The organism is Brevibacillus formosus (genome assembly GCF_003013405.1).
Classification (GTDB): domain Bacteria; phylum Bacillota; class Bacilli; order Brevibacillales; family Brevibacillaceae; genus Brevibacillus; species Brevibacillus formosus.
Map to the genome: position 1 here is coordinate 1 of NZ_PXZL01000005.1, position 54,818 is coordinate 54,818.

The 54,818-nt window shown below is 47.6% G+C and carries 73 protein-coding genes, 1 rRNA gene and 2 other annotated features (1 of these 76 running past the window's edge); of the genes, 4 read left to right on the plus strand and 70 right to left on the minus strand.

Translation table 11 applies throughout. From position 1 onward, the window contains the following. The 3 genes from C7R91_RS06350 to C7R91_RS06360 form a co-directional block, all read right to left on the minus strand. A 16S ribosomal RNA gene (locus C7R91_RS06350) occupies positions 1-208 on the minus strand; the annotation flags it as partial. A 186-nt stretch (positions 209-394) separates the two neighbouring features. Beyond that, positions 395-628: a hypothetical protein gene (locus tag C7R91_RS06355; protein ID WP_012684012.1), complete on the minus strand. Its 234-nt coding sequence runs from the start codon at positions 626-628 to the stop codon at positions 395-397. Between the two features lie 115 nt (positions 629-743). Next, complete coding sequence (locus C7R91_RS06360) at positions 744-1,397, minus strand: stage II sporulation protein M (RefSeq protein ID WP_047074656.1); 654 nt, start codon at positions 1,395-1,397, stop codon at positions 744-746. Positions 1,398-1,523: 126 nt separating this feature from the next. Between C7R91_RS06360 and pdaB the strand changes: the two genes are divergently transcribed. After that, entirely contained in the window at positions 1,524-2,294 is a 771-nt protein-coding gene (gene pdaB / locus C7R91_RS06365; protein WP_047074658.1) for a polysaccharide deacetylase family sporulation protein PdaB, read from the plus strand. A gap of 25 nt (positions 2,295-2,319) precedes the next feature. Here the strand turns inward: pdaB and C7R91_RS06370 are convergent, their stop codons facing one another. After that, positions 2,320-2,907, minus strand: coding sequence for a KinB-signaling pathway activation protein (locus C7R91_RS06370; RefSeq protein WP_047074660.1), 588 nt, complete (start codon positions 2,905-2,907; stop codon positions 2,320-2,322). 123 nt (positions 2,908-3,030) lie between these two features. On the opposite strand from C7R91_RS06370, the gene gerD reads away from it, so the two are divergent. Then, positions 3,031-3,690 (plus strand): spore germination lipoprotein GerD, encoded by a 660-nt coding sequence (gene gerD / locus C7R91_RS06375; RefSeq protein ID WP_047074662.1) that lies wholly within the window; start codon positions 3,031-3,033, stop codon positions 3,688-3,690. A gap of 48 nt (positions 3,691-3,738) precedes the next feature. On the opposite strand, the gene salA is transcribed toward gerD, so the two are convergent. The 38 genes from salA to rpsJ form a co-directional block, all read right to left on the minus strand. Further along, positions 3,739-4,851 carry an iron-sulfur carrier protein/transcriptional regulator SalA gene (gene salA, locus C7R91_RS06380; RefSeq protein WP_047074665.1) on the minus strand — a complete coding sequence of 371 codons (1,113 nt, stop codon included), beginning with the start codon at positions 4,849-4,851 and terminating at the stop codon, positions 3,739-3,741. A 111-nt stretch (positions 4,852-4,962) separates the two neighbouring features. Beyond that, the gene (gene cwlD, locus C7R91_RS06385) at positions 4,963-5,679 is read right to left on the minus strand and encodes an N-acetylmuramoyl-L-alanine amidase CwlD (RefSeq protein ID WP_269083135.1); all 717 of its coding nucleotides are present in this window, start codon (positions 5,677-5,679) and stop codon (positions 4,963-4,965) included. A 125-nt stretch (positions 5,680-5,804) separates the two neighbouring features. Further along, the gene (gene rpsI, locus C7R91_RS06390) at positions 5,805-6,197 is read right to left on the minus strand and encodes a 30S ribosomal protein S9 (protein WP_005828788.1); all 393 of its coding nucleotides are present in this window, start codon (positions 6,195-6,197) and stop codon (positions 5,805-5,807) included. Between the two features lie 20 nt (positions 6,198-6,217). Next, on the minus strand, positions 6,218-6,655 hold the full coding sequence (gene rplM / locus C7R91_RS06395; RefSeq protein WP_012684005.1) for a 50S ribosomal protein L13: 438 nt from the start codon (positions 6,653-6,655) through the stop codon (positions 6,218-6,220). Between the two features lie 254 nt (positions 6,656-6,909). After that, positions 6,910-7,656, minus strand: coding sequence for a tRNA pseudouridine(38-40) synthase TruA (gene truA / locus C7R91_RS06400; RefSeq protein ID WP_206767751.1), 747 nt, complete (start codon positions 7,654-7,656; stop codon positions 6,910-6,912). After that, positions 7,641-8,438: an energy-coupling factor transporter transmembrane component T family protein gene (locus tag C7R91_RS06405; protein WP_012684003.1), complete on the minus strand. Its 798-nt coding sequence runs from the start codon at positions 8,436-8,438 to the stop codon at positions 7,641-7,643. The genes truA and C7R91_RS06405 overlap by 16 nt, the downstream gene beginning before the upstream one ends. A gap of 2 nt (positions 8,439-8,440) precedes the next feature. Continuing rightward, entirely contained in the window at positions 8,441-9,313 is an 873-nt protein-coding gene (locus C7R91_RS06410; protein ID WP_047074674.1) for an energy-coupling factor transporter ATPase, read from the minus strand. Beyond that, entirely contained in the window at positions 9,289-10,140 is an 852-nt protein-coding gene (locus tag C7R91_RS06415; RefSeq protein WP_047074676.1) for an energy-coupling factor transporter ATPase, read from the minus strand. Before C7R91_RS06415 ends, C7R91_RS06410 begins: the two co-directional genes overlap by 25 nt. A 168-nt stretch (positions 10,141-10,308) precedes the next feature. Then, positions 10,309-10,668 (minus strand): 50S ribosomal protein L17, encoded by a 360-nt coding sequence (gene rplQ / locus C7R91_RS06420; protein ID WP_012684000.1) that lies wholly within the window; start codon positions 10,666-10,668, stop codon positions 10,309-10,311. Positions 10,669-10,724: 56 nt separating this feature from the next. Next, positions 10,725-11,669 (minus strand): DNA-directed RNA polymerase subunit alpha, encoded by a 945-nt coding sequence (locus tag C7R91_RS06425; protein WP_005828801.1) that lies wholly within the window; start codon positions 11,667-11,669, stop codon positions 10,725-10,727. Between the two features lie 156 nt (positions 11,670-11,825). After that, positions 11,826-12,227 carry a 30S ribosomal protein S11 gene (gene rpsK, locus C7R91_RS06430; protein WP_005828803.1) on the minus strand — a complete coding sequence of 134 codons (402 nt, stop codon included), beginning with the start codon at positions 12,225-12,227 and terminating at the stop codon, positions 11,826-11,828. Positions 12,228-12,243: 16 nt separating this feature from the next. Next, positions 12,244-12,612 carry a 30S ribosomal protein S13 gene (gene rpsM, locus C7R91_RS06435; protein WP_012683999.1) on the minus strand — a complete coding sequence of 123 codons (369 nt, stop codon included), beginning with the start codon at positions 12,610-12,612 and terminating at the stop codon, positions 12,244-12,246. Between the two features lie 21 nt (positions 12,613-12,633). Next, positions 12,634-12,747, minus strand: a complete 114-nt coding sequence (gene rpmJ / locus C7R91_RS06440; protein WP_003333770.1) for a 50S ribosomal protein L36 — start codon at positions 12,745-12,747, stop codon at positions 12,634-12,636. A gap of 34 nt (positions 12,748-12,781) precedes the next feature. Then, complete coding sequence (gene infA, locus C7R91_RS06445; RefSeq protein ID WP_003333772.1) at positions 12,782-13,000, minus strand: translation initiation factor IF-1; 219 nt, start codon at positions 12,998-13,000, stop codon at positions 12,782-12,784. A 118-nt stretch (positions 13,001-13,118) separates the two neighbouring features. Further along, positions 13,119-13,865, minus strand: coding sequence for a type I methionyl aminopeptidase (gene map, locus C7R91_RS06450; protein WP_047074690.1), 747 nt, complete (start codon positions 13,863-13,865; stop codon positions 13,119-13,121). A gap of 6 nt (positions 13,866-13,871) precedes the next feature. Beyond that, complete coding sequence (locus C7R91_RS06455; RefSeq protein ID WP_012683997.1) at positions 13,872-14,516, minus strand: adenylate kinase; 645 nt, start codon at positions 14,514-14,516, stop codon at positions 13,872-13,874. A gap of 60 nt (positions 14,517-14,576) precedes the next feature. Continuing rightward, positions 14,577-15,872, minus strand: a complete 1,296-nt coding sequence (gene secY, locus C7R91_RS06460) for a preprotein translocase subunit SecY (RefSeq protein ID WP_047074692.1) — start codon at positions 15,870-15,872, stop codon at positions 14,577-14,579. Further along, positions 15,872-16,312, minus strand: coding sequence for a 50S ribosomal protein L15 (rplO, locus tag C7R91_RS06465; RefSeq protein WP_007716272.1), 441 nt, complete (start codon positions 16,310-16,312; stop codon positions 15,872-15,874). Before rplO ends, secY begins: the two co-directional genes overlap by 1 nt. 33 nt (positions 16,313-16,345) lie before the next feature. Further along, positions 16,346-16,531, minus strand: coding sequence for a 50S ribosomal protein L30 (gene rpmD / locus C7R91_RS06470; protein ID WP_012683995.1), 186 nt, complete (start codon positions 16,529-16,531; stop codon positions 16,346-16,348). A 16-nt stretch (positions 16,532-16,547) separates the two neighbouring features. Then, positions 16,548-17,045: a 30S ribosomal protein S5 gene (gene rpsE, locus C7R91_RS06475; RefSeq protein ID WP_047074695.1), complete on the minus strand. Its 498-nt coding sequence runs from the start codon at positions 17,043-17,045 to the stop codon at positions 16,548-16,550. Between the two features lie 18 nt (positions 17,046-17,063). Further along, the gene (gene rplR / locus C7R91_RS06480) at positions 17,064-17,426 is read right to left on the minus strand and encodes a 50S ribosomal protein L18 (protein ID WP_047074697.1); all 363 of its coding nucleotides are present in this window, start codon (positions 17,424-17,426) and stop codon (positions 17,064-17,066) included. 32 nt (positions 17,427-17,458) lie between these two features. Continuing rightward, positions 17,459-17,995 carry a 50S ribosomal protein L6 gene (gene rplF, locus C7R91_RS06485; RefSeq protein WP_047074699.1) on the minus strand — a complete coding sequence of 179 codons (537 nt, stop codon included), beginning with the start codon at positions 17,993-17,995 and terminating at the stop codon, positions 17,459-17,461. A 35-nt stretch (positions 17,996-18,030) separates the two neighbouring features. Continuing rightward, positions 18,031-18,429 carry a 30S ribosomal protein S8 gene (gene rpsH, locus C7R91_RS06490; protein WP_047074701.1) on the minus strand — a complete coding sequence of 133 codons (399 nt, stop codon included), beginning with the start codon at positions 18,427-18,429 and terminating at the stop codon, positions 18,031-18,033. Positions 18,430-18,456: 27 nt separating this feature from the next. After that, complete coding sequence (locus C7R91_RS06495; protein WP_005828830.1) at positions 18,457-18,642, minus strand: type Z 30S ribosomal protein S14; 186 nt, start codon at positions 18,640-18,642, stop codon at positions 18,457-18,459. A 24-nt stretch (positions 18,643-18,666) separates the two neighbouring features. Continuing rightward, the gene (rplE, locus tag C7R91_RS06500; protein WP_047074703.1) at positions 18,667-19,209 is read right to left on the minus strand and encodes a 50S ribosomal protein L5; all 543 of its coding nucleotides are present in this window, start codon (positions 19,207-19,209) and stop codon (positions 18,667-18,669) included. 26 nt (positions 19,210-19,235) lie between these two features. After that, positions 19,236-19,550, minus strand: a complete 315-nt coding sequence (gene rplX / locus C7R91_RS06505; RefSeq protein ID WP_007716253.1) for a 50S ribosomal protein L24 — start codon at positions 19,548-19,550, stop codon at positions 19,236-19,238. A 49-nt stretch (positions 19,551-19,599) separates the two neighbouring features. Then, positions 19,600-19,968 carry a 50S ribosomal protein L14 gene (gene rplN / locus C7R91_RS06510; protein WP_012683990.1) on the minus strand — a complete coding sequence of 123 codons (369 nt, stop codon included), beginning with the start codon at positions 19,966-19,968 and terminating at the stop codon, positions 19,600-19,602. 41 nt (positions 19,969-20,009) lie between these two features. Continuing rightward, complete coding sequence (gene rpsQ / locus C7R91_RS06515) at positions 20,010-20,276, minus strand: 30S ribosomal protein S17 (protein ID WP_012683989.1); 267 nt, start codon at positions 20,274-20,276, stop codon at positions 20,010-20,012. Positions 20,277-20,298: 22 nt separating this feature from the next. Next, entirely contained in the window at positions 20,299-20,496 is a 198-nt protein-coding gene (rpmC, locus tag C7R91_RS06520) for a 50S ribosomal protein L29 (RefSeq protein WP_012683988.1), read from the minus strand. After that, positions 20,486-20,920: a 50S ribosomal protein L16 gene (gene rplP, locus C7R91_RS06525; protein ID WP_007716249.1), complete on the minus strand. Its 435-nt coding sequence runs from the start codon at positions 20,918-20,920 to the stop codon at positions 20,486-20,488. The genes rpmC and rplP overlap by 11 nt, the downstream gene beginning before the upstream one ends. Positions 20,921-20,922: 2 nt before the next feature. After that, positions 20,923-21,585 carry a 30S ribosomal protein S3 gene (gene rpsC, locus C7R91_RS06530; protein WP_047074705.1) on the minus strand — a complete coding sequence of 221 codons (663 nt, stop codon included), beginning with the start codon at positions 21,583-21,585 and terminating at the stop codon, positions 20,923-20,925. 13 nt (positions 21,586-21,598) lie between these two features. After that, complete coding sequence (rplV, locus tag C7R91_RS06535; RefSeq protein ID WP_047074707.1) at positions 21,599-21,931, minus strand: 50S ribosomal protein L22; 333 nt, start codon at positions 21,929-21,931, stop codon at positions 21,599-21,601. 29 nt (positions 21,932-21,960) lie between these two features. After that, entirely contained in the window at positions 21,961-22,242 is a 282-nt protein-coding gene (gene rpsS / locus C7R91_RS06540) for a 30S ribosomal protein S19 (RefSeq protein ID WP_005828846.1), read from the minus strand. 49 nt (positions 22,243-22,291) lie between these two features. Then, positions 22,292-23,122, minus strand: coding sequence for a 50S ribosomal protein L2 (rplB, locus tag C7R91_RS06545; RefSeq protein WP_012683985.1), 831 nt, complete (start codon positions 23,120-23,122; stop codon positions 22,292-22,294). 32 nt (positions 23,123-23,154) lie between these two features. After that, entirely contained in the window at positions 23,155-23,445 is a 291-nt protein-coding gene (rplW, locus tag C7R91_RS06550) for a 50S ribosomal protein L23 (RefSeq protein WP_007716243.1), read from the minus strand. Next, positions 23,445-24,068 (minus strand): 50S ribosomal protein L4, encoded by a 624-nt coding sequence (gene rplD / locus C7R91_RS06555; RefSeq protein WP_016742844.1) that lies wholly within the window; start codon positions 24,066-24,068, stop codon positions 23,445-23,447. Before rplD ends, rplW begins: the two co-directional genes overlap by 1 nt. Before the next feature lie 20 nt (positions 24,069-24,088). After that, positions 24,089-24,718 carry a 50S ribosomal protein L3 gene (gene rplC, locus C7R91_RS06560; RefSeq protein WP_012683983.1) on the minus strand — a complete coding sequence of 210 codons (630 nt, stop codon included), beginning with the start codon at positions 24,716-24,718 and terminating at the stop codon, positions 24,089-24,091. A 148-nt stretch (positions 24,719-24,866) separates the two neighbouring features. Continuing rightward, the gene (rpsJ, locus tag C7R91_RS06565) at positions 24,867-25,175 is read right to left on the minus strand and encodes a 30S ribosomal protein S10 (RefSeq protein ID WP_005828858.1); all 309 of its coding nucleotides are present in this window, start codon (positions 25,173-25,175) and stop codon (positions 24,867-24,869) included. A gap of 356 nt (positions 25,176-25,531) precedes the next feature. Here rpsJ and C7R91_RS06575 point away from each other — a divergent pair, with 356 nt between their 5' ends. Beyond that, positions 25,532-25,918, plus strand: a complete 387-nt coding sequence (locus tag C7R91_RS06575; protein WP_047074711.1) for a globin domain-containing protein — start codon at positions 25,532-25,534, stop codon at positions 25,916-25,918. A gap of 25 nt (positions 25,919-25,943) precedes the next feature. Here the strand turns inward: C7R91_RS06575 and C7R91_RS06580 are convergent, their stop codons facing one another. From C7R91_RS06580 to C7R91_RS06705, 26 genes are all read right to left on the minus strand, one after another. Beyond that, positions 25,944-26,879: a DMT family transporter gene (locus C7R91_RS06580; RefSeq protein ID WP_047074713.1), complete on the minus strand. Its 936-nt coding sequence runs from the start codon at positions 26,877-26,879 to the stop codon at positions 25,944-25,946. A 153-nt stretch (positions 26,880-27,032) separates the two neighbouring features. Continuing rightward, the gene (tuf, locus tag C7R91_RS06585) at positions 27,033-28,223 is read right to left on the minus strand and encodes an elongation factor Tu (RefSeq protein WP_047074714.1); all 1,191 of its coding nucleotides are present in this window, start codon (positions 28,221-28,223) and stop codon (positions 27,033-27,035) included. Positions 28,224-28,343: 120 nt separating this feature from the next. Beyond that, the gene (fusA, locus tag C7R91_RS06590; RefSeq protein ID WP_047074716.1) at positions 28,344-30,422 is read right to left on the minus strand and encodes an elongation factor G; all 2,079 of its coding nucleotides are present in this window, start codon (positions 30,420-30,422) and stop codon (positions 28,344-28,346) included. 69 nt (positions 30,423-30,491) lie between these two features. Further along, entirely contained in the window at positions 30,492-30,962 is a 471-nt protein-coding gene (gene rpsG, locus C7R91_RS06595) for a 30S ribosomal protein S7 (RefSeq protein ID WP_047074718.1), read from the minus strand. Positions 30,963-31,018: 56 nt separating this feature from the next. Beyond that, positions 31,019-31,453, minus strand: coding sequence for a 30S ribosomal protein S12 (gene rpsL / locus C7R91_RS06600; protein WP_012683978.1), 435 nt, complete (start codon positions 31,451-31,453; stop codon positions 31,019-31,021). Between the two features lie 122 nt (positions 31,454-31,575). After that, positions 31,576-31,830 (minus strand): 50S ribosomal protein L7ae-like protein, encoded by a 255-nt coding sequence (locus C7R91_RS06605; protein ID WP_047074721.1) that lies wholly within the window; start codon positions 31,828-31,830, stop codon positions 31,576-31,578. Positions 31,831-31,969: 139 nt separating this feature from the next. Then, a complete protein-coding gene (gene rpoC / locus C7R91_RS06610; RefSeq protein ID WP_047074723.1) occupies positions 31,970-35,596 on the minus strand; it encodes a DNA-directed RNA polymerase subunit beta' in 3,627 nt (1,208 codons plus the stop codon). Positions 35,597-35,625: 29 nt separating this feature from the next. Then, positions 35,626-39,165 (minus strand): DNA-directed RNA polymerase subunit beta, encoded by a 3,540-nt coding sequence (rpoB, locus tag C7R91_RS06615; protein ID WP_047074724.1) that lies wholly within the window; start codon positions 39,163-39,165, stop codon positions 35,626-35,628. 312 nt (positions 39,166-39,477) lie between these two features. Continuing rightward, positions 39,478-40,074 carry a class I SAM-dependent methyltransferase gene (locus C7R91_RS06620; RefSeq protein ID WP_047074726.1) on the minus strand — a complete coding sequence of 199 codons (597 nt, stop codon included), beginning with the start codon at positions 40,072-40,074 and terminating at the stop codon, positions 39,478-39,480. 102 nt (positions 40,075-40,176) lie between these two features. Continuing rightward, positions 40,177-40,539 carry a 50S ribosomal protein L7/L12 gene (gene rplL, locus C7R91_RS06625; RefSeq protein ID WP_047074728.1) on the minus strand — a complete coding sequence of 121 codons (363 nt, stop codon included), beginning with the start codon at positions 40,537-40,539 and terminating at the stop codon, positions 40,177-40,179. A 55-nt stretch (positions 40,540-40,594) separates the two neighbouring features. Then, on the minus strand, positions 40,595-41,110 hold the full coding sequence (rplJ, locus tag C7R91_RS06630) for a 50S ribosomal protein L10 (protein ID WP_016742852.1): 516 nt from the start codon (positions 41,108-41,110) through the stop codon (positions 40,595-40,597). A 24-nt stretch (positions 41,111-41,134) separates the two neighbouring features. Continuing rightward, positions 41,135-41,298: a sequence feature (ribosomal protein L10 leader region), on the minus strand. A gap of 42 nt (positions 41,299-41,340) precedes the next feature. Next, positions 41,341-42,024 (minus strand): 50S ribosomal protein L1, encoded by a 684-nt coding sequence (gene rplA / locus C7R91_RS06635; RefSeq protein ID WP_047074730.1) that lies wholly within the window; start codon positions 42,022-42,024, stop codon positions 41,341-41,343. Between the two features lie 89 nt (positions 42,025-42,113). Continuing rightward, the gene (gene rplK, locus C7R91_RS06640; protein ID WP_005828886.1) at positions 42,114-42,539 is read right to left on the minus strand and encodes a 50S ribosomal protein L11; all 426 of its coding nucleotides are present in this window, start codon (positions 42,537-42,539) and stop codon (positions 42,114-42,116) included. 186 nt (positions 42,540-42,725) lie between these two features. Beyond that, entirely contained in the window at positions 42,726-43,262 is a 537-nt protein-coding gene (gene nusG / locus C7R91_RS06645) for a transcription termination/antitermination protein NusG (RefSeq protein ID WP_017247036.1), read from the minus strand. A gap of 45 nt (positions 43,263-43,307) precedes the next feature. After that, a complete protein-coding gene (gene secE, locus C7R91_RS06650) occupies positions 43,308-43,556 on the minus strand; it encodes a preprotein translocase subunit SecE (protein ID WP_012683970.1) in 249 nt (82 codons plus the stop codon). Further along, positions 43,556-43,705: a 50S ribosomal protein L33 gene (gene rpmG / locus C7R91_RS06655; RefSeq protein WP_003392018.1), complete on the minus strand. Its 150-nt coding sequence runs from the start codon at positions 43,703-43,705 to the stop codon at positions 43,556-43,558. The genes secE and rpmG overlap by 1 nt, the downstream gene beginning before the upstream one ends. 237 nt (positions 43,706-43,942) lie before the next feature. Continuing rightward, positions 43,943-44,593, minus strand: coding sequence for an RNA polymerase sporulation sigma factor SigH (sigH, locus tag C7R91_RS06660; RefSeq protein ID WP_005828894.1), 651 nt, complete (start codon positions 44,591-44,593; stop codon positions 43,943-43,945). Between the two features lie 83 nt (positions 44,594-44,676). After that, the gene (locus tag C7R91_RS06665) at positions 44,677-45,201 is read right to left on the minus strand and encodes an NYN domain-containing protein (protein ID WP_047074734.1); all 525 of its coding nucleotides are present in this window, start codon (positions 45,199-45,201) and stop codon (positions 44,677-44,679) included. Position 45,202: 1 nt separating this feature from the next. Further along, positions 45,203-45,958: a 23S rRNA (guanosine(2251)-2'-O)-methyltransferase RlmB gene (rlmB, locus tag C7R91_RS06670; RefSeq protein WP_012683967.1), complete on the minus strand. Its 756-nt coding sequence runs from the start codon at positions 45,956-45,958 to the stop codon at positions 45,203-45,205. A 1-nt stretch (position 45,959) separates the two neighbouring features. Then, entirely contained in the window at positions 45,960-46,364 is a 405-nt protein-coding gene (locus C7R91_RS06675) for a Mini-ribonuclease 3 (protein ID WP_007716204.1), read from the minus strand. Positions 46,365-46,381: 17 nt separating this feature from the next. Beyond that, positions 46,382-47,788 (minus strand): cysteine--tRNA ligase, encoded by a 1,407-nt coding sequence (cysS, locus tag C7R91_RS06680; protein ID WP_047074735.1) that lies wholly within the window; start codon positions 47,786-47,788, stop codon positions 46,382-46,384. Then, positions 47,769-48,434, minus strand: coding sequence for a serine O-acetyltransferase (gene cysE, locus C7R91_RS06685; protein ID WP_047074737.1), 666 nt, complete (start codon positions 48,432-48,434; stop codon positions 47,769-47,771). Before cysE ends, cysS begins: the two co-directional genes overlap by 20 nt. Positions 48,435-48,523: 89 nt before the next feature. After that, positions 48,524-48,783: a binding site (T-box leader), on the minus strand. Positions 48,784-48,810: 27 nt separating this feature from the next. Next, positions 48,811-50,277, minus strand: a complete 1,467-nt coding sequence (gene gltX / locus C7R91_RS06690; RefSeq protein WP_047074739.1) for a glutamate--tRNA ligase — start codon at positions 50,275-50,277, stop codon at positions 48,811-48,813. 87 nt (positions 50,278-50,364) lie between these two features. Beyond that, positions 50,365-50,838 (minus strand): 2-C-methyl-D-erythritol 2,4-cyclodiphosphate synthase, encoded by a 474-nt coding sequence (gene ispF / locus C7R91_RS06695; protein ID WP_047074741.1) that lies wholly within the window; start codon positions 50,836-50,838, stop codon positions 50,365-50,367. 3 nt (positions 50,839-50,841) lie between these two features. Continuing rightward, on the minus strand, positions 50,842-51,528 hold the full coding sequence (ispD, locus tag C7R91_RS06700; protein WP_047074745.1) for a 2-C-methyl-D-erythritol 4-phosphate cytidylyltransferase: 687 nt from the start codon (positions 51,526-51,528) through the stop codon (positions 50,842-50,844). Between the two features lie 27 nt (positions 51,529-51,555). Further along, positions 51,556-52,644, minus strand: a complete 1,089-nt coding sequence (locus tag C7R91_RS06705; protein WP_047074746.1) for a PIN/TRAM domain-containing protein — start codon at positions 52,642-52,644, stop codon at positions 51,556-51,558. 286 nt (positions 52,645-52,930) lie between these two features. On the opposite strand from C7R91_RS06705, the gene C7R91_RS06710 reads away from it, so the two are divergent. Further along, complete coding sequence (locus C7R91_RS06710; RefSeq protein ID WP_047074748.1) at positions 52,931-53,326, plus strand: nucleoside triphosphate pyrophosphohydrolase family protein; 396 nt, start codon at positions 52,931-52,933, stop codon at positions 53,324-53,326. Positions 53,327-53,421: 95 nt separating this feature from the next. Here C7R91_RS06710 and pssA read toward each other — a convergent pair whose 3' ends face one another. Both pssA and disA read right to left on the minus strand, forming a co-directional pair. Further along, positions 53,422-54,150 carry a CDP-diacylglycerol--serine O-phosphatidyltransferase gene (pssA, locus tag C7R91_RS06715; RefSeq protein WP_047074750.1) on the minus strand — a complete coding sequence of 243 codons (729 nt, stop codon included), beginning with the start codon at positions 54,148-54,150 and terminating at the stop codon, positions 53,422-53,424. A gap of 113 nt (positions 54,151-54,263) precedes the next feature. Further along, positions 54,264-54,818, minus strand: partial view of a DNA integrity scanning diadenylate cyclase DisA gene (gene disA / locus C7R91_RS06720; protein ID WP_047074765.1) — the 3' portion only. It continues 522 nt past the right edge of the window; 555 of the gene's 1,077 nt are visible here — the last part of the coding sequence; its start codon lies beyond the right edge, outside the window; the stop codon is at positions 54,264-54,266.

The window sequence follows — 54,818 nt, forward strand, 5'->3', positions numbered from 1 at the left end:
CCGAAGCCGCCTTTTCTTTTCGGATCATGCGATCCAAAAACCTATCCGGTATTAGCATAAGTTTCCCTATGTTATCCCAGTCTGAGAGGCAGGTTGCCTACGTGTTACTCACCCGTCCGCCGCTAGCCTCCGAAGAGACTCGCTCGACTTGCATGTATTAGGCACGCCGCCAGCGTTCGTCCTGAGCCAGGATCAAACTCTCCAATAAAGTTTGTTACTGGTTCAAAGCTGGCAAATCATTTAATGATAGACTCATTAACGCTTTCGCTGTTCAGTTTTCAAAGAGCAATTTCCTGTCCTCAATGTTCATCGTTATTTGTGATGGCGTCTTAAGGACAAGAACTAATCTATCACGTTACCTATCTTTGAGTCAATATGTTTTTTAAAAAAGTTTTTAAGTATAATGCTCTTCCCCGAGTTTTCTGCGTCTGACATACTTGGATAACTCATTGGGAGAGGCGATTCTTGCGTACATGCGAAACATGATGGAGTACCTCTCCTCCATGGCTCGCTTCACTAGATGATCAATTCGTTTATCGCTAAAATCAAGGAGCATCTCTTCCAGCTCACGTTTTAACAAGTATTCTAGTTCCTGTACTTCTTTCGTATTAAATAAAAACCCTAGCAACGATATCGCCCTCCGCCTTACGAGTCTCTCCTCTATCCTTTCCATCAAAATTCAGCCCTATTCAAAATAAAAAGCCCTCCGTTTAGGAAGGCTTCAATTTGTTCGCAAATCTGAATTATTTCAGTAAGTTCAATTGCTGCAGTTGTTGGCCCACTGCTTCCTTAAGAATGGTTGGAGTAATCGTACTCTCCACAATGGCAGCGACAAATAACAGAACGACCACAGTAAGAACCGCTATTGGAAATTGCTTGAGTGTATCGTACCAGTCATTTTTCAACCGTGCCAGCTTTTGCGGTTGGATTAGAACTCCCACTGAGCGTAAACTCAGCACCCCTAAACGAATACCAACTCCCGCTGCAAACAGGATAGCTGGGAGCTCAAAAATTCCATGAGGTAAAATCCCTGCACTAAAAATAAGCCATGGACTTACTCCAATCCCGCTGTATTTGAAAAGGATAAATCCAAGCAGCACTCCATTTGTGAGCATTCCAATTATGGGAAAGAATGCAAACAATATTCCCAGCGCCATCATCATTAATGCACTGAAAACATTATTGGAAAAAATCATCCAGAACACCGCTAAAGGTCCGCCGCCGTTATCTTTTATCCGTTCAGCAATTTCCTTTAATTGGCCCATCATTTTACCGACCATCTCTTCAACAAGCGGTGCTTGAAAATAACCAATCAAAGCACCACCAAAAAATAGTAAGCATGCGGCGAAGAAATATTTTCGGTTATCAAGCCATAAATGCCGCAATCGATTGCCCATGCACCACACCCCTTTTACTGCCTCATAATTCACTATATGCATTGTACCTCAACAATAGCCAACAGGCCAAAGAATATCCTTGTCTTCCCTGCATAAACTGTTATCGGACAAAGGAGGTGCTTATCCATGAAAATTATTTACGTGATCAGCGCGAAACGATTAAAGCAAATCTTAATTATCTTCGCGGCCATCGTACTCACCGCTGGAATTGGTTATGCGGAACGCGATTCCATTGCTGCATTTGCTGAAGGTGCCAGCACGCAAGCCCCCCAAGCTATTTATAAGGTCGACACCAAAGAAAAGAAAATCGCCCTTACCTTTGACATCAGCTGGGGAGAGACACGAGCATTACCTATACTGGATGTGTTGAAAGAAAAAAAGGTAAACAAAGCGACCTTTTTTCTCTCCTCCCCATGGAGTCAACGGCATCCGGACATCTTGAAACGAATCAAAGAGGATGGCTTAGAAATTGGTTCGCACGGTCACAAGCATGATAACTACACCAAATACTCCGATGAAGAAATTCGCTCCCAAATGGCTAAAGCGGACTCCATTTTAACCGAAATGACTGGAAAAAAACCAACGCTCATTCGGATGCCAAATGGTGATTTTGACAAACGAGTGCTAGAAATCGCGAATCGCATGGGTTATTCCGTCATTCAATGGGATACAGACTCAAAGGATTGGACCAATCCGGGAACAGATGTGATTATCAATAATGTATTATCAAAAGCTCATCCAGGAGACATCATCCTGATGCATGCAAGCGATTCTGCGAAAGATACACATCTGGCCCTCCCCGTGATCATTGATCGACTTCGCAAGGATGGGTATGAATTCGTTACAGTATCTGAGCTCATTTCGGGTACAAGTGTAGACAGCAAAGAAATTCACTAAAACAAAAAAGCTGACCTTCATCGGGTCAGCTTTCTCTTTTTACCAGTCGGTGTAATTGCATGACTTGCCAGACGTTACAAAACAGTAGTGGGACGAGCATGGACAACGTTGTACGAACATTATCTTCTTTCAATGCCGGAATCCATTCCAATGCCGTAACGACAAACATAAAGAAGGTCGTCGGTATCCATGCAGATTTATTGGTCAGACTTGCTTTTCCATATGCGGTAACAATAGCAACAATTAATAATAGCGTTGGCTCAATAAAGTACGGGCCAAATCCTTTTCCTTCACCGAAGGATGTATATCGAAGATAAATCATGTCGAAAAAAACAAACAAAATAAGAAATACTTGGACGCTTTTCCACAGTGAAGCTGTTTTAAATATTGTTTTGGCGAAATAATTAATCGTCATATACGCAAAAAAACCCATCTGAGCCACAATGCTAATGGTCATTCCATACAGTAGATACATGAACAAGCCAACAAAAAAGTTACCGGTGCTTCCCCCGAGCAGCTTGTCCAAATCAAAAATAAGGGCAACCAGGATCCCACCTAATCCCCCAAGCAAGAGTGTGGTAATAAAAAGCCAGCCATACTTACGCAAACTCACCAAGTATTCCCTCCCATCCATCGAATATGATTGTACCAATGGATACAAGAAAATACTAGCGTAAGAACAAAACAAAATGCACACGTTACTTGTAGGCAGAGTAAAGAAGGAGGTGTCCACCCCATGAGAAAAAAGACGTTGTCTTTTTGGTTAACCGCTCTTGTCTGTCTTGTGCTCACCAGTTGCGGGGGTGGCGGACAAGCGCAAGGTTCGTCTCAGCCTGATTATAAAAGCGTCAAAGACATGGTGCTGGACATATTGCAGACGGACGAAGCGAAGCAATCTGTAAGTAAAATGATGAAGGATGAAAAGTTCAAGCAGAGCCTGATGTTGGACGAGTCCACTGTGCGAACCACCTTGATTCAAAGCATGACCAATCCAAATAGTACGCACATTAAAGAGGCGTTTAAAGATCCCAAGTTCGCTAGCGCCATGGCGAAATCCATGAAAAACGAGCAAAAAACGCTTATGAAGGACCTGATGAAGGACCCTGAATACCAAAAAGAGCTTATTAGTGTAATGAAAGACCCTGAGTTTGAGAAAAATTTGATGGACCTCATGAAAAGCTCAGCCTATCGTCAACAAACTATGCAGGTGATGAAGGATTCCTTGCAAAGCCCTTTGTTCCAAGCTGAACTCATGAAGATCATGACCAAAGTATCTGAGGACATGACAAAACCAAAGGAGCTCAAGCCAAAGAAAAAAGGGAAAGGAAAAGAAGGTGGCGATGGTGGTGGCGGCGGCGATTCCGGCGGAGGAGGCGGCGGCGGCAGTTCTTCCTAAACGTAAAGGTGAGCTCTTTTATAGAGCCCACCTTTTTTACGTACATTTTTATCGTTTCACAGCTTCTCCGCATTTTTCTACAACACGTTTGGCCATATCGATGTAAAGCTGACCAATTTCCGTCTTTTCTCCATAGATGGATGGGGAATAATCAGGTTCAGATGGATGATTATCCGGTTGTCCCAGCGGAATTTGAGCGAGCAGCTCACATGCCAATGTCTCGGCAAGCTTAGCTCCTCCACCACGTCCGAATACGTATTCTTTCGAACCATCCTTTGCTTCGTACCATGCCATATTTTCCACAATACCGAGGATTTCATGACCAGTCCGCTTTGCCATAGCGCCAGCGCGAGCTGCTACAAACGCTGCAGTAGCATGAGGAGTCGTTACCACAATCTCCATGCTTTGTGGGATCATGGTGTGCACGTCGAGGGCCATATCTCCCGTTCCTGGAGGCAAGTCCAACAAAAGGTAGTCCAATTCTTCGCCCCAGTGCACTTCTGTGAAAAAGTTACGCAGCATTTTCCCCAACATAGGGCCACGCCAAATGATCGGAGAGTTGTCCTCCACAAAAAAGCCCATAGACATAACCTTTACGTTTTGCTTTTCAACAGGCAGAATGGTTTCGCCAATCACGGTTGGACGTTGCTCAATATTCATCATATCGGGCACACTAAATCCGTAAATGTCTGCATCGATAATGCCCACTTTTTTTCCTAAACGCCCGAGCGCAACAGCCAGATTCACTGTCACCGTCGATTTTCCGACGCCACCTTTTCCGGAAGTGACCGCGATAAAGGTCGTATTCGAATCTTTTGCCAAGATCGGGTTCAAAAGGGGAGCTTGTCCCGGTGTCATGTTATGTGTTTGCCCACCTTGGTTCTTGCGAAGCTGAGCAGACAGAGCCGCACGTTCCTCGTCTGTCATCGAACCGAATTGCAGGCGTACTTCTTCGGCTCCTAGCGCTTTCACAGCTGCAATGACATCGTCCTCGATCTTGGCTTTGAGCGGACAGCCCGAAATCGTCAGAACGACCGTAAGGCTTACTGTCTTGTCTTCAATATGGATATCCCGAATCATGTTGAGCTCGACCAAGCTACGATTAATTTCAGGGTCTTTTACATCGCGTAGTGCTTCGAGAACCTGTTCTTTGGTCAACATTCTGGTTCACCTCATCTATAATCTTTTCAAACATTTTCATGCTGGTATAACTACAGCGTATGCGCGTTCATTATAGCATATTCGGGCGGTCGGAACACGACCACCGCCCTCTCAAGGTGTAATTGGCGCTTTTTCTCCCGAGTACTGACGCAGTATCCCTTGATAAATGGCATTTGCCATAGCCTTTTGGTATTCAACGCTCTGAAGTCGCTTTGCCTCCTCCGTATTGCTGACAAATCCTACTTCTACCAAAACGGCCGGGCAGTTAACCTCCCGAATCAAGAACACATTGTTCGTCTTACTCGGAACCCGATCTGTATGACCGATCACCCGTTTGATTTCATCTTGTATCAGAAAAGAAACTTCTTCACTCTTTTTGAAGGTGGGGGAGTAAAATGTCTGTGCTCCTGACCATTTCGGAGAAGGAATAGAATTGACATGGATGCTGACCAAGAAATCCGGTGAACTGTCATTGACCAGCTTCACCCGGTTTCGAATGTCCTCTGCTTTTCGTTTTCGTAGCTGGTCAGCATCCGGACTCGCCAAATCCTTGTCCTCTTCCCTCGTCATGACCACAAACGCTCCTGACTGCTGAAGAAAATCCCGCAAATACATGCTGATGGCCAACGTTACTTCCTTTTCAACCACATCCCCAGCTTTGGAAACTGCACCGCCGTCCTTCCCCCCATGCCCTGGGTCAATTGCTATTACCGTTCCTGTCAGCGGCAGCGACCATGCCTGCCAGGAAGAGCGATCCGGTGATTCGTAGGTGAACAACAGCATGAGTACTGCAAAAGCCAATATCCAGCCTACTCCTTTTCGTGTCACAGTGTATCGTCCCCTTTGTCCCATTCTCGTTCCATCTTATGGACAAACATGGACAAATATACCCGTTTGTGAAAAGGAAAAACCCCCTGCCTGCGAACAGACAAGGGGTTTGTATCGAACAGCAATTAGCGCTTGGAGAATTGAGGTGCGCGACGAGCTGCTTTCAAGCCGTATTTCTTACGCTCTTTCATACGAGGATCGCGAGTCAGGAAGCCAGCGCGTTTCAGAGCGCCGCGCAGTTCCGGATCTGCTTTCAGCAGAGCGCGAGCAACGCCGTGACGGATTGCACCAGCTTGACCAGTGGTTCCGCCGCCGTTTACGTTAACCAATACATCGTAACGACCAAGAGTCTCAGTCAGAACGAGTGGTTGTTTTACGATCAATTTCAGTGTTTCCAAACCAAAGTAAGTATCCATTTCACGCTTGTTGATCACGATGCGACCTTCACCTGGAACCAGGCGAACGCGTGCTACGGAGTGCTTACGACGACCTGTACCGTAGTATTGTACTTGTGCCACGTATATTTCCTCCCTTTACCTTAACCGCGAATTTGCCAAACTTCTGGTTTTTGTGCTGCGTGCGGATGCTCAGTTCCAGCGTATACTTTCAGCTTGGTGAACATTTGACGTCCCAGGCTGTTTTTAGGCAGCATGCCTTTTACCGCCAGTTCGAACATACGATCTGGGCGCTTGTTCAGCATTGCGCCAGCAGTGGTCTTTTTCAAACCACCTGGATACAGGGAGTGAGTGTAGTAAATTTTGTCGTTCAGTTTGTTACCAGTCAATTTCACTTTGTCAGCGTTGATTACGATTACGAAATCGCCAGCGTCAACGTGAGGAGTGAATTCTGGTTTCAATTTTCCGCGCAGGATAGAAGCTACTTCGCTCGCCAGACGACCCAGCGTTTGGCCTTCAGCGTCAACGATGTACCATTTGCGCTCAACTTCGAGCGGTTTCGCCATATATGTGGTACGCATTTTTGTCCCTCCTAAATATCTTACCTAACACATATCCATCTACTTATAACCAAAACAACCGAAACTTGCAATGGAAGATAATTGCTGTTACGGGTGAGCAACTCTTCCAGGTGTTCCATGTAATCACGATCTTGTCTTTCAATCCCGGGGCTAGAGTGGGGCTAGGCGGGGTTAAAATACCAAGGAATATCGTACTACATAGACGCCCCATAGTCAAGTGCTGCTCGTTCGTCTAATAGTTGGAAATCAGAGAACTAGTAGACAACTTCCCACATGGTCAGACCCTTGGCTGGTGCTGTCTTACCTGCCTTTTCCCGATCACACGCGGCGAGGATTTCCTTCAGTTCAGCAGGGTTTCTTTTTCCTTGCCCTACTTCAACTAAAGTCCCCACAATAATTCGAACCATGTTGTACAAAAAACCGTTGCCTCGGCATGTCACCCATACCTCGTCTCCGATTTTTTCCACGGTGAGCCCATACACAGTCCGAACCTTGTCCTCAACGAATGTTTTTGCCGAGCAAAAGGAAGTAAAATCATGTTCACCCACCAAATAATGAGCAGCCTGCTGCATTGCGTCCACATCTAACGGAAACCGGACATGGTCGGCGTAGCGATGCCGAAATACATCTGCCACTGGATTGTTGTCGATACAATATCGATATTCTTTTACTTGCACGTCAAAACGCGCATGAAAAGAGGCATCGACCTCTTCGACTGTCCGAATGACAATAGAATCAGGCAACTGATTGTTCAACACAAACCGCCATTTATCCATCGGAATGTTGCTCGACGTGTCAAAGTGAATCACTTGACCGCGCGCATGAACACCCGCGTCTGTCCGGCCTGATCCGAAGACTTGGATATCTTCTCCGGTAACCCGATTCAATGCAGCTTCAATTTCACCCTGGATCGTTACTTGATCTGGCTGTACCTGAAAACCGCTGAAGTCAGTTCCGTCATATGCCAATACACATCGCAGTCGCTTCACGTACGCCACCATCCAATCACGATTACCAAGATCACACTCACAACAGCTACGATTCCATCACGCCAAGTGAACGTCAGCTTATTCAGCCGCGTTCTCCCCACTCCCCCGCGATAGCCACGTGCTTCCATTGCCAAAGCCAGCTCTTCAGCACGTCGAAACGCACTAACGAACAACGGGATAGCAATCGGAATCAGGTTCTTGGCTCTGCGTACGAGACTTCCACTGGTGAAATTGGCTCCTCTGGCGGTCTGCGCCTTGATGATTTTATCCGTTTCTTCCATCAGGGTCGGAATGAACCGGAGTGCAATTGACATCATCAGGGCTATATCATGAACCGGTATGCCGATCTTCCCTAGTGGTCCTAGTAAACGCTCCAAACCCTCCGTCAAATCGATAGGAGAGGTGGTCAGTGTTAGCAAGGAGCTAATGAGAATCAAAAGTCCCAATCGCAAAGAAATGAAGATCGCCTGGCGAACTCCCTGTTCTTCTACTGTAAACCATCCCCACTGAAAGTAGACCGTTCCGCCTTTTGTGATAAAAATATGCAAGACGACGGTAAACAAAATCAGGATCCAGACAGGCTTTAAGCTTTTTAATATATAGGACAATGAAAGCCTAGAAAGAAGTGCAGCATACAAGGTAAAACCAATGAGTATGGCGTACGTAACCGTATTGTTAGCCAGAAAAATCAAGGTAGCAAAAAGGATGATGAAGAGAAGCTTGCTTCGCGGATCTGCACGATGTAAAAAAGATTGCCCTGGTACGTATTGACCAATTGCGATATTCTGCAGCATGCCTAGCCCTCCTTTGGTACGGACAGTCGTTCCAGCAGATGGGCAATCAGCTCTTCCTCCCGATAAAGGGAGCTCGGCAGACTAGCCTTGTCCGGCAGCAGGTGATTCATTTGCGATACGAGAGCCACCGTTTCCGGTACATCCAAAGACAGCTCTCGGAGACGATCCACTTGCATGAATACTTCCTCCGGCTTCCCCTGCATAGCTACTTGACCTTGTGCCATCACAAGCAAATAGTCTGCATAGCGGGCTGCCTCTTCCATGCTGTGCGTGACCAATAGTGTCGTAAGGTTTTGTTCCCGATGAATCCGGTAGATCCCTTCCAGAATCGTGACTCGTCCCGCAGGATCAAGACCCGCAGTTGGTTCATCCAATACCAGAACCTTCGGCTGCATGGCAAGAACACCAGCCAAAGCAACACGTCGCATTTGCCCGCCACTCAAATGAAACGGCGAACGATCCTTGATCGTGGCATAATCCAGGCCGACAATTTCAAGGGACTCCTTAACGCGGGCTTCCACCATTTCCGTTGGCAAGTCAAAATTGAGCGGTCCAAAAGCAACATCCTTCGCAACCGTTTCTTCAAACAACTGATGTTCAGGATACTGAAAGACAAGCCCAATATCGCGCCTCTGAGCATGGGGTAATCGTCGCTTTGGAGTAATGACCGCATCACCCAGGGTAATCTGCCCTGAACTAGGCATCAGCAACCCGTTCAAGTGCTGAATCAGCGTTGACTTACCTGAGCCCGTGTGGCCAATAATTCCGACAAACGAACCAGATGGAATCGTCAGTGAAATATTGTGTAAGGCAACTCGTTCGAACGGTGTTCCTTTTGCGTAGATATGGCTTACTTGGTCAAAAGTAATTTGCATACGTGCTCCACCAGCTCCTCTTGATGCAGGACAAACGGTAAATCAATCCCTTTGGAATGAAGTGCGTGACGCAGTCGAACGGCAAATGGCACATCCAGTTCCACCTGTTTCAAACGATCCACTTCATTAAACACTTCACTTGGCTTACCTTCCATCAGGACTTCACCCGCATTCATGACGATGACCTTATCCGAATAGATGGCTTCTTCCGGAAAATGGGTAATGTTAATGATCGTGAGTCCCTCGTCACGGTTCAGTTGACGAGCCAGATTCAGCACTTCCATTCTGCCTTGTGGATCAAGCATCGCTGTCGCTTCATCCAAGATGATGACAGAAGGACGCATCGCCATAATCCCAGCGATCGCCACGCGTTGCTTTTGACCACCAGACAGACGATGTGGTTGTGCCTGTAAATAAGACTCCATCCCTACAGAAACGAGCGCCCCATCAATACGATCTCGCATCTCTTTGGGGTCCACACCCATGTTTTCTAGGCCAAAGGCGACATCATCTTCCACAGTTGCCCCAACAATCTGATTGTCCGGGTTCTGAAAGACCATGCCAACATGTCGTCGGATTTCCCAGAGCATCTCCCCATCTTTCGTATCCATTCCACTGATAAGCACTGTGCCGCCTTCTGGAAGCAACAGAGCATTCATCAGCTTTGCCATCGTTGATTTTCCGGAACCGTTGTGACCCAGTACGGATACAAAGGAACCTTTTTGGATGGTAAGGTCAACACCTTGTAACACCGGAACCCGTTGGCCATCCTCACCCTCGTAGGTATAAGAAACATCTCGCAATGCCAGCAGGTTATCTTCATTCATGAGGCATTCACAACCTCCCCAGCCTTCACAGGGAACTGACTAGCAGGATTTCGATGAGAAAGGAAAAAAGGGTTGAATCAGAGTCCAGCCTATGACCAGATCTGCCCCCACCCTTTTCGCGGTAATCTACCAGGCTTAAAACCTGAGTAAATGACCAGTTTACATGTATTAAACGAATTCGATGTACGCCATTGGAGCAGCGTCGCCACGGCGAGGGCCGGCTTTCAGGATACGAGTGTATCCACCGTTGCGCTCTTTGAAGCGAGGAGCGATTTCATCGAACAGTTTTTGAACAGCATCGCGGCCTTCAGCATTCGCAACTTCTTTGCGAACGAAAGCAGCAACTTGACGGCGAGCATGCAGATCGCCACGTTTCGCGAGCGTAATCATTTTTTCAGCGATTGGGCGCAGTTCTTTCGCCTTCATCTCTGTAGTTTCGATGCGCTCGTTGATGATCAGGTCTGTTACCAAGTCGCGGAACAGCGCTTTACGAGCTGAGCTACGACGACCCAATTTACGTTGTGCCATGTGGTTTACCTCCCTCTTAATCGAGAGAACAAAAGTTTGCCTCTTGGGTTGCTACTCTAGTCGTCGCTGCGCAGGGACAGGCCCAGTTCAGCTAACTTTTCTTGAACTTCTTCAAGAGATTTGCGCCCCAGATTGCGTACTTTCATCATGTCCTCTTCGGTCTTCTGCGTCAGCTCTTGCACGGTATTAATACCGGCACGCTTCAAGCAGTTGTAGGAACGAACGGAAAGATCGAGCTCTTCGATAGTCATCTCCAAGACTTTCTCTTTCTTGTCCTCTTCCTTCTCTACCATGATTTCTGCATCCTTCGCCTCGTCAGTCAGACCGACGAACAGGTTCAGGTGCTCTGTCATGATTTTTGCGCCGAGACTCACGGCTTCTTCCGGACTGATGCTACCGTTAGTCCAAACCTCAAGTGTTAACTTGTCATAGTTGGTCATTTGCCCTACACGGGTATTTTCCACTTGATAGTTAACGCGCTTGATCGGCGTGTAGATCGAATCAATCGGAATCACACCAATAGGCAGATCCTCAGATTTGTTTCCGTCAGATTGAACATAACCACGACCACGTCCAGCTGTCATGCGGATATGCAGACGACCGCCATTGGCCAACGTTGCAATATGAAGATCAGGGTTTAAGACCTCCACATCACTGTCAGCACGGATATCTCCCGCTTTGACAACGCCTTCGCCTTCTGCATCGATCTCGATTACTTTTTCTTCATCGGAATGGATCTTCAGCGCCAAGCCTTTGATGTTCAGGATGATCTCGGTTACATCTTCAACGACGCCTTCAACCGTAGAGAATTCGTGAAGAACCCCATCGATTTGAACAGTACGAACTGCCGCGCCTGGCAAGGACGAAAGAAGAATTCGTCTCAGCGAGTTGCCAAGGGTAGTTCCGTATCCGCGCTCTAGAGGTTCTACAACAAACTTTCCATACGAGTTGTCGTCGCTAACTTCCACAACCTCGATTTTTGGTTTTTCTATTTCTATCATTAAACAAACCCTCCTTCAAAACGTCGAAATCCTTGGGTGGGCCGCATACGTGCCCACTCAGGAATTTCCCCGGCGGTTTACCGTTTGCGTGCATGACAAGCTATAAATCAGAATTTACCATTCTAGTATGGACATGTTCTGAACGATATAAACCAGTTACACGCGGCGACGTTTTGGTGGACGGCAACCGTTGTGCGGAATTGGCGTCACGTCTTTAATCATGTTCACTTCAAGACCAGTTGCTTGCAGGGAACGGATCGCAGCTTCACGACCTGCACCTGGGCCTTTTACCGATACTTCAAGGGAACGCATGCCGTGTTCCATTGCAACGCGTGCAGCCGCTTCAGCAGCCATTTGCGCAGCAAATGGAGTGCTTTTACGGGAGCCTTTGAAGCCGAGGGAACCAGCACTGGACCAAGAGATCGCGTTACCGTGTGGATCCGTGATTGTGACGATCGTGTTGTTGAAAGTAGAACGGATGTGTGCTACGCCGACTTCAACATTCTTACGGTCACGACGACGGGTACGAGTTGCTGTAGCTTGTTTTCTTTTCGCCATGTCAGATTACCCTCCTTTACTTCTTCTTGTTTGCTACTGTACGGCGTGGACCTTTACGCGTACGAGCATTTGTTTTAGAACGTTGACCGCGAACTGGAAGTCCACGACGATGACGGATGCCACGGAAGCAACCGATTTCCATCAGACGCTTGATGTTGAGGGAGATCTCACGACGGAGGTCACCTTCCACCTTCACAGTTTTGTCGATGTACTCACGAAGTTTGTTCACTTCATCTTCTGTCAGATCGCGAACACGAGTGTTCATGTCTACGCCAGTAGCGGACAGAATTTTTTGAGACGTGGGGCGGCCAATACCAAAAATGTAGGTAAGAGCAACTTCAACGCGTTTTTCGCGCGGCAAGTCTACGCCTGCAATACGTGCCATGTGTCAAAAGCACCTCCTTGTTTACCCTTGTTTTTGCTTATGCTTCGGATTTTCACAAATAACCATTACGTTACCTTTGCGACGGATAACCTTGCATTTCTCGCAGATCGGTTTAACCGAAGGTCTCACTTTCATGGTTCTTGCCTCCCTTTTCTAGGGGTTTTGCTTACTATTTATAGCGGTACGTAATACGTCCGCGGGTTAAGTCGTACGGCGACAGTTCAACAGTTACTTTATCCCCCGGCAGGATACGGATAAAGTGCATGCGGATTTTTCCAGAGACGTGAGCGAGGACTTTATGTCCATTCTCTAATTCTACTCGAAACATAGCATTTGGCAAAGGTTCGATTACCGTACCTTCCACCTCAATTACATCATCTTTTGCCATGGTAAACTCTCCTTTCTTCTGCTCTTCAGTCGGACCATGAGTTTTGCGAAATGATCACACAACGAACTTATCGTCGACACGTTGGACGACAATCCCGAACCGTTCGGAACTACCGTTTTTATGTCCGTGTAAAAATCTCATAGCCATCTTCCGTAATCGCGATGGTGTGTTCAAAATGAGCACAAGTTTTCCGATCCACTGTTACTACCGTCCAATTGTCCTCCAATGTGCGGACATAACGTTCGCCGGCATTTACCATTGGCTCTATTGCCAACACCATGCCTGGTTTTAACCGCGGTCCTCGATCAGGAGGGCCGTAGTTAGGAACCTGCGGATCTTCGTGCAAGTTTTGCCCGATCCCATGCCCCACATACTCGCGAACGAGTGTGAAGCCGGCAGCTTCTGCATGAACCTGAATCGCATGAGAGATGTCGGATAAGCGTCCACCCGGAACAGCTTTTTCAAGCCCCTTGTACAACGACTCTTCCGTTACTCTGAGCAGCTTCTGGTTTTCTGTTGAAATCTTACCGACCGGATACGTCCAAGCAGAGTCGCCATGGTAACCCTGAAACTGGGCACCAATGTCGATACTAATAATGTCTCCTTCTTGTAACGCCCGTTTACCTGGGATCCCGTGTACGAGTTCTTCATTGACTGAAGCACAGATACTTCCTGGAAAGCCACCATAGCCTTTAAACGATGGAATTGCTCCCATGCTTCGAATAAAGGTCTCGGCAATTTCGTCTAGCTGCTTCGTCGTGACACCAGGCTTGATCGCCTTGGCCAGTTCTTGATGGGTGAGTGCGACGATACGACCAGCTTCGCGCATAACCTCAAGTTCTGCTTTCGACTTTAGGATAATCATTCGCAATTACCCTCGCAACAAAGATTTAATTTCCGCAAACACTACCTGGATATCTTGTTCTCCATCGATATCTCGCAGAAGTTCCTGTGCGGAGTAGTAGTCGATAAGTGGCTGTGTTTGAGCGATATTCACGTCAAGGCGTTGTGTTACCACTTCGATCTTGTCGTCTTCACGCTGATACAGCTTACCACCATCTTTATCACATACGCCAGCCTCTTTTGGAGGATTGAACATCGTGTGATAGCTAGCACCACAAACAGGGCAGATCCAGCGACCGGTCAGACGTTCAATCAATTGCTCGCGTTGAACGTTGATGTTTATTACATGGTCAATTTCGCGTCCCAGCTCTTTTACTGTAGCTGTCAACGCTTCCGCCTGAGGTACTGTGCGCGGAAAACCATCTAAGAGGAATCCCTTTGCGCAGTCATCCATCGAAAGGCGCTCCCGCACAATACCAATGACGACCTCGTCTGGGACGAGATGACCTTTATCCATGTAGGATTTAGCCTCTAGCCCGAGCGGCGTTTCGTTTTTGACCGCAGCTCGGAACATGTCGCCAGTCGAAATGTGCGGGATGTCAAACTCTTTTACGATACGTTCTGCCTGTGTCCCTTTACCGGCTCCAGGCAGTCCCATCAGAATTATATTCACGTCCATTCCCTCCGTCCCATCAAAAAAGCTAGAGAAGCTTTTCTGTAAACATCTAAGTCATTACTTGATAAACCCTTGGTAGTGGCGTTTGATCATCTGACTTTCAATCTGCTTCATTGTATCCAAGCATACCCCAACCACGATCAACAGCGATGTACCACCGATGTAAATGGATTGCGGCAAGTTTGCAATACTACCGAAGAAGAATGGCAAAATCGCAATTAGCATCAAGAACAAAGCGCCCGCCAATGTTAACCGGTTTAATGTACGAGTAATGAATACCTCAGTGTTTTTACCAGGTCGGATACCAGGAATGTAACCGCCATTTTTTCTCATGTTTTCTGCCATTTGTACAGGGTTGATCTGTACGAATGTGTAGAAGTAGGTGAATCCGAGAATCAAGATAGCGTAAAGCGTCATTCCTAATGGTTTGTTGACTTGGAAGTTCTCATAAATCCAGTTAGCAAATCCTTGTCCGGATGCATCCACCCAGAACTGAGCAATCGTTGACGGGAACATTACCAGCGATACCGCAAAGATAACAGGAATAACACCAGCAGAGTTGATTTTCAGCGGAATGTGGGTAGATTGACCACCGTACATTTTGCGTCCAACCACTCGCTTCGCATATTGCACTGGAATCTTACGAAGACCTTGCTGCATAAAGATAACCCCGACAATAATGGCGAGGACCACCAATAGGATAAGCAGAACTTTGACGATGCTGAAAAAGATGTTTACAGATGGATCACCAAACATTGTGGTGTAGATCGTCGTAGCTGCATTAGGCAGTCCAGCAACGATCCCGGCAACAATCAGAATCGAAATCCCGTTACCGATACCCTTCTCCGTAATCTGTTCCCCCATCCACATCATGAATGCGGTCCCAGCTGTCAATGTCAACGCAATGAGTGCATAGCTGCCAACCGAAGTGTCGTTTAGCAAACCAGGCGCCATATTGTTGAATCCAATCGTCATCCCTACAGACTGAATCAAACCAAGGATAATTGTAGCGTAACGGGTAACAGTGGCAATCTTGCGACGGCCAACTTCCCCTTCACGAGCCCATTGCGTTAGCTTAGGCACAACATCCATGGACATCAGCTGCATGATAATCGATGCCGTAATGTACGGCATGATACCCATGGCAAAAATCGAGAAGTTTTGCAGTGCTCCACCCGAGAAGGTGTTCAACAAGCCCAGTAGTTGGTTTGTATTCTGCTGAAACAACTCGACATTTACGTTAGGAACTGGCACAAAGCTTCCGATCCGGAAAACGACCAGCATCATGAGCGTAAAAAGGATCTTGCGACGAAGGTCGCTAATTTTAAAAATGTTAGTTAAGGACGCTAACATTAGATCACCTCGGTTGTTCCACCGACTTGTGCGATCTTCTCAGCAGCAGCTCCGGAGAACTTGTGAGCTTTAACAGTCAGCTTCACAGTCAGTTCACCGTTAGCAAGAACCTTAACACCGTCGCGCAGCGCGCTGATAACACCAGTTTCTTTCAACAGCTCAGGTGTTACTACAGTGCCCTCTTCAAAACGGTTCAGCGCGTCCAAGCTAACAATCGCAAATTCTTTGCGGCTGATGTTAGTGAAACCACGCTTAGGCAGACGACGGTACAATGGGTTTTGACCACCCTCGAATCCTGGGCGAACACCTCCGCCGGAACGAGCGTTTTGACCTTTGTGACCTTTACCAGCAGTTTTGCCAGTACCGCTACCGATACCGCGACCGATGCGCTTACGAGTGTGACGGGATCCTTCTGCAGGTTGCAGTTCATGCAATTTCATACGTTGCACCTCCTAACTAATTGAGATGTTCAATTAAGCTTCTACTTCTTTCACTTCTACCAAGTGCTTCACTTTGAAAACCATTCCACGAATTGCAGGATTATCTTCCTTCACTACAGTGGAGTTGATTTTGCGAAGACCCAGAGCTTTAACAGTGTCTTGCTGATCTACTGTACGACCGATCAGGCTGCGTTTGAGGGTGATTTGCAATTTTGCCATGTTCATTCCCTCCTTATTAACCCAACAACTCGTCAACAGTCTTACCGCGCAATTTCGCGACATCTTCCGCTGTTTTAAGACGGCCGAGACCTTCCAGCGTAGCGTTGACCATGTTGATAGGATTGTTGGAACCAAGAGACTTACTCAAAATGTCACCTACACCTGCCAGTTCGAGAACGGCACGAACAGGTCCACCAGCGATAACTCCAGTACCTGGAGCAGCAGGTTTGATCAGAACTTTACCAGCACCGAATTGGCACATTACTTCGTGCGGAACTGTTGTTCCTCTCATCGGTACACGGATCAATTTTTTCTTAGCGTCGTCAATCGCTTTGCGAATGGCGTCTGGAACTTCTTGAGCTTTACCCATACCAGCACCTACGTGGCCGTTACGGTCTCCCACAACAACCAAGGCGCTGAAGCTCATACGACGTCCACCTTTAACCGTTTTTGCTACACGGTTAACTGCGACTACTTTTTCTTCGAGCTCTAATTTGCTAGGGTCGATACGCATTCCTTACCCTCCTTGTTGTTAGAATTGCAGACCAGCTTCACGAGCTGCTTCTGCCAGTGCTTTAATACGTCCATGATAAATGTAACCACCGCGGTCAAAAATCACTTCTGTCGCACCTTTTTCTTGTGCACGCTTAGCGATCAGTGTGCCAACAGCTGTAGCAGCTTCCACGTTAGCGCCATTTTTCAGGCCCAGCTCTTTATCCAAAGAAGATGCAGATACCAGTGTTACGCCAGTTGCATCATCGATCAATTGAGCGTAGATATGCTTAGAAGAACGGAAAACGTTCAGACGCGGGCGAATGGTAGAACCAATCACGCGTTTGCGGATTCGCAGGTGGCGTTTTTTCCGAGCTTTGTTTTTATCAGCTTTCGTAAACATTAAGCGGCCTCCTTTCTCATGAAGCTAGAAGCTTATTTACCTTTTTTACCTTCTTTACGACGAACCACTTCATCGCTGTACTTGATACCTTTACCTTTGTATGGCTCAGGTTTACGCAGAGAACGGATTTCAGCAGCAACTTGGCCTACGCGCTCTTTGTTGATACCTTTTACCACCAAAGTGGTTTGGTTTGGTACATCGATTTCGATACCCTCTTCTGGAGTAACTTCCACTGGGTGGGAGAAACCAAGAGAGAGAGTAACACCGTTGCCGGACTTAGCAGCACGGTAACCTACACCGACCAATTCCAGGGTACGAGTGAAGCCTTCGGATACGCCAGTTACCATGTTGGATACCAGCGCACGAGTTGTACCATGCAGGGAACGGTGAAGTTTGTTGTCGCTTGGACGCTCAACGATTACTTCGTTTTCAGCGATGTTGATTTTGATATCTTCATGGAAGTTACGAACGAGTTGACCCTTAGGGCCCTTTACCGTCAGCTCAGTACCGTTCAGAGTGAGGGTAACGCCTGCAGGGACCACGATCGGTTTTCTACCGACACGAGACATGTGGTGCACCTCCTGTGCTATTTACAATCTGTTAATTACCAAACGTATGCAAGAACTTCTCCACCAACGTGTGCTTGACGAGCTTGTTTGTCAGTCATAACACCAGTGGATGTAGAGATGATCGCGCAACCGAGGCCACCCAAAACCTTAGGTACTTCATTGTTTTTTGCATATACACGAAGACCTGGCTTAGAGATACGTTTCAGACCTGTGATGACGCGCTCGTTGTTAGCACCGTATTTCAGGAATACGCGGATGATACCTTGTTTGTTGTCTTCAACAAACTCCGCATCGCGGATGAAGCCTTCTTCTTTAAGAATGCGCGCGATTTCCTTCTTGATGGTGGACGCCGGGATTTCCACTTTCTCGTGGCGAACCATGTTGGCGTTACGGATGCGTGTCAACATATCTGCGATTGGATCAGTCATAACCATGAGAGAAAACCTCCTTCCCGTTTCAAATTACCAGCTTGCTTTTTTCACGCCTGGAATTTGACCTTTATAAGCAAGTTCACGGAAGCAAATACGGCAGAGTTTGAATTTGCGCAATACGGAGTGAGGACGTCCGCAACGCTCGCAACGAGTGTACGCGCGTACTGCAAACTTCGGCTGCCGCTGTTGCTTGATGATCATAGATTTCTTTGCCACATTCTTCCCTCCTTACGAGTGGGTTTATTTACGGAATGGCATACCCATTTGAGTCAGCAACTCACGAGCTTCCTCATCCGTTTTCGCGGAAGTAACAATTACGATGTCCATACCGCGAACTTTATCAATTTTATCGTACTCGATCTCAGGGAAGATCAGTTGTTCCTTCAGACCAAGTGTGTAGTTACCGCGACCGTCAAAAGCCTTGGAAGAAATTCCACGGAAGTCACGAACACGCGGGAGAGATACGTTCATCAATTTGTCGAGGAAGTGGTACATACGCTCGCCGCGCAGAGTAACCTTCGCACCGATCGGCATACCTTCACGCAATTTGAAACCCGCGATGGATTTCTTAGCCTTTGTTACTACAGGCTTTTGACCAGCGATGATTTGCAGGTCTTCAATTGCAGTATCCAAGGACTTAGCGTTTGCTACCGCTTCGCCAACACCCATATTGATGATGATCTTTTCTACTTTCGGCACTTGCATGATGGAAGTGTAGTTAAACTTGCTCATCAAGCTAGGCACGATTTCGCTCGTATACTTTTCTTTCAATCTTGTTGCCATCTAGGATATCCTCCTTTCCAACCTGACTACTTATCGAGTACTTCGCCAGACTTTTTCGCGTACCGAACTTTCTTGCCGTTATCCAAAACTTTGTAACCGATGCGAGTAGCTTTTCCGGACTTCGGATCGATCAAAGATACGTTGGATACGTGAATAGCTGCTTCTTGAGTCACAATGCCACCTTGCGGGTTAGCTTGGGACGGACGGCTGTGTTTCTTCACGAGGTTGATACCTTCAACCAGAACGCGTTCTTTCTTTGGATAAGCAGCGAGAACGCGACCTTTTTTGCCTTTATCTTTGCCCGCATTTACGATAACAGTGTCGCCTTTTTTAACGTGCATCGCTTGGTGCACCTCCTATCGAACAAACTGCCTGAGTTTTGCCGTTCAATTAGATAACCTCTGGAGCCAGAGAGATGATCTTCATGAAATCCTTGTCACGGAGCTCACGAGCCACAGGTCCAAAGATACGAGTACCACGAGGGGATTGATCGTCTTTGATGACTACAGCTGCGTTCTCATCGAAACGGATGTAAGAACCATCATTACGACGAACGCCACTTACTGTGCGTACTACTACCGCTTTAACTACTTGACCTTTCTTGACAACGCCGCCGGGTGTAGCGGATTTTACGGAGCACACGATAACATCACCGATGTTCGCCGTTTTACGACCGGAACCACCCAGAACCTTGATGCACATGAGTTCCTTTGCACCGGAGTTGTCAGCAACAGCCAATCTCGTCTGAGTTTGGATCATTTACTGTTCCTCCTTTCGGACTTAATATCCGAAAATCTGACTTATACGATTACTGCCTCTTCGACGATACGTACCAAACGGAAACGTTTGTCTTTGGACAATGGACGAGTTTCCATGATTTCTACGATGTCGCCCACTTTTGCCGTGTTGTTCTCGTCGTGAGCCTTGAACTTTTTCGAGAATTTCATGCGTTTGCCGTACAAAGGATGTGTCTTGTAAGTTTCAACAAGAACAACAATGGTTTTATCCATCTTGTCGGAAACAACGCGACCTACAACTGTTCGACGCATATTGCGATCTGCGGTCATCGTTCAAACCTCCTTCCTATAATTAGCCGATTCCCAATTCTCTCTGGCGCAGGACGGTTTTCGCACGAGCAATATCCTTACGCACTTGTTTGATACGAGATGTGGTTTCGAGTTGACCCGTAGCCAGCTGGAAACGAAGGTTGAACAACTCTTCTTTCAAAGAAGTAACGTTTTGTTCGATCTCGGCAGTGGTCAAATTACGGTACTCATTAGCCTTCATGTGCGTCACCACCCACTTCTTCACGCTTCACGAACTTGCACTTGATTGGCAGTTTGTGCATAGCCAGACGCATAGCTTCGCGAGCGACTTCTTCAGGAACACCAGCAAGTTCGAACATGATCTTGCCTGGTTTCACTACCGCTACCCATTTCTCAGGAGAACCTTTACCGGAACCCATGCGGACTTCGAGCGGTTTTTGTGTTACTGGTTTATCAGGGAAGATTTTAATCCATACTTTACCACCACGTTTGATGTAACGAGTCATCGCGATACGAGCTGCCTCGATCTGACGGTTAGTTACCCAAGATGGCTCCATTGCTTGCAATCCGTATTCACCGAACGCAACAGTAGTACCGCCTTTTGCGTTACCAGCCATTTTCCCGCGGTGTTGTTTACGGTGTTTCACGCGTTTTGGCGTCAACATGATTACTTGCCTCCTTCCTCAGTAGCGACGTTCTTTCTCGCTGGAAGGACTTCTCCACGATAGATCCACACTTTAACACCGATGCGACCATAAGTGGTATGTGCTTCAGCAGTACCGTAGTCGATGTCAGCGCGCAATGTGTGAAGTGGAACAGTACCTTCGCTGTAACCTTCAGAACGTGCGATGTCCGCGCCGCCAAGACGACCGCTTACCAAGGTTTTGATACCTTTAGCACCAGCGCGCAGCGTACGAGTGATCGATTGCTTTTGCGCACGGCGGAAAGAAATGCGGTTTTCCAATTGGCGTGCAATATTTTCAGCTACCAGAGTAGCATCCAGATCCGGACGTTTGATTTCGTTGATATTGATATGAACGCGTTTGCCAGTCAGCTCAGTCAAAGATTTGCGCAGAGTCTCAACCTCAGCTCCACCTTTACCAATTACCATACCAGGCTTAGCGGTGTGAATCGTAACGTTCACGCGATTAGCTGCGCGTTCGATTTCGATCGTGGATACAGCAGCATCTTTCAGACGCCCTTTTACATACTTGCGGATTTTCAAGTCTTCGTGCAACAGAGTTGCGAAGTCCTTATCAGCGTACCATTTGGACTCCCAGTCACGAATGACACCGATCCGAAGACCTACCGGGCTTACCTTTTGACCCACACGTAATCCCTCCTTATTTCTCGTTTAGTACCACTGTGATGTGGCTCGTGCGTTTATGGATGCGGCTAGCGCGACCCATAGCGCGCGGACGGAAACGCTTCAACGTAGGACCTTGGTCTACGAAGATTTTGCCCACTACGAGGCTGTTCGGATCCATCTCATAGTTGTGCTCAGCGTTTGCAATAGCCGACTTCAGGAGTTTTTCAACAACTGGAGAAGCTGCCTTTGGCGTGTGTTTCAAGATCGCCAAAGCTTCACCTACTTGCTTGCCTCTGATCAAGTCTACCACCAGGCGGACTTTACGAGACGCGATGCGAATATTGCGTGCAACTGCTTTTGCTTCCATCTTTGTACCTCCTCTCTGTCAAGAGAAAATTAGCGCTTCTTGGACTTCTTGTCGTTGTCGACGTGACCCTTGAAGGTACGAGTTGGTGCGAATTCACCCAATTTATGACCAACCATGTCTTCCGATACGTATACTGGTACATGTTTGCGGCCATCGTAAACTGCAAACGTGTGTCCTACGAACTCAGGGAAGATGGTGGAACGGCGAGACCATGTTTTGATCACGCGTTTCTCGTTCTTTTCATTTTGCTCGTCAACTTTTTTCATCAAGTGGTCATCCACGAAAGGACCCTTTTTTAAGCTACGTCCCATTAGTGAACCTCCCTTCGCCAAAGGCGTTCGGTTATTGTATCAGCCTACCTTATTTCTTGCGGCGGCGGATGATGTATTGGTCGGACTTGTTCTTCTTCTTACGAGTCTTGAGACCCAGGGTTGGTTTACCCCAAGGAGTAACAGGTGCCTTACGACCGATTGGAGCGCGACCTTCACCACCACCGTGTGGGTGATCGTTCGGGTTCATAACGCTACCGCGAACAGTTGGACGGATACCCAACCAGCGGGAACGTCCTGCTTTACCGATGTTCAGCAGTTCGTGATCCAGGTTACCTACTTGACCGATAGTAGCGCGGCATACGTTGTGGATGCGGCGTGTTTCACCGGAAGACAGGCGAACGATTACGAACTCACCATCACGACCAAGCAATTGAGCAGATGTACCAGCAGCGCGCACCAATTGGCCGCCTTTACCAGGTTTCAGCTCGATGTTGTGGATGGTTGTACCTACCGGGATTTTCTCCATTGGCAGTGCGTTACCGATTTTGATGTCGGCATCTGCTCCGGATACGATCTGGTCGCCCACTTTCAGGTTGTGTGGAGCGATAATGTAACGCTTTTCACCGTCTGCATAGTTGATCAGAGCGATGTTAGCGGAACGGTTTGGATCGTATTCAATGGTTGCTACGCGACCAATGATACCATCTTTGTTACGTTTGAAGTCGATAATACGGTATTTACGTTTATGACCGCCACCTTGATGACGAACGGTAATTCTACCTTGGTTGTTGCGACCAGCTTTTTTGCTGAGAGGCGCCAACAAGGATTTTTCGGGAGTCGACGTGGTGATCTCCTCGAAAGTAGAAACCGTCATTTGGCGACGACCAGGAGAAGTCGGTTTAAACTTCTTGATACCCATGTTAATACCCTCCTTTTCGGTAGTCGTCGAGGTTATACTCCCTCGTAGAAGGCCAATTCTTTGCTGTCATCAGTCAGCTTAACGATTGCTTTCTTCCACTCGGACGTGTAACCGGAGTATTTTCCGTAGCGTTTTGGTTTCGCAGGTACACGAACTGTGTTAACTGCTTCTACTTTTACGCCAAATACTTTTTCAACAGCTTGCTTGATTTCTGTTTTGTTGGCTTTGAGAGGTACTTCGAAAACGTACTTCTTCTCAGCCATCATATCAGTGGTGCGCTCGGTAATGACAGGGCGTTTAAGGACATCATGAAGGCTCTTCATTATGCGAGCACCTCCTCTACTTTCGCAACCGCTTCTTTCGTCACGATTACTTTGTCATGCGCTACCAGATCAAGAACGTTAATGCCTGCAGCATCTACGATTTTTGCACCTGGGATATTACGGGAAGCGAGCGCTACGTTTTGGTCGTACTCGGAAGTAACGATCAGAACTTTGCGATCTACTTTCAAGCTGCTCAAAACAGCCGTCATTTCCTTAGTTTTAGGAGCTGCGAAGTTCAAAGCTTCCAATACCAGGAGTTCGTTGTTTTGTACTTTCGTGGAAAGTGCAGATTTCAGAGCCAAACGACGAACTTTACGGTTCAGTTTGTAACCGTATTTGCGCGGAGTTGGACCGAATACAACACCGCCACCTTTCCATTGCGGAGAGCGAATGGAACCTTGGCGTGCACGACCTGTACCTTTTTGGCGCCATGGCTTGCGGCCACCACCACGTACTTCAGAACGGTTCTTTACATCATGTGTACCTTGGCGTTGGGATGCTTGTTGCATCACGATCGCATCGTACAGAACTGCGCTGTTAGGCTCAATCCCAAAAACGCTGTCTGCCAGATCGATTTCGCCAACTTGAGAACCGGTTTGGTTATAAAGAGCTACTTTCGGCATGTCAGTTCCTCCTTTCCTTACTAGTTCTTCTTGACTGCCGTGGATACCAGTACGCAGCTGTTTTTCGGACCAGGCACGGAGCCTTTTACGAGAACCAGGTTACGTTCTGTATCTACTTTAATTACTTCCAGGTTTTGAATGGTAACGTTGTCGCCACCCATTTGACCTGGCAGGGTTTGACCTTTAAATACGCGGTTTGGAGCTACAGCACCCATGGAACCTGGACCGCGGTGGTAACGCGAACCGTGAGCCATAGGACCGCGGGATTGATTGTGACGTTTGATCGCACCTTGGAAACCTTTACCCTTGGATACGCCAGCTACGTCTACCATTTCTCCCTCGGCAAAAATGTCAGCTTTCAACTCTTGACCAACCTCGTAATCAGCGAGGTTAACTCCGCGAATTTCGCGAATGAAGCGCTTAGGAGCAGTATTAGCTTTCGCTGCATGTCCTTTTTCCGGCTTGTTAGCGCGCTGTTCTTTTTTGTCTTCGAAACCGATTTGAATCGCTTCATAACCGTCAGTCTCAACGTCTTTCTTCTGGAGAACTACGTTGGAACCTACTTCGATAACCGTTACAGCAGTCGCTGTTCCGTTTGGACCAAAAACTTGAGTCATGCCAAGTTTTTTCCCTAAGATTCCTTTGGTCATTTGTGCCACCTCCTGTGCTTATTTCAGTAAAACGTTTTTATGTTGTATCAAGTCCCCATCGATGCGCAGGGGTGCCATTTTAAGGGTTTGTTGCTTGGTATAACACGCTTATCAAGACAACGTCTGCGCGTGTATCGCTTTTTGGGACCTACAGTTTAATCTCGATGTCCACACCAGATGGCAGATCCAGACGCATCAAAGCATCTACTGTTTGTGGTGTTGGGTTCAAGATATCGATCAGACGTTTGTGTGTACGCATCTCGAATTGCTCGCGAGAATCTTTGTACTTATGAACCGCACGCAGGATCGTGTAAACTGCTTTCTCCGTAGGGAGTGGAATCGGACCGGATACGTTAGCACCGGAACGCTTCGCAGTGTCCACAATTTTTTCTGCGGACTGATCCAGGATTTTGTGATCATACGCTTTCAAACGAATACGAATCTTTTGCTTTGCCATTGAAGTCCCTCCTTTTTCGCCCATTTTTTAAACAGACATTTCTCCGTGGAAATATCCTGCACCCCGGTCATGGCAAAGGGGCCGGGTGTGTCAGCAACCTCCCACATCATCGCAAGTCCATGACCAACATTCAATATTGTACTAAAAAGATTTGGGCAACGCAAGTTTTTTCTTGGGTTTCCGCATATTTTTTTTGTACATGGTGCGCCTACTGAATGGCTCACTTTGACCATATTACATACTTCCGTGAAATAAGGCAAGCGGGATTACCTGCCAACTCGCTGATCATCTATCTATAATAGAAGGAAGACGTTATACTTATGGTTGTAATCGTTATGAAATGGAGGTTTTCCTCAATGTCTGATGTGAATCAAACCCCTTATGAAATCATTGGCGGTGCAGATACCTTGGCCCGTCTTGTCGATACCTTTTATGATCTGGTAAAGCAGCATCCCGACATTAACGAGCTCTTCCCTGAAGATTTAACCCACGTGAAGGAGCGTCAATATCAGTTTTTGACACAGTTTCTCGGTGGTCCAAGCCTGTATTCGGACGCCCACGGTCATCCGATGCTGCGAGCACGACACATGCCGTTTCCTATTGGACCTGTACAGGCAGAGGCTTGGCTCTCTTGTATGGATAAAGCCATGGACCTGACAGGACTGGAAGGCGAAATTCGGAAGCACATCTTTGATCGCTTGCGTTTAACTGCTCACCATATGGTCAATAAGTGGGATCAATAAGAAAAAGCGTAGGACAATTACTGTCCTACGCTTTTGTTGTAATATCAGAGGTTGCTGCCGCATGTGCAGCTTTCGGTCTCACCAAGCTACGCGACCCCAAATATACACCGCCTACGATCATACAAAGTGCTAGTAAGTGTACGAGTTGGAGGCTTTCTCCCAGGAATATCGCCGCAAATACCAAACTGGCCATCGGCATTCCATTTAAGAAAACAGCTGTTCGACTCGCTCCCAGCTGACGTATGCCATAATTCCAGCCGATCGAGCCGAGCGCAGTTGATAGCGCACCTGAAGCAAAAATCACAAGCCACTGGAAGGATGAAACGTCCAAAGAAAGATAATAGGAAGCTGGCTGAACAGTCAATGCGACTCCCCACAAGAAGATGACTCCAAACATTTGCGATAAAGCCGTAATTAAGAGTACCGGTACACCTCTTACGACCAATTTCCGTATAAGTAAACCACCCGTTACATACATGAGCATGGAGAAAAACATAATGGCATCTCCCCAGCCATTCATATGAAGACCGCCGTGCTGAGAGATAACGACAATCAACACTCCTGCAAAACCCATTCCAATGCCAAGCCCTTTTTTCAACGACATGCCTTCCCCTAAGAAAAGCATCGCCAAGAGTGCTGTTGCCAACGGATTTAATCCAAGAATAAGCGACGCATTTCCCGCTGTCGTGTATTGAACACCAGCGGCCAGCGTTATTTGATGGAGAGCGATAGAACTAGCACCGACTCCGGCCAACAAGAACCAATCTGTTTTGCTAAAACGCAAACTCTTTCGGTATAAGAAGATGAGTGGCGATAAACAGATTCCACCGACAGTCATGCGTATAGCCGCGACATATAATGGAGGAAACGTTGTTAAATACTTGACCATGACGACATTCAAGCCCCACAGCGTGACAACACCTGCAAGCATAAGAAACAGTAATCGCTCATTATTTTTCATCTCTAATATCCCCCATCCAATCCTGATGGTATTGTAGCATATTGCCACGAGAGGCAAATTGAATGATTTTGATGGGAGTTATTTAAAAGTTCGATAAATGCACATAAAAAAACCCGACAACCAAAGTTGTCGGGTTTTGTGTATCCGTATATCTTACGCGTCGATAGAAGCTACAACGCCAGCGCCTACTGTACGGCCACCTTCGCGGATCGCGAAGCGAGTACCTTGTTCCATCGCTACTGGAGCGATCAGTTCTACAGTGAACTCAGTGTTGTCGCCAGGCATGATCATTTCAACGCCTTCTGGCAGTTGGATGATACCTGTTACGTCAGTTGTACGGAAGTAGAATTGTGGACGGTAGTTAGCAAAGAAAGGAGTGTGACGTCCGCCTTCTTCTTTGGACAGAACGTAAACTTCTGCTTTGAACTTAGTGTAAGGCTTAACGGAACCTGGTTTCGCCAAGCATTGTCCACGCTCGATGTCGTTACGGTCTACACCGCGCAGCAGAGCACCGATGTTGTCACCAGCTTGAGCTTGATCCAGCAATTTGCGGAACATCTCAACACCAGTTACAGTTGTGTTTTTAGTTTCTTCAGCCAGACCAATGATTTCTACTTGGTCACCAACTTTAACGATACCGCGCTCTACACGACCAGTAGCAACAGTACCACGACCAGTGATCGTGAACACGTCCTCTACAGGCATCAGGAACGGCTTGTCAGTTGCACGCTCAGGAGTTGGGATGTAGCTGTCAACAGCGTCCATCAGTTCGCCAATTTTCTTAGCCCACTCACCAGTTGGGTTGTCCAAAGCTTCTTTAGCAGAACCTTTGATTACTGGAGTGTCGTCACCTGGGAACTCATATTGAGACAACAGGTCACGGATTTCCATTTCAACCAGTTCCAACAACTCTTCATCGTCTACCATGTCGCATTTGTTCATGAATACTACGATGTAAGGTACGCCTACTTGCTTGGAGAGCAGGATGTGCTCGCGAGTTTGTGGCATTGGACCATCAGCTGCGGATACAACCAGGATAGCGCCGTCCATTTGAGCAGCACCGGTAATCATGTTTTTCACGTAGTCAGCGTGACCAGGGCAGTCAACGTGAGCATAGTGACGGTTTTCTGTTTCGTACTCAACGTGAGCAGTGTTGATTGTGATACCGCGCTCTTTTTCTTCTGGAGCAGCGTCAATAGAAGCGTAGTTCATAGCTTTTGCTTTACCTTGTTGTGCCAATACAGTTGTAATAGCAGCAGTCAGGGTAGTTTTACCATGGTCAACGTGACCGATAGTACCGATGTTAACGTGTGGTTTATTACGCTCAAATTTTTCTTTTGCCATGAGAGTAAAGCCTCCTTATATATAAGGGTTTTATGGTTTGAAGAAAGGTTTACCTTACGAATGGTTGTCCCTTCCATATTGTAAACCTTTCTGGTTGCAAGATAAAGCTGTAACCTGTAATTATTCGCCTTTAGATTTCTTGATGATCTCTTCAGCGATAAATTTAGGTACTTCTTCGTAGTGGTCGATCACCATGGAGTAAACGCCACGGCCTTGAGTACGGGAACGCAGAACTGTGGAGTATCCGAACATCTCGGACAGTGGTACCATTGCACGGATTACTTGTGCATTTGCACGAGCTTCCATACCTTCGATACGACCGCGGCGGGAGTTCAGGTCACCCATTACGTCGCCCATGTACTCTTCAGGCATTGTAACTTCTACTTTCATGATTGGCTCGAGCAGTACAGCGCCACATTTTTTCGCAGCTTCCTTCAATGCGAGGGAACCTGCTACTTTAAATGCCATCTCGGAGGAGTCGACATCATGGTAGCTACCGTCTACGATAGTAGCTTTGATATCAACCAGCGGGAAGCCGGCGATAACACCATTTTTCATCGATTCTTCGATACCCGCTTGAACAGCAGGGATGTATTCGCGTGGTACTACACCACCAACGATTTTGTTTTCGAATTGGAAGCCTTGACCCGGCTCGAGAGGAGCAAACTCCACCCAAACGTGACCGTATTGACCACGACCACCGGACTGACGAACGAATTTACCTTCCACTTTAGCTGCGTTACGGAATGTTTCACGGTAAGCAACCTGTGGAGCACCTACGTTCGACTCAACTTTAAATTCGCGTTTCAGACGGTCAACGATGATCTCCAGGTGAAGCTCACCCATACCGGAGATGATAGTTTGACCTGTTTCTTCATCTGTGCGAGTTCTGAACGTTGGATCCTCTTCAGCCAGCTTGGACAGGCCGATACCCATCTTATCTTGGTCTGCTTTGGATTTTGGTTCGATCGCAACAGAGATAACTGGCTCTGGGAATTCCATAGACTCGAGGATTACAGGAGCCTTTTCATCACACAGAGTATCACCAGTTGTTGTATCTTTCAAACCTACAGCAGCAGCAATGTCACCGGAGTAAACCGTTTGGATCTCTTCACGGTGGTTTGCGTGCATTTGCAGGATACGGCCTACGCGCTCGCGCTTACCTTTAGTAGAGTTGAGTACGTAAGAACCGGAGTTCAGTACACCGGAGTATACACGGAAGAATGTCAGACGGCCTACATAAGGGTCAGTCATGATCTTGAACGCAAGAGCAGAGAACGGACCGTTATCGTCAGCTGGACGATCTACTTCTTCATCAGTATCTGGCAGTGTACCTTTGATTGCAGGGATATCTACCGGAGACGGCAGGTAAGCTACAACGTTGTCCAGCATAGGCTGAACACCTTTGTTACGGTAAGAAGAACCGCACATTACCGGCGTCAGTTTGCACTCGATAGTACCCTTACGCAGAGCTGCACGGATTTCTTCGTTGGTCAGCTCTTCGCCTTCCAAGTACTTCATCATGAGCTCTTCGTCTTGTTCTGCAGCTGCTTCAACCATAGCCATGCGAAGTTCTTCGCAACGTGCCAAAATGTCAGCAGGAATTTCAGCGGAGTCAGAAGTTTTACCCAAGTCATCAGTATATACGATTGCCTTCATTTCAATCAGGTCAACCATACCTTTGAATTGATCTTCTGCACCGATTGGATATTGGATCGCTACTGGATTTGCACCCAGGCGAGATTTGATCTGGCCCAAGCACATATCGAAGTTAGCACCCAAGATATCCATTTTGTTAATGTAGCACATGCGCGGTACGCCATAGCGGTCAGCTTGGCGCCATACTGTTTCGGTTTGCGGCTCAACGCCACCTTTTGCGTCAAAAACGGTTACAGCACCGTCAAGAACGCGCAGGGAGCGCTCAACTTCTACAGTGAAGTCTACGTGGCCTGGTGTATCAATGATGTTGATACGATGTCCAGCCCATTGAGCAGTAGTAGCAGCCGAAGTAATGGTAATACCGCGCTCTTGCTCTTGTTCCATCCAGTCCATGGTAGCTGCACCTTCGTGCACCTCACCAATTTTGTGAACACGACCAGTGTAGAACAGAATACGCTCAGTAGTCGTCGTCTTACCAGCATCGATGTGAGCCATGATACCGATATTACGCGTATTCGGCAAAGAGAACTCGCGAGCCATTAGGTATGCTCCTTCCATACTCGAGTTTGAGAATAAACGGGTATCCAATACGGACACCCGATTCAATTCCTACCAGCGATAGTGAGCAAACGCTTTGTTCGCTTCAGCCATCTTGTGCGTGTCTTCACGCTTTTTAACTGCTGCACCGGTGTTGTTAGCAGCGTCCATGATCTCGTTAGCCAAACGTTGTTCCATGGTTTTCTCTCCACGGTTACGGGAGTAGTTAACCATCCAACGCAGTCCAAGAGTGGTACGGCGCTCCGGTTTTACTTCGATTGGTACTTGGTAGTTAGCACCACCTACACGGCGAGCTTTAACTTCCAGTACTGGCATTACGTTTTTCAGTGCTTCTTCAAACACTTCCATCGGGTTGCGACCAGTGCGCTCCTGAATGATGTTAAATGCGTTGTAGAGAATATTTTGCGCTACACCGCGTTTACCATCCAACATCAGGCGGTTAATCAAACGAGTAACCAGCTTGCTGTTGTAAATTGGATCAGGCAACACGTCACGACGGGTTACAGGACCTTTACGAGGCATCGTATTCCCTCCTTCTTTTCGTTATAAATTCACGCCACTTCACAGGCGCTTTTTTATTACTTCTTCGCTGCTGCTTGACCTGGCTTCGGACGCTTAGTACCGTACTTGGAACGACCTTGTTTACGGTTGTTCACACCAGCAGTGTCAAGAGCACCACGAACGATATGGTAGCGTACCCCTGGCAAGTCTTTTACACGACCGCCGCGCACCAGCACGACGCTATGCTCTTGCAGGTTGTGGCCAATACCACCGATGTAAGCTGTTACCTCGATTCCGTTTGTCAAACGCACACGAGCGTATTTACGCAACGCGGAGTTCGGTTTTTTCGGAGTCATGGTACCTACACGAGTGCAAACACCACGTTTTTGAGGAGAGCTTTGGTTGGTTTGGCTTTTCTTGAAGCTGTTGTACCCCTTTTGAAGAGCTGGGGACTTAGACTTCACAACCTTATCCTCGCGACCTTTACGCACCAATTGGTTAATTGTAGGCATGATGTTACCTCCCTTCTTAATACCCAATCTTCAAGACCACAGATCCAGGTGAGTCATTTTTAGGTCAAATAGAAAGTCCTTGTCCAGTATTACGCAACGTGTAACTACAGACAAAAACATCGTTAACCACTCTTTTTAATCGCAGCAGTAGCTGCTCCCACTTCAATTCCGCACGCTTTGCCTAGACGGCGCATGGAATCTACATGGATGACTGGAACACCCTTCTCTTTGCAAAGGAGCTCGACTTTTTGGGTCAAACGTTTATCCGCATCAAGAGCGATATACACTGCTTCTACCTGTTGGTTTTCCACAGCTTTGATCGTCTGTTTGATACCGATCGTCAAGTCCTTGGCCCGCTCTACTTTTTCATAAGACATGATTCTCATATCCTCCAAAGTACAGATGTCAGGCACACTTGAATATAATATCAGGTGGGCTAGTTGTTGTCAACGCCCTTTTGATATTTTTTATTTTAGAAAAGCGCCCACCGATCGGTGATGGGCGCTTTTCCCGCCATTACTCTACAGAAACTGCTTCTTGCTCAGCTTTCGCTGCTTCCAGCTCTGCTTCGTAATCTACTTGACTAGCAACTTTTACATTGCGGTAACGTGACATACCGGTACCTGCTGGAACCAGCTTTCCGATAATAACGTTCTCTTTCAAACCTAGCAAGCGGTCCACTTTTCCTTTGATCGCTGCATCGGTAAGAACGCGAGTCGTTTCCTGGAAGGATGCTGCCGACAGGAAGGAGTCGGTTTCGAGGGATGCTTTGGTGATCCCCAGAAGAACCGGACGGCCCACTGCTGGATTTCTGCCTTCCATGAGAACTTTTGCGTTCGCTTGCTCAAATTCAGGAACCTCAACATAGGAACCTGGCAAGAGGTCTGTATCTCCGCTGTCGATAACGCGCAGTTTGCGCAGCATCTGACGAATCATAACCTCTACGTGCTTGTCGTTAATTTCTACCCCTTGCATACGGTAAACTTTTTGTACCTCTTGCAAGATGTAGTTGGAAACGCCGCGCATACCGCGAACTTTGAGCATTTCTTTCGGGTCTACGGAACCTTCCGTGAGCTCGTCACCGGCATTCAGCTTGACACCAACAGAAACCTTGATGCGCGAGCCATACGGTGCTGCATACACTTTGTTCTCCGCTTCTCCACGTACTTCGATCTCGCGACGATCTTTCCCTTCGCGAATATCAACAACTTCACCATCGATTTCGGAGATAACTGCTTGCCCTTTCGGATTGCGCGCCTCAAACAACTCTTGAATACGCGGCAAACCTTGGGTAATATCGTCTCCCGCAACCCCACCGGTATGGAAGGTACGCATGGTCAGCTGGGTCCCCGGCTCACCAATGGACTGAGCAGCGATAATTCCGACTGCTTCGCCCACTTCCACCTCGGCTCCTGTAGCCAGGTTGCGTCCGTAGCACAGTTTGCAGACACCATGGCTGGTGCGGCAAGCAAGTACGTTACGGATGTAAACGTCAGTGATTCCGACTTTTTCGATATACTCGGCAACCTCTTCAGAGATCTCCTCATTGCGGTGCACGATAATTTCTTTTGTCTCAGGGTGGCGCAAAGTCTCGAAGCAAGTACGTCCTACCAGACGGTCAGACAGCTTCTCGATTTCTTCTTTACCATCCTTGATCGCTGTTACACGGATACCTTTATCTGTTCCGCAATCGGTTTCGCGTACAATCACGTCTTGGGCAACGTCTACCAGACGACGAGTCAGGTAACCCGAGTCCGCTGTACGCAAGGCTGTATCGGCGAGACCTTTACGCGCACCGTGCGTGGAGATAAAGTACTCCAATACCGTCAGACCTTCACGGAAGTTGGATTTAATCGGCAACTCGATGATTCGACCGGATGGGTTTGCCATCAGACCGCGCATACCAGCCAGCTGAGTGATCTGGGATACGTTACCACGGGCACCAGAGTTCGCCATCATGAAGATCGCATTGAACTTATCCATGGACTTCATCAGAACGTCTGTTACTTCATCCTTCGCTTTGGACCAGATGGAGATTACGCGGTCATAGCGCTCGTCTTCGGTGATCAAACCGCGACGGAACTGCGTCATAACAGTTGCAACCTTTTCATCCGCTGCGTCGAGGATGTCTTTTTTCTTTCCTGGTACCGCAATGTCCGCTACGGCAATTGTGATACCTGCTTTCGTGGAGTACGTGAAGCCCAGTTCCTTGATCTTGTCGAGGATCATGGACGTTTTCATCGTACCGAAACGACGGAAGCACTCGGAAATGATCGTTCCCAAGAAGCCTTTCTTCACCGCACCCGGATCAGGCAGGTTCTTGATGAACTTTGTAACGTTGGTACCTTTATCGAAAATAAAGTATTCGTCAGGAACCATGTTTTGCAGGTTGCCTTTCGTTGGTACGTTGATGAACGGCAGGTCTGCAGGGAAAATTTCGTTGAAGATTACTTTACCTACTGTCGTTACGAGAAGCGCGTTCTCTTGACGCTCAGTAAAGCTGGTTTTATTCAGGCGTTTTGCTGGCAGAGCGATGCGCGTATGCAGGCTGATAAAGCCTTGCTGATAAGCGGCAATCGCATCGTGAGGATCGCGATAAATCGTACCCTCGCCTTTGTCGCCTTCGCGTTCCAGTGTCAGGTAGTAAGAACCAAGCACCATGTCCTGGGAAGGTGTTACTACTGGTTTACCGTCTTTCGGGTTCAAGATGTTCTGCGCTGCCAGCATGAGGATACGGGCTTCTGCCTGTGCCTCAGCAGACAACGGAACGTGAACCGCCATTTGGTCACCGTCGAAGTCCGCGTTGTACGCTGTACAAACGAGCGGATGCAAACGGATCGCACGGCCTTCAACCAGAACCGGTTCGAATGCCTGGATACCCAGACGGTGCAAGGTGGGGGCACGGTTCAACAGTACCGGATGCTCGCGAATAACGTCCTCGAGAACGTCCCATACCTCTGGCTGAACGCGCTCAACCTTGCGCTTTGCGCTCTTGATGTTGTGAGCGAGTCCTTTGGAAACCAGCTCTTTCATCACGAACGGCTTGAAGAGCTCCAGTGCCATTTCTTTAGGCAAACCGCACTGATACATCTTCAGGTTAGGTCCTACAACGATAACGGAACGACCGGAGTAGTCAACACGCTTACCGAGCAGGTTTTGACGGAAACGACCTTGTTTACCTTTCAGCATGTGGCTGAGAGATTTCAAAGGACGGTTACCTGGTCCTGTTACCGGACGTCCACGACGACCGTTGTCGATGAGCGCGTCTACTGCTTCCTGCAGCATGCGTTTCTCGTTTTGTACGATAATGTCAGGAGCACCCAGTTCGAGCAGGCGCTTCAGACGGTTATTACGGTTGATTACACGGCGGTACAGGTCATTCAGGTCGGAAGTGGCAAAACGTCCACCATCCAACTGAACCATTGGACGAAGCTCTGGCGGGATAACCGGCAGTACGTCGAGAACCATCCAATCCGGGTGGTTACCGGAGTTACGGAATGCCTCGAGCACTTCCAGACGCTTGATCGCACGGTTGCGACGCTGGCCTTGTGCCGTTTTCAAATCTTCTTTTAACGTTTCCACGTCTTTATCCAGATCGATTTCTGCAAGCAGGCGTTTGATCGCTTCTGCTCCCATCATCGCTTGGAAGGAGTGGCCGTATTTCTCACGATAGTTGCGGTACTCTTTTTCGGAGAGCAATTGCTTTTTATCGAGAGGAGTGTCACCTGGATCGGTTACTACGTAAGAAGCAAAGTAGATTACTTCCTCCAGGGAACGAGGGGACATGTCAAGCACCAAGCCCATACGGCTTGGAATCCCTTTGAAGTACCAGATGTGAGAAACTGGGGCAGCCAGTTCAATGTGCCCCATGCGCTCACGCCGTACTTTGGCGCGGGTCACTTCCACGCCACAACGGTCGCACACTACACCTTTATAACGAACACGCTTGTATTTACCGCAATGGCATTCCCAGTCCTTGGTCGGTCCAAAGATGCGTTCACAGAACAAGCCGTCTTTTTCCGGTTTCAGTGTGCGGTAGTTGATCGTCTCTGGCTTCTTCACTTCCCCGAAAGACCACGAACGGATCTTATCGGGGGAAGCCAAGCCGATCTTCATATATTCGAAGTTGTTCACGTCAATCACAGGGCGTTACCTCCCTTGGTACCGGAATCTTACTCGTCGTTCAAGCTTCCGCCTTCGAGAACGAGGTTCAGTTTTTCACCGTTGCCTTCATCCTCGTCTTCCATTTCACGCATTTCAATCTCCTGCTCGTCTCCGGACAGAATCTTCACGTCCATACCCAAGCTCTGGAGTTCCTTGATCAATACCTTGAAGGACTCTGGAACACCTGGTTCTGGAACGTTTTCGCCCTTAACGATCGCTTCGTACGTTTTCACGCGGCCCACGACGTCATCGGACTTGACAGTGAGAATTTCTTGCAAGGTGTAGGCAGCACCATATGCCTCCAATGCCCAAACCTCCATCTCCCCGAAACGCTGTCCACCGAATTGAGCTTTACCACCCAATGGCTGCTGCGTAACAAGAGAGTAAGGACCAGTAGAACGAGCATGGATTTTGTCGTCAACCAAGTGAGCCAGTTTCAGCATGTATACGCAACCTACCGTTACACGGCGGTCAAACGGTTCACCTGTACGACCATCAAACAAGATCGTTTTTCCGTCACGATCCAGACCTGCTTCTTCCAACGTTTCGAATACTTCTGCCTGACGTGCACCGTCGAATACCGGCGTTGCTACGTGGATACCCAGAAGCTTCGCTGCCATACCCAAGTGAGTCTCCAATACCTGACCGATGTTCATACGCGAAGGTACGCCCAACGGGTTGAGTACGATCTCTACTGGAGAGCCATCTGGCAGGAACGGCATATCTTCTTCCGCCATGATGCGGGCGATAACCCCTTTGTTACCATGTCGGCCGGCCATTTTGTCACCCACGGAGATTTTCCGTTTTTGGGCGATGTAAACGCGAACGAGTTGGTTTACGCCTGGTGGCAATTCGTCGCCATTCTCGCGCGTAAATACTTTTACGTCTACGATGATACCGGAACCACCATGCGGTACGCGCAGGGAAGTATCACGAACTTCTCGAGCTTTTTCACCGAAGATAGCATGCAGGAGGCGTTCTTCTGCTGTCAGCTCAGTAACCCCTTTAGGTGTAACCTTACCTACGAGAATGTCGCCGTCCTGAATCTCCGCACCAACACGGATAATACCGCGTTCGTCCAGGTTTTTCAGAGCATCTTCCCCAACGTTTGGAATATCGCGAGTGATTTCCTCTGGACCCAGCTTGGTGTCGCGAGCTTCGGACTCGTATTCTTCAATATGGATAGACGTATACACGTCATCTTTTACAAGTTTTTCACTCAGAAGAATCGCGTCTTCGTAGTTGTATCCTTCCCACGTCATAAACGCAACGATTACGTTACGACCGAGAGCCAATTCACCTTTTTCAGTGGATGGGCCGTCCCCAATGATATCGCCTTTTTCAATCCAGTCTCCAGTGCTAACGATTGGACGCTGGTTGATGCAGGTACCTTGGTTGGAACGAATAAACTTGTGCATTTTGTATTTATCGAGATCGCCGGCAACTTTTCTGCCGTCGATTTCTTGGTAACGACGAATCCAGATTTCGCGAGCCGTTACGCGCTCTACTTGACCCGGATGCTTGGCAACGATCGCCACGCCGGAGTCTTGCGCTGCTTTATGCTCCATACCTGTACCGACAAACGGTGCTTGTGGAATCAAAAGCGGAACGGCCTGCCGCTGCATGTTTGAACCCATCAGTGCGCGGTTGGCGTCATCGTTCTCGAGGAACGGAATCAGCGCTGTCGCTACGGATACAACCTGCTTCGGCGACACGTCCATGAAGTCTACCTTGTCGCGAGGTACGCTCAAGATCTCACCTTTACGACGGCAGATTACCATGTCGTTTACGAAACGGCCATCTTCATCAAGTGGCTGATTCGCCTGTGCCACGTTGAACACGTCTTCCTCATCAGCAGTCAAATAGCTGATATCAGTCAACACGAAACCTGTTTCCGGATCTACTTTACGACGAGGCGTTTCAATAAATCCGTAATCGTTAATGCGTGCAAAGGACGACAGGGAGTTGATCAAACCAATGTTTGGTCCCTCTGGCGTCTCAATTGGACACATACGACCGTAGTGAGAATGGTGAACGTCGCGCACTTCGAAGCCCGCGCGCTCACGCGTCAAACCACCAGGTCCGAGTGCGGACAGACGGCGTTTGTGCGTCAGCTCAGCCAATGGGTTTGTTTGATCCATGAACTGGGACAGCTGCGAGCTACCAAAGAACTCCTTCAGTGATGCAATCACTGGACGGATGTTAATGAGAGCTTGCGGTGTGATTTGGTTTTGATCCTGGATGGACATGCGCTCACGAACCACACGCTCCATACGGGACAAACCGATACGGAACTGGTTCTGCAGAAGCTCACCCACGGAACGCAGACGACGGTTACCCAAGTGGTCGATATCATCTGTGGAACCTACACCGTGCAAGAGGTTCATGAAATAGTTGATCGCCGATACGATATCCGACGGCGTAATATGTTTGAAGGACTTATCTACATTTCCGTTTCCGATTACTTTGATGATCTTGCCATCCTCAATCGGAGAGAAAATATTGATAGATTGCAAATGAATCGCTTCATCTTCCAACACACCGCCATGCGTGCGAACATCGATAAAGCCGACATTGCCTTCCAGCGCTGGCAAGATGCGATCCAGGACACGACGGTCAATCATTTGACCTGCTTCGGCAAAAATTTCACCCGTTGTCGTATCGATTAGCGTCTCAGCCAAACGTTGGTTGTACAGACGGTTTTTCAAATGAAGCTTTTTGTTCATTTTGTAACGACCAACAGAAGCCAAATCATAGCGCTTAGGGTCGAAGAAACGAGAGATCAAGAGGCTCTTCGCATTTTCGACTGTTGGTGGCTCACCCGGACGAAGACGCTCGTAGATTTCAATGAGCGCTTTTTCCGTAGAATCGGTATTGTCTTTTTCCAGCGTGTTCTTGATGTATTCATCTTCACCCAGCAAGTTGAGAATCTCGATGTCGGAACCAAAGCCCAACGCACGCAAAAGAACCGTTACCGGGATTTTTCGCGTACGGTCGATGCGGACATAAATAACGTCCTTCGCATCGGTCTCCAGCTCCAGCCAAGCACCCCGGTTCGGGATTACTGTAGCTGTAAACGTCTGCTTGCCGTTTTTGTCCACTTTGGTGTTGTAATATACACTGGGGGAACGAACAAGCTGGCTGACAATAACGCGCTCAGCACCATTAATAATGAAGGTTCCCGTTTCGGTCATGAGCGGGAAGTCCCCCATGAATACTTCTTGTTCCTTCACTTCTCCCGTCTCTTTGTTCAACAAACGTACCTTCACACGCAGAGGCGCCGCATAGGTGACGTCACGTTCTTTCGACTCGTCAACATCGTACTTCGGCTCTCCCAAGCTGTAGTCGATAAACTCCAGCACGAGATTACCTGTGAAGTCCTGGATTGGCGAAATGTCTTGGAACATCTCACGGAGCCCCTCATCAAGGAACCATTGGTAGGACTTTTGTTGAATCTCGATGAGATTTGGAAGGCCCAGCACTTCGTTAATACGTGAATACGTACGACGCTGGCGGTGTCGGCCACTTTGAATCACTTTACCTGCCAACTTATTCACCCCTCAGGTTGTGTTTTCACACATAGAAACTCGGCATTCGGCAACTTCTTTCAGTCGCATTCGAATGCCTAAAAATAAAAATGGGTTAAAGCAGCTTCAACCATTTTTAACCCAGAGAAACTCTATTTTAAAAGAATTCCCATGTTTTCACGCAAACATTCCTATCTCAGGAAAAAAGTAGAAACGCTTGACGGACAGGGAATTGCTGAAAAATAGACATTTATCCCATATTGACATTTTATAATGCTACCACATTCAATTATTCACGTCAAGAAAACTTTTCTAATGATTTCTTCTTGCTTATTATTTGATTGCCCTGAATATGTGATAGCCTTTTTCCCGATCTACCTCTATTACTTCACGGTACGTTTCCTGCAGCTTCTTTAATGCGGATGGGGCGCCTTGCTTCTTCTGAATGACAACCCACATTTCTCCGCCTTCTACTAAAAGGTCGTAACCCTCTACAAAAATGCGATGAACGATTTCCTTACCCGCACGAATCGGCGGATTGGTCAGAATGACATCAAACTGCTCGCCTTGCACGCCGCTGTAAACATCACTCACTCGAACCTCAACATTTTTTATTCCATTTGCTTCTGCATTACGACGAGCCAGGTTAACCGCACGCTCGTTCACGTCGATCATCGTCACCCGACCATGATCAGCAAGCTTGGCAGCCGTCAATCCCATCGGACCATACCCACATCCCACATCGAGCACACGCGCATGATTGTCGATTTCCATGTTCTCGATGAGCAATACACTTCCAAAGTCAATCCGGTCTCGGGAAAAAACGCCAGCATCCGTTATGAAACGAAATTCATTACCACGGAGTTTGAACGTAAATTGCTGTTCATCATGTGCAGCGCCCGGTTGATTGGTATAGTAATGGTCTGCCACGTGTGATTCACCCTTCCTCATCGTTTAAATAAACCTTTATCACCAAAAGTTTATAGAAAATCCCCCTGCCGCAGGCAAGGGGATATCCTAAAGGAAGCTAACTTACTTTACTTCTACTTGAGCGCCAGCTTCTTCGAGTTTTGCTTTGAGGGATTCTGCTTCGTCTTTGGAAACGCCCTCTTTGAGTGTTTTTGGAGCGTTGTCTACCAGGTCTTTTGCTTCTTTCAGACCCAAGCCAGTCAGCTCGCGAACAACTTTGATTACGTTGATTTTGGAAGCGCCGCCGCTTACCAGGTTTACAGTGAATTCAGTTTGCTCAGCAGCAGCTTCTGCTCCGCCACCAGCAACTACAGCTACAGGAGCAGCAGCAGTTACGCCGAATTCTTCTTCGATTGCTTTTACCAGATCGTTCAGTTCGAGAACGGACATGCCTTTAATGGCTTCCAAGATTTGCTCTTTAGACATTTGTAAATCCTCCATTCAAGGAATATTATTTGTGAAGCATTAGCCGATCAGACGATTAAGCGCCTTGACCTTCTTTTTGTTCTGCCACTGCTTTGACTGCCAGTGCAACGTTGCGCATTGGAGCTTGCAGGACGGAGAGAAGCATGGACAAGAGACCTTCGCGGTTTGGCAGGGAAGCCAGAGCTTTAATTTGCTCAGCATCAACTACTTTACCCTCGATAACGCCACCCTTGATTTCCAGCTTGTCGTTTTTCTTAGCGAATTCAGCGATAACTTTCGCTGGAGCGATGATATCGTCTTTGGAGAACGCCAGAGCGTTTGGTCCAGTCAGATATTGATCCAGTTCAGTCAGGCTTTCCTTCTCAGTAGCCAGACGAGTCAGGGAGTTTTTCAACACCTGGAACTCAACACCAGCTTCACGCAATTGCTTACGAAGCTCAGTTACTTGTGCTACTGTCAGACCGCGGTAGTCAGCTACCACTGTAGTTTGGCTTTCGCGAAGCTTAGTTGCGATTTCGTTGATCGCTTGTACCTTTTCTTCACGAATAACGGTTGGACGAATTTCTGCCATTGTTTACACCTCCCGTGCTCTAATCCTAGAAAATGAAGAATGCCCTCGCAGACTCACGAGGGCATAATGCTATATCGTCAAAGGAAAACAGCGTTTCCTCATTCGTACATTACACGCCTCGGAGGGATATTAAGCGTTACTCTCACAAGCACCGCACCTTCTGTCTACGGCATATTCTTTTCATCAACAGGGACTATCTTAACAACTCCCACAAAGGAAGTCAAGTGTCATTATTTTACAGCTACGCGTACACCAGGGCCCATAGTGGAGCTCAGGGTTACGTTTTTCATGTAAACACCTTTTGCAGCAGCTGGTTTCGCACGGTTCAGTGCTTCAGTCAGAGCAGCCAGGTTTTCTACCAGCTTGTCAGCATCGAAGGATGCTTTACCGATAGGAGCGTGAATGTTACCCGCTTTGTCTACACGATACTCAATTTTACCTGCTTTGATTTCGTTAACCGCTTTAGTTACATCGAAAGTAACTGTACCGGTCTTAGGGTTTGGCATCAGGCCTTTTGGACCGAGTACACGACCCAATTTACCTACTTCACCCATCATATCAGGAGTAGCTACTACAACGTCAAAGTCGAACCAGCCACCTTGGATTTTTGCGATCATGTCTGCATCGCCTACGAAGTCTGCACCAGCTGCTTCTGCATCTTTCGCTTTTTCGCCTTTTGCGAATACGAGAACACGTTGTACTTTACCAGTACCATGTGGCAATACAACTGCGCCACGAATTTGTTGGTCAGCGCGCTTAGGATCTACGCCCAAACGGAAAGCTGCTTCAACAGTTTCATCGAATTTAGCTGTAGCTGCTTTTTTAACCAGCTCAACGCCTTCAACTACTTCGTATACTTTGTTTTTATCAACGAGCTTTACAGCCTCTTGATATTTCTTACCTTTTTTCGCCATGATTAAATCTCCCTTCAATGTGGTCGTAGCGGTTGATCCTCCCACAGACAGGGGGGCACAACGTCTGTGCCCCCTTGCACTCAAGACAATTAGTCTTCGATTACGATACCCATAGAACGAGCTGTACCTTCTACCATGCGCATAGCCGCTTCTACGGATGCAGCATTCAGGTCAGGACGCTTCAGTTCTGCGATTTCACGAACTTTATCACGCTTCAGCGTAGCAACCTTTGTTTTGTTTGGTACGCCAGAACCGGACTCGATACCAGCAGCTTTCTTCAAAAGAACTGCAGCTGGAGGAGTTTTTGTGATAAAAGTGAAAGAACGGTCTTCAAACACGGTGATTTCCACCGGAATGATCATACCTACTTCGCTTTCAGTGCGAGCATTGAATTCTTTACAGAATCCCATGATGTTTACACCAGCTTGACCGAGAGCCGGACCTACTGGAGGTGCAGGATTCGCTTTACCTGCTGGGATTTGTAATTTAATTACGCGGATAACCTTCTTAGCCACGTAACACACCTCCTTACTTCACATGTGGTTATTACGGGGGAATGCCCCCTCCCACCGTTTTTTGAAAGTCTCTATGTAAAAGACTTTCGATCTATAGTGAGAGTGCAAGAAACCCCAATTAGTGTTGTGGGATTGTTAAAACAAAATGAAATGTACCACATAGCGCGATACTTTTCAAGTTGAATCCTAATCCAATTTTTGAACTTGTGTAAAGTCTAGCTCTACCGGTGTTTCGCGACCGAAGATGTCCACCAATACGCGAACCTTCTGCCTGTCCGGGTGAATCTCGATAATCTCCCCGGTGCGATTGGAAAATGGACCATCTATGACGCGCACCATATCGCGGAGAGCATAATCGACTCTGATCTTGGGAATTTCGATTCCCATTTGCTTGAGAATCGTATCGGCCTCTTCAGGACGCAGCGCTGTCGGTTTAGAGCCAGCACCCGTGGATCCGACAAAGCCGGTAACCCCAGGGGTGTTGCGCACGACATACCAAGAGTCGTCCGTCATCACCATTTCAACAAGGACGTATCCAGGAAACACTTTTTTCGTGACGGTGCGCTTCTTACCATCCTTGGTTTCCACCTCTTCTTCAGTGGGAACAAGAACGCGAAAGATCTTGTCTTCCATGCCCATCGACTCGAGTCGCTTCTCCAGATTGGTTTTCACCTTGTTTTCGTAACCTGAGTACGTATGAAGTACATACCATGCTTTTTCCATATCCAACAGGACGTTAACCGTCCGTCCCTCCTAAGACTTGCATAATTACGTTCCTAGAATCAAATCGATCAAGCGCGAGATACCCAAATCAACGACGAAGAAGAATATTGCAAGGAGCACGACCGTAACGAGTACAACAAGCGTATAGGTTGTCAACTCTTTACGGTTGGGCCAACGGACTTTCTTTAGCTCGGACATTACGTCACTAAAAAAACCACCGGTACGGCGAAAACTGGCTCCGATTCGTGATAAAAAACCCACTTTGCCACCCCCTGACTTCGTCGCATCAACCATTACTTCGTCTCGCGATGAAGGGTTTGCTTCTTGTCACGGGAGCAATACTTTTTCAGTTCAACACGTTCAGTAGTGGTGCGCTTGTTCTTTGTGGAGATATAGTTACGCTCGCCACACTCGGTGCACGCCAACGTGATGTTTACTCGCATTTATTGCCACCTCCATCTCATTTCAAACCTGCTATTAGTTAAAAGTACCCCGATGATAAATAGTACGGGAAAACCGCTACTTTTTCCTGACCATTTCATTCACCTAAGTAACCATAGAACAGAGAGATAAGAGTCTATGGCTACCTAAATAAATTTATCACACCGAAATACCCATGTCAAACAAAATGACTTGACAAGAGGTAGTCCTTTTGCTTCCAAAATAAAAAGAGAGATTCTCTACAAATGAATCTCTCTTCCTTCCAAATAGCGCTCTAGCTTGCGCTTTACTCGCTGCAATGCATTATCAATAGATTTGACATGACGCTTCAGCTCGACGGCAATCTGCTGATAGGATCGCCCATCCAAATAGAGCATGAGAACTTGGCGCTCCAAGTCGCTCAATATTTCACTCATTTTGCCCTCGATATCATCGAACTCTTCCCGATTAATAAACAATTCCTCTGGATCGGTCACTTTTGTTCCCGAGATCACATCGAGTAACGTGCGGTCAGAATCCTCATCATAGATAGGCTTGTCCAGTGAGACGTAAGAATTGAGCGGGATGTGCTTTTGGCGTGTCGCTGTCTTGATCGCGGTAATGATCTGACGGGTAATACACAGCTCGGCAAATGCCTTGAACGACGTGAGCTTGTCTCCTCGGAAGTCGCGAATAGACTTGTACAGTCCGATCATCCCTTCCTGCACGATGTCTTCGCGGTCAGCCCCAATAAGAAAATAGGATCTCGCTTTGGCACGAACGAAGTTCTTGTATTTGTTGATCAAATACTCCAAAGCTTCGGCGTCATTATCGCGAACCAGGTCGACTACTTCTTCGTCGGTCATTAGTTCATATTGGGCATGTTTTAACTCCTTGAGGTCAACACTCACAAATGATCCCTCCGCCAACCGGTTTCTCCAATAGATAGCGCTATTATACATGATGCCGTAAAAAAGCGTCAACCGAATCCAAGTTATTCCCTTCTCCATTTTTCGAATATTTTCGCTATTTCATCATTCAGCGTAATCCGCGTGGAGAAGCGCTCTTCTTGCGTTTTTTCGACTTGTTTCTTGATTTCCTTGCCCGCATTTTCCATATCGAGCAACAACTCCCGCGCTGATTTGCGCAAAGCCCCCTGCCCAAATATGACACGTTGAGAGGTATAATCAGAAGTTGCTACATAAATTTGTCGATTTTTATTGTGAAATTGGGAGACTAGCTGCTCAATTTTCTCGTCTGCTGTCTCCTTTTTCTTCGTGAAATAAACCTCGACCTGGAAGTCTTCCATTTGACGGCCAATGCCAGGAACGTTGTACGCATCGAAGACAATGATGACCTTCACACCAGTGTAGCTCTGGTACTCAGCCATTTTTGCGATTAATTGATCACGCGCCTCGTCCATCCGCTCTTGATCCTTCAGCAGGCGCAGATCGGGCCAGGCGCCGATGATATTGTATCCATCTACGATCAACAGCTGCTTGGCTTTTCGTTTCGCCATGTCATTTCACCCGCGTCGGAATTGGACTCCTGGAGCGATAGACTTCATACATCAACAAGGCAGCTGCTACAGAAGCATTGAGTGAGGTAACATTTCCCGCCATCGGAAGGCTGTACAGAAAATCACAGTTTTCTCGGACGAGACGACTCATGCCTTTTCCTTCGCTGCCAATGACAATTGCAAGCGGCATCGTATAATCACCCTGGCGGAAATCTTGCTTGGCACTCGCATCTGTTCCTGCGATCCAAACACCGCGTTCTTTGAGCTCTTCCATGGTACGAACCAAGTTCGTTACTCGCGCTACCGGCACGTAGTTGATCGCCCCTGCCGAAGCTTTTGCCACTGTTGCTGTAAGACTGACAGAGCGTCGTTTTGGAATGATGACACCATGAGCCCCGACTGCATCAGCTGTCCGCATGATAGAACCGAGGTTATGCGGATCTTCCAGCTCGTCCAACAGCAAAATGAACGGCGCCTCGTTTTTTTCCTCTGCCCGCTTCAAAATATCGTCTACTTCTACGTAATCGTAAGCAGCAACTGAAGCCACTACACCCTGATGGTTGTCCGTTGACACGAGCTGATCCAGCTTTTTGCGGTTCGCTGTCGTCACAATGACACCCTGTTCTTTCGCCAAGGCAAAGACAGGTCCCATCAGATTTTTATTCGTCCCCTCTGCAACCCAAATCTTATTGATCGTACGGCCTGATCGCAAAGCTTCGATAACGGGGTTTTTCCCCAGAATCCACTCTTCACTCATTTCATGATTCTCCTTCCACTATGGCAAACGCTTGTTGCACAATTTCAGCGATCCGCTCTTCTTTTCCACTCAAGTACAGATACCCGATCAATGCTTCAAAAGCCGTTGCATGACGGTAGTCGATAATATCGGCGTTTTTGGCACTGGAGCCGGATTTGGCATTCCGCCCCCGCTTCACTACATTCAATTCTTCCTCCGGCAATGTGGGCATTAACGTCAACAACACATTGGCCTGTGCTTTCGCTGAAACATAGCGGTTGGCCGCCTTGTGGAGCTGGTTTGGTTTAACCAGCCCCTTGGCGATCAAATGATACCTAACACAATGCGAATAGGTAGCATCCCCGAGGAAGGCAAGCACGAGTGGATTTGTCAGATTAGGATCTCGGGTCAGTTCTTCTTTTTGCATCTATTTTCTTCGGCCCCTTATTTTCGACGCCAGCGAACACCTTGTGGCGTGTCCTCCAGCACGATTCCTTTTGCTGCGAGCAGATCGCGGATTTCGTCAGAACGCGCAAAGTTTCTTGCTTTGCGGGCTTCTGTGCGCTCTTCGATCAGCGCATCAATCTCACTATCCAACAGCTCCTGCTCCTCTGCAATTTCAAGACCAAGAACCTCCGTCAACTCTACCAACAAATCCATGTACGCACGAACTTCGGTTTCGCCTACATTTTGATGACGCAGATACAGGTTCGCTTCCTTCACGACGTCAAAAATAACGGTAATCGCATTCGCTGTATTGATATCATCATCCATCTCAGCAATGAAGCGCTCGCGAAGCTCTCCAATGATTCGTGCCTGCTCCTGCGCCTGATCATTCGGCTCTTCTGCACGCACGGTATCCAGACGATGGGAAAGATTCGTATACGCCGTCTTGATTCTATCCAAACCATTGGCCGCTTGTTCGATCAACTCTTCGCTAAAATTGATCGGGTTGCGATAGTGCCCCTGAAGCATAAAGAAGCGAATTAATTGACCGCCGAATTTCTCCGAAAGGTCGCGTGCAAGCAAGAAATTCCCGAGGGATTTAGACATTTTTTCGTTGTCGATATTGAGCATGCCGTTGTGCAGCCAGTAGCGCGCAAAGACTTTACCCGTAAAGCACTCCGACTGGGCAATTTCGTTCTCGTGGTGCGGGAACACAAGGTCTGTTCCGCCCGCATGGATATCGATTTCCTCACCCAAAAACTTCAGGGCCATTGCCGAGCACTCAATATGCCATCCCGGTCTTCCTTCGCCCCACGGACTATCCCAGGTAACTTCTCCAGTCTTGGCCGCTTTCCAAAGTACAAAGTCCAGAGGGTGTTCCTTTTTCTCGTTAATTTCTACACGAGCACCTGCCTGCAAATCATCCAGCGGCTGATGCGAAAGCTTTCCGTACTCCTGAAAACGTCCCGTGCGGAAATACACGTCACCTTCACTCTCATAGGCAAAGCCCTTTTCAATCAGCCCTTGCACGAATTCAATGATCTCCGGAATGGTCTGCATCACTCGCGGTTGAATATCCGGTGGCGATACGTTCAGTGATTTCAGATCAGCATTGTACGCATCCGTGTATCGATCCGCCACTTCTTTGACAGTGACACCTTCCTGATTCGCCACACGAATCAGTTTGTCATCTACGTCCGTAATATTTTGCACGAATGTCACTTCGTAGCCACGGTATTTCAAGTAGCGGCGAAGTGTATCAAATACAATGGCAGGGCGTGCATTTCCAATGTGGATGTAGTTGTACACGGTCGGGCCGCACACGTACATTTTTACCTTTCCTGGCTCCAATGTGTGAAACGGTTCCTTTCGCCGCGTCATCGTGTTAGTTAACTGAATGCCCATCGTTCTTTTTATCCTCCCTCAAAAGCTCCAATTCTTTGCGTAATTGATCAATTTCCTTTTGCATCATACGAATCGTATCCGCTACCGGGTCTGGCATGTTTACATGGTCCAGATCGTTTTTGACCCGCTTGCCATCCTGGATGACGATGCGTCCCTTGATTCCTACTACGGTCGAGTTAGGCGGTACCTCCTGCAAGACAACGGCACCAGCCCCTATCTTTGAATTATCGCCAATTTTAAAGGAGCCCAACACCTTTGCTCCCGTAGCAATAATGACATCATTGCCGATCGTTGGGTGACGCTTTCCTTTTTCCTTACCTGTTCCCCCGAGTGTAACTCCTTGATAAATCGTTACATTGTCTCCGATTTCGCACGTCTCTCCGATCACAACACCCATGCCATGGTCAATGAACAGGCCACGTCCAATGGTTGCGCCCGGGTGAATCTCAATTCCCGTGAAAAAACGGGATAGCTGAGAGACAATTCGGGCGAGTGTACACAGCTCAGCCTTCCAGAGCCTGTGGGCAATCCGGTGCCCCCATATCGCGTGCAAACCGGAATAGGTCATGACGACTTCCAGCGTACTGCGCGCAGCCGGGTCTCGTTCAAAAACAGCATGAATGTCATCTCTCATCTGTGCTAACATTTTTGGGTGGCACCTCCTGCCTGATTTACCTGCCGAGTTTTCAACTTCCTTAAAAATAAAAAACGTCCCTATCCCCTCCATTACGAAGGGACAGAGACGGGTTTACCGTGGTTCCACTCTGCTTAGATCGTCTTGGCTGCAAAGACTTAACAAACAACCTTGAACGATCTCGCTCATATCCCGATAACGGCGGGAAGCCGATGGCGCTTACTGATATCTTTTCAAAAAGATAGGTTCAGCTCATTGCTCACAGGGGCATTTCCATACAGGGCACATCAGATGGCTCTCACCTATCCATCCTCTCTGTAGATGTGCAGACTGTTGTACTTCTCCTGATCGTTGCATTCCTTATTTATAAAAGAAAACCAGCCAATACTTACTGACCGTTTGCAATTACTTGCTGTGCACGTGCAATCACCTTGTCGCGTCCGAGCAGGTACAACGTCTCTGCCAAATCACGACCATGCGCCTGGCCAGTTGCTCCTACGCGAACCGGCATAAACAACGCCTTGCCTTTGTGACCCGTTTCCTTTTGCACGTCTTTGAGTACCGCTTTAATAACATCCACATTATATGCATCCTGGGCAGAAAGGTGTTTCACAAAGGAAGCGAGCACTTCCGGCAATTGCGGTTCTTTCAGAACCAGCGTTGCTTCTTCATCGTACACCACTTCGTCGAGGAAGAAAAGAGCTGCCAACGGAACGATTTGCGCACAGTAGGACATTTGCTCTTGGTACAGACCTACGATACTGCGAACCCATTCGCGCTTCTCAGCAGACAAATTCTCTTCGATGAAGCCAGCTTTTTGCAGATGCGGGATACACATGTCTGTAATCATATCGAGCGGTTGGCGTTTCAAATAGAAGTTGTTCATCCAGTTCATCTTCGTTGCATCAAACACAGCTGGTGACTTGTTCACGCGATCCATTGAGAACAGCTTGATCAGATCTTCCATTAAGAAAATCTCTTCTTCGCCACCTGGAGACCATCCCAATAGAACAAGGAAGTTCACGATTGCTTCCGGCAAGAAGCCGAGGTCGCGGTACTGTTCAATGAACTGAAGAATGCTCTCGTCGCGCTTGGACATCTTTTTGCCATCTTGGTTGAGGATCAGTGCCAAGTGAGCAAAGTCAGGCGCTTCCCACCCAAACGCTTCATAAATCATCAATTGACGGGGCGTGTTGGACAGATGCTCTTCTCCACGAATGACGTGGCTAATTTTCATCAAATAGTCGTCCACTACAACGGCGAAGTTGTATGTAGGAATCCCATCCGGACGGCAAATAACGAAATCGCCCATCTCGTTGGAGTTGAATGTTACCTGTCCACGAATCAGGTCGTTCACGACATACTCGCGGTCTTCCTGAACGAGGAAGTGAATGGATGGCACTCGTCCTTCTGCTTCGTACTGAGCACGCTGCTCGTCTGTTACATGGCGGTGCTTTTCCAAAATGCGTGGTGTTTCTCCACGCGCGAGCTGTTCTTCACGCTCTGCATCCAGTTCTTCTTTTGTCGCGTAGCAGTAGTACGCTTTGCCTTCTGCCAGCAGTTGATCGATATATTTTCGATAAATGTCCAGGCGCTCTGTTTGACGGTACGGTCCATATGGTCCACCAACGTCTGTACCTTCTTCCCATGTTACGCCAAGCCATTTCAGGTTTTTCATTTGTTCTTCGTCCGCATTTTCCTTATTGCGCGTTTGGTCCGTATCTTCAATCCGAACGATGAACGAACCACCGTGATGTTTCGCAAAAAGGTAATTGAAGAGCGCTGTTCGCGCACCGCCGATGTGTAAATGCCCCGTAGGACTCGGCGCATAACGAGTGCGAATTTCTTTCGCCATTGGTAGCACCATCCTTATGAATGTAAAAGGCTATAACCTTGACCTAAGTAAAAACGTATCTAAGGCTTTATGTTACACCTTGCCCCTCTACTTGACAAGCAAGCATACCGCCTGTGCAGCGATTCCTTCTCCTCTGCCTGTAAAACCAAGTTTCTCGGATGTCGTCGCCTTCACATTCACATGCGAGAGATCGTCTGCCTCCAGCACGCGTGCAATGACTGCACACATTTGCGGTATGTACGGCGCCATCTTCGGCGCTTGGGCAATGATCGTTGCATCCACGTTACCTAAACGGTAGCCGCGCTCCCGAACCAACTTCCATACATGCTCCAGCAGCTTTACGCTATCTGCATCCTTAAAAGCCGGATCTGTATCTGGGAAATGACGGCCAATATCCCCCTCACCAATCGCTCCTAGAATCGCGTCACTAATCGCATGGAGGAGGACATCCGCGTCAGAATGCCCTAGCAAACCTTTTTCATACGGGATGGTGATGCCTCCGATAATGCATGGACGCCCCTCTACTAATTGATGCACGTCAAAACCTTGTCCAATACGCATGAGCTACTCTCCCTTTCGTTTCCGCAATATCTCTTCACCAAACCACAGATCATCTGGCGTCGTAATCTTAATGTTCTCATAGCTTCCCTGCATAATCGATACCGGATGACCCATCCACTCAACCAGCATCGCATCATCCGTACCCAGCTTCCCCGCTGCCTCTGCTGCCTGATGCGCCTCTCGCAATAAAGACATACGAAAAGCTTGTGGGGTTTGAACCGCCCACAAGCTTTCCCGTGCCGGGGTTGACTCTACAAGTCCTGTAACCCCCACCACTTTAATCGTATCTTTGACAGGTACCGCCATGATCGTTGCCTGATCTTGTTGTACCTGATTGATCATGTCACTGATCTGTTTGCGAGTGACAAAAGGACGGGCAGCATCGTGAACCAGTACGTAATCGCAATTTGCGGATAGTGAAGCCAAGCCATTTCTCACACTGTCTTGTCGCTCTGCTCCGCCCAGAGTAACCACAACCGTCAGCTTTTCAGCCGAGAGTAAGGCCATTACTTCTGCGTGGTCTGCTTCACTCACCACCAGCACGACTTCGTCAATGTCGGGATGAGTAGCAAAAAGACGTACCGTATGAGCCAAGATCGGCTCGCCCGCAAGCGGTAACCACAACTTGTTTCGTTGTCCACCCATTCGTTTACCCGAACCGGCTGCAACGATCACGACACCCGTACTCACTGATTCATCCCTCTCCTGTTGTCTTTTCTATAACGCTCGTTCCAGCAACTTTGGCTTGGCAAAGATCATACGCCCCGCTGAAGTTTGCAGCACACTCGTTACGAGAACGTCGACGTCGTTTCCGATGTATTCTCGTCCGCCCTCTACAACAATCATCGTGCCATCATCCAGATAAGCGACACCCTGACCGTGCTCTTTCCCATCCTTGATGACTTGAACGTTCATCTCTTCTCCAGGTAAAACTACAGGCTTGACTGCATTCGCCAAATCATTGATGTTCAATACCGCAACACCTTGCAGCTCACATACCTTGTTCAGGTTAAAGTCGTTTGTTACGACCTTTCCGTTAATAAGCTTTGCGAGCTTGATCAGCTTGCTGTCCACCTCGGATACTTCTTCAAAATCGCCTTCCCAAATCTGAACCTTTACCTTCATTTCCTTTTGAATCTTGTTCAAGATATCCAGACCCCGACGACCGCGGTTTCTCTTCAGTACATCGGAGGAATCGGCGATATGCTGCAACTCCTCTAACACAAATCCCGGAATGACCAGTACCCCTTCCAGAAAGCCAGTACGGCAAATATCTGCGATGCGTCCGTCAATGATGACACTGGTATCGAGAATTTTATTTTCCAAATTAACGGAAGTTGTCGCACTTTCCTTTTTCCTATCCTTACGTCCAATCGAAAATACCGACATAATTTCGTCCCGCTTGCGAAATCCTACCTGGAAGCCCAAATAACCGAGCAACCCGGAAACAATTAACGGCAAAAGATCTCCTACAAACGGAATCGGAATTTTACTGATGGGCAGGAATAATAAGAATGCAACAATAAGACCACTAATCAACCCCATCGCTCCGAACATCACATCGACAACCGGCATTTTGACGAGTGTCTCTTCACCCCATCGAACGATGCGCAGAACATAATCCACAACCCAATTCGCTAAAAAGAAAAACAAGATGGCACCTAGTACAGCTCCAATATATTGCGATCCGGCTACTACACCAAAGTTTAACAGTGGATCAAGCAACGAAAACAATTCGTCACCAAATCGATAACCCAATCCGCCACCAATCAAAACAAAAATGAATTTTCCTACTCGGCGTAACATGCCTTCACCTCCTTTTACTAATATAGACAGAAGCCTAAGAGTAAAACCCTATTTTTTTCCAAATCATTATAATGCTTCATTTTACTTTCCCTCACTATAGCAAAAAAGATTTTGCCATGTCAAATAGCCAAAAATTTTAACATAGTTGTCATTTTCTCGTCAACCCGGGAACACTCGTTTCCTTTGATGATAAATTGACAGAGAGATGGCTCCCTTCTTATAATGTCAGTATCGTAATGAGAGAAAATTATGACGATACCAACAGCCTAAAGCAGAGGTGAACCAGATGGACAATCGAAACATAGACGACTTTCAAACGCAAGTATCCGAGCTTTTGATCAGACATCGTAGCGTACTGGACGTCATGTCCAAAGTTCAGGAAACGGCATCCCGCATTAACCGTTCACTGACAAAAGCCATCACCGAATGCGGCTGTGTCGAAGTGGTTGCCAAAAAACAGACGTACGATTCGAACAAGAATCTCGAGGACAACAAGTCCCAATTGGACACCCACTTTAACGGACCGCTGTGCGAGCATTGTCGCGATGTAGTTACTGCTGAACTTGGCAAAAACCTCTTTTACCTCACTGCCTTGTGCAATATTACTGACATCAAGCTAGAAGATGTACTTCAGAAAGAATCCAACCGACTGAATACTTTGGGTGTCTTCAATCTGTCTTAAAAGTCCGCTACTCGTATTACGAATGAACCCTAAAAAAAGTTGCATACAAAAAAGAAAAACCCGCACATGGAAGTGTGGGTTTTTTTATACCGAAACTATTCAAACGGAACGGTTTCTTCCTCTTTGTTTTTACGCTTGCGTAATTTTTTGACAAGAAAGTCAACGTTTTTTTTTATTCCGTACAATGCATAAAAAGCGAGTGGTAGAAAGACAATTTTTGGAAATTGCTGCGGATACTTAATCGCTACAATAACCACAATCGCGATGATAATGGGTGTGATCCAGTAAGCAGACTTTGGAATCCCCACTTTTTTAAAGTTAGGATACTTGACCTTTGATACCATCAAAAAGGCAAGCAGCAACATACTTACGGCAAGCAATACCGGAGTGAACACTTGGTGATAGAGTGCGAGCGTAGCCAGTACGCCTCCCGCTGCCGTAATCGGCAAACCGATGAAATACCCCGGAACCCCGGCCTGTACGTTAAAACGCGCCAAACGCAGCGCACCACAGATCGGAAAAATGGCTGTAATGAGAATCCCAAGCAAATCAAAGTGTTGCAAGACGACAACATACATGATGAACGCTGGCGCAATCCCAAATGTAATAACGTCAGAAAGGGAATCCAATTCCTTCCCGAACTCACTTTGGGCATTCAACATACGAGCTACACGTCCGTCCAGCCCGTCTGCCAGCATACCAATGATCACTGTGATCGCTGCATATTCGACGTATTGATCGCCTCGAAACGCAAGAATAATTGCTAAAACTCCCAGAAACAAGTTGCTTACGGTTAGTATGTTCGGTAACGATTTCACGAACATAGACTACCTCCTGATTTCTTTTGCGTAAGGAGCAGGTTATCCTGTTGACCTTGTTTTATCCAAGTCCCTTAGGCAAATGCTGAATACAAATAATGCCTTTATCCTATTCTACTTTAAATGTGTCTGTCAATGAACACTTGTTCTTGAATCCGTTTCAGTCCCTCTTTAATCGCTCTCGCTCGGACCTCGCCAATACCTTCCACTTCGTCTAATTCCTGAATCGTTGCCATCATGATTCGCGGCAGATGATGGAAATGCCCAACCAGATTCGAGATGATTGTAACGGGCAAACGTCTGATCTTGTACAGGATCCGATAACCTCTAGGGAAAACGGATTCATCCAGCATACTGGCATTGGCGGAATACCCCAGCGTACGCAAAAAAGAAGTGAGCTCCAGCATTTCCTCCGAGTTCAATTTTTTCATGTCCCGCAGCACAAGATCAGGTGAATAGGATGGATCTCGGGAATAATCCCGAATAAGCATATGGGCCTCTTCCTCAATGTTTGAAACCAGTTCCTCCAACTGCATACTGACGAGCCTTCCTTCGACTCCTAGCTCACATATGTACTTGGAGACCTCTGTCTTAATACGTAACACCATCTCAATTCGTTGCAAAACCGAGGCAACTTCGTGTAAAGTAACGAGCTCCTCGAATTCTAACGCACC

Bases quoted from the DNA above. Each gene is read 5' to 3' on its own strand.
- C7R91_RS06710 (WP_047074748.1), top strand. From the start codon at position 52,931: ATGGACAATCGAAACATAGACGACTTTCAAACGCAAGTATCCGAGCTT.
- rpmJ (WP_003333770.1), bottom strand. From the start codon at position 12,747: ATGAAAGTGAGACCTTCGGTTAAACCGATCTGCGAGAAATGCAAGGTT.
- tuf (WP_047074714.1), bottom strand. From the start codon at position 28,223: ATGGCAAAAGAAAAATTTGAGCGTAATAAACCACACGTTAACATCGGT.
- ispF (WP_047074741.1), bottom strand. From the start codon at position 50,838: ATGCGTATTGGACAAGGTTTTGACGTGCATCAATTAGTAGAGGGGCGT.
- pdaB (WP_047074658.1), top strand. From the start codon at position 1,524: ATGAAAATTATTTACGTGATCAGCGCGAAACGATTAAAGCAAATCTTA.
- rpsH (WP_047074701.1), bottom strand. From the start codon at position 18,429: ATGGTTATGACTGATCCAATCGCAGATATGTTGACACGCATCCGTAAC.
- rplX (WP_007716253.1), bottom strand. From the start codon at position 19,550: ATGCACGTTAAAAAAGGCGACACTGTTATCGTAAATGCGGGCAAAGAT.
- truA (WP_206767751.1), bottom strand. From the start codon at position 7,656: ATGGTGGCGTACGTGAAGCGACTGCGATGTGTATTGGCATATGACGGA.
- rplB (WP_012683985.1), bottom strand. From the start codon at position 23,122: ATGGGTATCAAGAAGTTTAAACCGACTTCTCCTGGTCGTCGCCAAATG.
- rpmG (WP_003392018.1), bottom strand. From the start codon at position 43,705: ATGCGAGTAAACATCACGTTGGCGTGCACCGAGTGTGGCGAGCGTAAC.
- rplF (WP_047074699.1), bottom strand. From the start codon at position 17,995: ATGTCTCGTGTCGGTAGAAAACCGATCGTGGTCCCTGCAGGCGTTACC.
- rplL (WP_047074728.1), bottom strand. From the start codon at position 40,539: ATGTCTAAAGAGCAAATCTTGGAAGCCATTAAAGGCATGTCCGTTCTC.
- C7R91_RS06405 (WP_012684003.1), bottom strand. From the start codon at position 8,438: ATGCTGCAGAATATCGCAATTGGTCAATACGTACCAGGGCAATCTTTT.
- rpsL (WP_012683978.1), bottom strand. From the start codon at position 31,453: ATGCCTACAATTAACCAATTGGTGCGTAAAGGTCGCGAGGATAAGGTT.
- rplE (WP_047074703.1), bottom strand. From the start codon at position 19,209: ATGGCAACAAGATTGAAAGAAAAGTATACGAGCGAAATCGTGCCTAGC.
- secY (WP_047074692.1), bottom strand. From the start codon at position 15,872: ATGTTAGCGTCCTTAACTAACATTTTTAAAATTAGCGACCTTCGTCGC.
- C7R91_RS06605 (WP_047074721.1), bottom strand. From the start codon at position 31,830: ATGTCTTATGAAAAAGTAGAGCGGGCCAAGGACTTGACGATCGGTATC.
- rplV (WP_047074707.1), bottom strand. From the start codon at position 21,931: ATGGAAGCAAAAGCAGTTGCACGCAATATTCGCATCGCGTCTCGTAAA.
- C7R91_RS06410 (WP_047074674.1), bottom strand. From the start codon at position 9,313: ATGCAAATTACTTTTGACCAAGTAAGCCATATCTACGCAAAAGGAACA.
- C7R91_RS06580 (WP_047074713.1), bottom strand. From the start codon at position 26,879: ATGAAAAATAATGAGCGATTACTGTTTCTTATGCTTGCAGGTGTTGTC.
- rplR (WP_047074697.1), bottom strand. From the start codon at position 17,426: ATGTTTACGAAAGCTGATAAAAACAAAGCTCGGAAAAAACGCCACCTG.
- C7R91_RS06705 (WP_047074746.1), bottom strand. From the start codon at position 52,644: ATGTTACGCCGAGTAGGAAAATTCATTTTTGTTTTGATTGGTGGCGGA.
- rpsS (WP_005828846.1), bottom strand. From the start codon at position 22,242: ATGGGACGTAGCTTAAAAAAGGGTCCTTTCGTGGATGACCACTTGATG.
- rplC (WP_012683983.1), bottom strand. From the start codon at position 24,718: ATGACCAAAGGAATCTTAGGGAAAAAACTTGGCATGACTCAAGTTTTT.
- rpsM (WP_012683999.1), bottom strand. From the start codon at position 12,612: ATGGCACGTATTGCAGGCGTAGACTTGCCGCGCGAAAAACGCGTTGAA.
- rplM (WP_012684005.1), bottom strand. From the start codon at position 6,655: ATGCGTACCACATATATGGCGAAACCGCTCGAAGTTGAGCGCAAATGG.
- rplN (WP_012683990.1), bottom strand. From the start codon at position 19,968: ATGATCCAAACTCAGACGAGATTGGCTGTTGCTGACAACTCCGGTGCA.
- rplP (WP_007716249.1), bottom strand. From the start codon at position 20,920: ATGTTGACGCCAAAACGCGTGAAACACCGTAAACAACACCGCGGGAAA.
- C7R91_RS06415 (WP_047074676.1), bottom strand. From the start codon at position 10,140: ATGAATGAAGATAACCTGCTGGCATTGCGAGATGTTTCTTATACCTAC.
- rplQ (WP_012684000.1), bottom strand. From the start codon at position 10,668: ATGGCACAACGTAAATTGGGTCGTCGTAGCTCAGCTCGTAAAGCGCTG.
- rpsE (WP_047074695.1), bottom strand. From the start codon at position 17,045: ATGCGTATCGACCCTAGCAAATTAGAGCTCGAAGAAAAAGTAGTCGCA.
- rplD (WP_016742844.1), bottom strand. From the start codon at position 24,068: ATGCCGAAAGTAGCTCTTTATAACCAAACCGGTTCTCAAGTTGGCGAA.
- cysS (WP_047074735.1), bottom strand. From the start codon at position 47,788: ATGGGCATTCAGTTAACTAACACGATGACGCGGCGAAAGGAACCGTTT.
- rpsK (WP_005828803.1), bottom strand. From the start codon at position 12,227: ATGGCGAAAAGAAAACAAGCTACAGCAACTCGTACCCGTCGTCGTGAC.
- rpmD (WP_012683995.1), bottom strand. From the start codon at position 16,531: ATGGCAAAATTGCAAATCACCCTCAAACGCAGCCTGATCGGTCGTACA.
- gerD (WP_047074662.1), top strand. From the start codon at position 3,031: ATGAGAAAAAAGACGTTGTCTTTTTGGTTAACCGCTCTTGTCTGTCTT.
- rplO (WP_007716272.1), bottom strand. From the start codon at position 16,312: ATGAAATTGCATGAACTGCAACCTGCAGAAGGATCCCGTCACACTCGT.
- C7R91_RS06675 (WP_007716204.1), bottom strand. From the start codon at position 46,364: ATGCAAAAAGAAGAACTGACCCGAGATCCTAATCTGACAAATCCACTC.
- C7R91_RS06575 (WP_047074711.1), top strand. From the start codon at position 25,532: ATGTCTGATGTGAATCAAACCCCTTATGAAATCATTGGCGGTGCAGAT.
- C7R91_RS06425 (WP_005828801.1), bottom strand. From the start codon at position 11,669: ATGATAGAAATAGAAAAACCAAAAATCGAGGTTGTGGAAGTTAGCGAC.
- C7R91_RS06665 (WP_047074734.1), bottom strand. From the start codon at position 45,201: ATGGCGAAACGAAAAGCCAAGCAGCTGTTGATCGTAGATGGATACAAT.
- rpsG (WP_047074718.1), bottom strand. From the start codon at position 30,962: ATGCCTCGTAAAGGTCCTGTAACCCGTCGTGACGTGTTGCCTGATCCA.
- rlmB (WP_012683967.1), bottom strand. From the start codon at position 45,958: ATGAGTGAAGAGTGGATTCTGGGGAAAAACCCCGTTATCGAAGCTTTG.
- infA (WP_003333772.1), bottom strand. From the start codon at position 13,000: ATGGCAAAAGATGATGTAATTGAGGTGGAAGGTACGGTAATCGAACCT.
- fusA (WP_047074716.1), bottom strand. From the start codon at position 30,422: ATGGCTCGCGAGTTCTCTTTGCCGAATACGCGTAATATCGGTATCATG.
- pssA (WP_047074750.1), bottom strand. From the start codon at position 54,150: ATGTTCGTGAAATCGTTACCGAACATACTAACCGTAAGCAACTTGTTT.
- cysE (WP_047074737.1), bottom strand. From the start codon at position 48,434: ATGTTAGCACAGATGAGAGATGACATTCATGCTGTTTTTGAACGAGAC.
- salA (WP_047074665.1), bottom strand. From the start codon at position 4,851: ATGTTGACCAAAGAACAGGTTCTCGAAGCACTACGCGATGTAAAAGAC.
- nusG (WP_017247036.1), bottom strand. From the start codon at position 43,262: ATGGAAAAAGCATGGTATGTACTTCATACGTACTCAGGTTACGAAAAC.
- rplA (WP_047074730.1), bottom strand. From the start codon at position 42,024: ATGGCGAAAAAAGGTAAGAAATATCAAGAGGCTGTAAAGCTCGTTGAT.
- rplJ (WP_016742852.1), bottom strand. From the start codon at position 41,110: ATGGCAGAAATTCGTCCAACCGTTATTCGTGAAGAAAAGGTACAAGCG.
- rpsQ (WP_012683989.1), bottom strand. From the start codon at position 20,276: ATGACCGCAGATCGCAATATGCGTCGAACAGTTGTAGGTCGCGTTGTT.
- C7R91_RS06360 (WP_047074656.1), bottom strand. From the start codon at position 1,397: ATGGGCAATCGATTGCGGCATTTATGGCTTGATAACCGAAAATATTTC.
- secE (WP_012683970.1), bottom strand. From the start codon at position 43,556: ATGGTTGATGCGACGAAGTCAGGGGGTGGCAAAGTGGGTTTTTTATCA.
- rpsJ (WP_005828858.1), bottom strand. From the start codon at position 25,175: ATGGCAAAGCAAAAGATTCGTATTCGTTTGAAAGCGTATGATCACAAA.
- gltX (WP_047074739.1), bottom strand. From the start codon at position 50,277: ATGGCGAAAGAAATTCGCACTCGTTATGCGCCGAGTCCTACGGGGCAT.
- rplW (WP_007716243.1), bottom strand. From the start codon at position 23,445: ATGAAGAGCCTTCATGATGTCCTTAAACGCCCTGTCATTACCGAGCGC.
- rpmC (WP_012683988.1), bottom strand. From the start codon at position 20,496: ATGAAGGCTAATGAGTACCGTAATTTGACCACTGCCGAGATCGAACAA.
- map (WP_047074690.1), bottom strand. From the start codon at position 13,865: ATGATTATCCTAAAGTCGAAAGCAGAACTTGAGGTTATGCGCGAAGCT.